This is a genomic window from Acidisphaera sp. S103 (genome assembly GCF_009765975.1).
Lineage (GTDB): Bacteria > Pseudomonadota > Alphaproteobacteria > Acetobacterales > Acetobacteraceae > Rhodopila.
Map to the genome: position 1 here is coordinate 160,383 of NZ_LMUJ01000111.1, position 50,138 is coordinate 210,520.

Consider the following 50,138-nt stretch of genomic DNA (forward strand, 5'->3'; position numbering starts at 1 on the left):
GCGGGGGGCCGCAGGCCGACTTTTTCCGGGGCGTAGGCCTTCGGTCGGGCTACGCCCTCCCTTCACCCCACGCCCCGGAAACTTTCTCATCCTGATTGACGGGGATTCTCACCTTGATTGTCGCGCGGCAAGACGTTGCCTGCTTTCTCTGGCAGCAGCCCATAGCCCCACCAGACGAATGTACCTGGCGGTTGACTGAGAACTTCAGGCTGCTCGAAAATCGACAGCGAGATCACCCAGTTCGAATCTTTCAAAGTCAGGAGCCCGCCGCTTCCCGGGTCGCTGTGGGTCAAGTTGGTGATCTCATCGAGGAACTCCGAACCGGTCGTGGTCACGGTGAACGTCACCCAGCGCGAATCGGCGATCCGGTCGTCGCCGAAGAATGCATCCGGATTGCCGAAGCCTTTGTGCCTGGCGGCCAACTTCCTCCACAGCGCCCATGACCGGCCGGGATTGGGCGGCGGCCCCGGTGGCGTGTCCATCGTTCCGGCTGAGAGATCGGCGGCTTGCGAGCCGGTGGTCACCAGCACGATGTCGTTCGCGGCGATGTCGACCGACATCGAAGCACCTCCGCGTTCGTATTCAAGTCGATTGACAGTCATGCGGCCAGGTGATCCGGCGAACGCGATGTCGCTGACGAAGGCGCCCTTCAAGAAGTTCACCTGGTTCCTTTCAAGCCAGGCGACCAGCGGTTCGACGAAGGCTTGATGCTGGTTGAATTGCGACCGCAGTACGTTTGCCATGCTCGACAGGTCGGGAAACAAATAGACGAAGCGGTTCAGGTATCGCCGGAACTCGATGATGGTGTGCTGTGGCAGCGAACCCATCATCGTCGACCAGAGCAACCAAAATTCCGTTGTGAAGAACCTGGGGGAAAACCAGTCTTTAATGAGCTGACCGTCCAACGACGCTTCGCGGGTGAGCGAAAGTTTCGCGAGACGGAGGCCGTCGCCAAGGTTCAGCCCATACCGCTGGTCATGTATGCGGTGGAGGTTCCGATCGACGACATGGGTTTGGTCGACAAACGGGTGTTCTTTATTGAAAGTGAGGAACTGCTCTGCAACATTGATATTGGCGTAAGCTTGCGTGGGGATCTTTCCGAGCAGATCGAGAGCGCAGTGGAAGTGCCTATCGAAGATCGAACCGGGCAGGTTGTAGCCGCTTTTCGCATTGCCAGCCAAAAAGAACCCGCCGCCAAGCTTCTCGTCTGCCTCGTAAATCGTAATGTCCGGACCGGACATGTCAGCGTTCCGGATGAGTAACGCCGCCGCCGCCAAGCCCGCGAATCCGCCGCCGACAATATGCGCCTTCATTTGTCCCCTCCCAGAAACCGCGGGTTGGGAGTCCCCCCCCCCCGCATCGCCTCAAGCAAATTAACGACCACCCCGCTGCCTGATTACCCGTCGTATTTGAACTCCAAGGCGTCGAGGAAGTCACCAACGGTGCATTGGTGCCGGTCGATGGCTGCCCCGGCACGACGGCGAGGGCGGGAGCAAACATCAAGCAGCGCGAGATGCGACAGACCGTCGCGTGGTGCAACGACCCGGGGTCGGATGGATCGCCGCGCAGCCCCACGGCTTGTGGCCTCGGCAGTTGCCGCTTTACAGTTTCTTCCGGTCTGAAGCGGACATACCCGTCACCATGAACACACTTGAACTTGTTGATCCCGAACTGCGCGACGCGCTCGTGCTGCCGCCACAGCCACCGCTCGCTGCGAATTCACTGGCGCGGCGCCGCGCCGATTTGCTCAAGGTCGGAGGCGCCTTGGTACGACCCGATCTCCCCGATATCACTGCTGGCGAAATCCGCGTCGAGAGCGCGTTTGGCGCAAAGCCGGTCCGTGTCCTGACCTATCGCCCGGTCAAGTCCGACCACCCACTTTCCGCGATCCTGCATATCCATGGCGGCGGCTTCGTGATGGGTGCGCCCGAAATGAAGGATGCGGAGAACAGGCTGCTTGCGTCGGAGCTTGGCTGCGCCATCTACTCAGTTGATCATCGCCTGGCGCCGGAAGCACCACACCCGGCGCCGCTGGAGGACATCTACTCGGTATTCGTCTGGCTGCACGCCAACGCCAGCCAGCTTGGGCTCGATCCTGCCCGCATCGGCATCAAAGGCGAAAGTGGAGGCGGCGGTTTCGCGGCCGGCGTCGCACTCTATGCCCGTGACCAACAGGGACCTCAATTCGCGTTTCAGCACCTGATCTACCCGATGATCGACGACCGTACGGCAGTGCGCCAGGATTTGCATCCGTACGTCGGCGAATTTGTCTGGACGCAGGCAGACAATTATTTCGGCTGGCGTTCGCTGCTCGGTAGGGAGCCAGGCGAGGCTGGCGTCTCGCCTTATGCAGCCGCCGCGCGGGCGGCGGATGTGTCGGGTTTGCCGCCAACCTACATTTCAGTCGGCGGTCTCGATCTCTTCCTCGAGGAAAACATGGTCTACGCGGATCGGTTGAGCCGTGCCGGGGTGCCGGTCGAGTTTCACCTGTATCCGCGGGCGTATCATGGCTTTTACCGCACCCCGAATGCCCGAGTGACCAAACAGGCCGAGCATGACACGCGCGAGGCTCTGCGACGCTTCTTGCAGGGGTAGCACCACAGACGCCCGGTTTTGGTGTGGCCGCGGCCTCGATCGAGCACCCACACTGTGGCATCATCGAAGGGTGGCTGCTCGATCGCTCTGGACCGGTGAGAGCATGCGCGGGGATTGATGGAACTGCCCTTTCGAGCGAGCGCGCCAGGCACAAGGAGCAAAGTTGCGCAGGGGCCACTGGTTCGCTGGCTGCTCGCATACGGCACATTCAGCGTGCCACAAGCCGCGGGTCCGATCGCATTCGCTCTGCTGGCGATTCCGCTTACCGGCAACCCGGGCGACGGCGCTGCCTTTGTGCTGGCGATAACGGTCGCGCAGGTCATTGGCGCGGTGCCGGTGGCACGGCTCGGACGCAAGAGCAATGCAGTGTCCTTCCTGAAGGCGCTGGTCGCCATCAGGGCATTGTCACTCATCGCGGTGGCCGTCCTTGCGATGATTCAGGCGCCCTTCGTGGTGCTGATTGCTGCGGCAGCGTTGAGCGGTCTCGTGAATGGCGCAGCGTTCGGTTTTTTGCGATCCGTCCTCAATCACCTTGTTGAGCCATCCCGCCTGCCCAGAGCGCTTGGTCTTGCTTCGACACTCAACGAATTCACGTTCGTCGCGGCACCGGTTCTCGCGTCGGGATTGGGGACGATCAGTCCCGTCTTCGCGCTCCTGATGTTGACGATCCTGGGCACAGCACCCTTTGTTCTCGTGCCGAGCATATCGAATGCGCGGGCTTCCGAGCCGGTGGAAGGAAGGGGCACCTTGCTCGCGCCTTCCATCATTCTGTGGCTCGCCTGCACGGCCGCCAACAGCGCCGTCGTCTCCTCGATCGAGATAGGGTCTGTGTCGCTTGCGATGCGTTATGGGTTTGCGCCATCGGACGGCTTCATTTTCACCCTTGCTCTGTGCCTCGCGTCGGTGACCGGGGGCGTTTGGGTCAGTGCTCGAAATCGGATGCCACGCCGCTTCGCCGTGGTTCTCTATCTCAGCGCGATGAGCGCGGGGGCTGCCCTCATTGCGCTCAACCTGTCGGTCATGGCCACGCTGGTGGGAGCAGTCATCGTTGGATGCGTTCTCGCGCCCCTGGGCACATACTACTCGCTGATGCTCGACGCGCTGTCAGCACCGCACCGGAAAGCCGAGGTGTTTGCGTTGTCCAGAACTGCGAATTCGATCGGCATCATCCTGACGAGCGCCAATCTCGCCCTGACCTCGCTCGCCGTCACGCAGGTGATGTCCGCCGCACTCATCTTCTTGGCGACGGCGACCGTTGCGACCATATCTTTGCTGGCCCGTGCTTCGCGCGTTCGGTGATCCGGCGGCCCATGAGTTGGATGACGCGGAACCGTGGTATCCGCCCTCAGACACCGCCAACCTGGCAATCGGGGTTCGGCAGTTGCAAGGCGGTGAGCAATTACCAACTCAGCGGCCTTGAACCTTACTGCACTACCACAATCGTTGTTCGCTTCATCCAGGTTGGCTAGCGCAATGTTGCGCTGGAACGGCGCTGTGGCAATCATCCCCTCGCCAGCAGCGCGATTGACAAACCGAAGTCAGTGGGTTGCTGTCCATGTCCTACTCGCTGGGTTCGTGCCCAGATAACGAGACAAGACGTGGTTAGCGTGCTCACGCGCTATGGGGGGTCTTGATGGAACAGATCGTCGGCAGCGGCAAATTTACCTACGATGTGAACGAGAATTGGGCCCATGTGCCGCCGGGCATCGAGATGAAGCCTGCGGCCGTGGCCGTTGACTCGCGGGACCGTGTGTTCTGCTTCAATCGTTCCAACGAACATCCCGTATTGATCTTCGACAGCAATGGCGATTTCCTCATGTCATGGGGTGCCGGAATGTTCCGATACCCGCACGCCATACGCTTTGATGCGCAGGACCGTGTCTGGCTTACTGACGAGCATCACCAGCAGTTCATGCAGTTCACCAGCGACGGAAAGCTGCTCCGGACCATTGGCGAGAAGGGCCACCGATCGGAGACCGGCGTGCCCGAGGACGATTTTTCATCCCAGGCTTGGCGCCAGGTGACGCATGGCGGTGGCCCATTTAACCTTCCCACCGACATTGTCGTCGTGCCGAACGGCGACATGTACATGACCGACGGCTACGGCAATGCGCGGGTTCACAAGTTTTCCGCCGACGGTCGGCACCAATTCTCTTGGGGTGAGCCCGGCACCGGTCCCGGCCAATTCAATCTGCCACACGGGATCTGGTATGATCGGCGGGGTCGCCTGCTTGTGGCGGACCGTGAGAACAACCGTGTGCAGGTCTTCGATCTTGACGGCAATCTGCTGACAATTTGGCCCACCGAGTTGATCGGACCGGCGTTCTTTTACGTCGACGATGAGGACACGGTGTATATTCCAGAACACAACGCTGGCATGTTCAGTATCGTCACTCTGGATGGTGAACGTCTGGCGCGATGGGGCGCACCAATCCACAAATCGATCCACGGTGTTTGGGGTGATTCGCGGAGGAACATCTACGTTGTCCAGCCTGGCGAATGGGGACGCGTACGCCGGATCGTCAAGTACACGCGGCGGTAAGAACGGCAGCCGGGACTCTTCTCCGCACCCACGCCCATTACGAGCGACGCCGCAGCCGCATCAACCTGCCCACGGTGTGTGGCGCCAATGATAGGCTCGTCAATCGGCGTCCAAAATTGGCTCGGACTTGGCGAGGGCCAAGCGATCTTCAACCTCCGATCTGTGCACCAACGCCGTGTCGCGGTGGAGCTTCGTTCAGATGAAGTGATGGAAACCGGTGTCAGCGTTACACATAGCTGTTTACGCTCAACACTAAGAGGTCGCCGCTCCGACGAAACCGCCAGCCCGCGATTTCAGCTCACTCCGCCGTCAAAACGCGGCGCGCTGCTACTGCAAGGTCGTCCGTCGTCGTGCGCCATATGCCGCTCTTGCCCAGCATGCGAGTCAACGCCTCCCGCAGCCAGCGGATCCGCTGCGGCTGACCGATGATCCACGGATGCAGGGTCAGGTTGAACACCGTCCCGCCATTCCCCTGGCAGCCCTCTTCGTGCAGCACCGCAAACGCTTCAGCGACGTTGTCCGACCATACCGGCGCGGTCACACCCCGCAGGCGCATGCTCTCCAGATCGTTCCATTCCGGCTGCGACGGCAGTGCCAGCAACCTGCCATCCAGCAGATACGGCCGATCGTCGTTCGGCCAGTCGGTGGTGTAATCGAATCCCGCGTCAATGAGATACGCAGGCGTATCGGCCGACTCGTTGAAATCCTGGCCGCACCAGCCCCGTGGGACCGTGTTGGTCGCGGCGGCGATGGCATCACGCGCTTCGACGATGAACGCCCGTTCCTCCTGCTCCGACATGCGGCTGGTGATGCGCCGTGTCGCGAAATCACCGTGCGCCATGAAGCAGGCGTTGCGGCGTACCAGTTCGCCGACCAGTTCGGGGAATTGCTTCGCCGCCGCCGACCCCAGTGCCACCGAGGGCGCCAATCCGAACTGATCCAGCACCTCGAGCACCCGAAAGATGCCGACCCTGTTGCCATAGGCTCGCTGGCTCCAGGTCAGCCAGTCCGGATGGAACTTGCCCAATGGCGAAACGATCCGAGGATCCGGGAGCGCATTGTCCGGTGGCGCCAGCTCCCAGTGGTCGACCATGACCGTCACCGTCAGCGCGATGCGCGCGCCATCAGGCCAGACGAAACGAGGCGCATCAGGCAGTGCCCGAAACGGATAATGGGCATGGTCCATGCCGGCCTCACGCGGTTCATTGACCGGCGGGACCTTGGACGGAACGAACTCAGCCATGGGCAGCCTCCCTGGCAGCGAGATGCGCTTCAACGCTGGGCAGGTGCTGCGTGTTGAACCAGTCGACAATCTCCGACCCGCGCGCAAGCCAGACCCCGGAATGCGACAGGATATATTCCAGGGCCGAACGGACCGCCCGAATCCGATGCGGCTGCCCGACCCAGTACGGATGCAGGGCGATACACATCACACGGCCCTGCTCGGCACCTTCCGCATAAACCGTGTCAAAATAATCCCGTATCTGCCGAGCGAATTCCTCAGCCTCTTCGCCGCGCCGGTGCAGCAGGACGTCGTTCAGTTCGACCGTATAGGGAAGCGAAACCAAGCGTCCGGTTTTGACTCGCAATGGAAATGGCTGATCGTCGTGATACAGATCGGCCGTATATGTGTAACCACATTCCGCGGCGAGATCGAATGTGTTCAACGTGTTGGTGATCGCCGGGCTGAACCAGCCCTTCTGTTCGCGCCCGGTCAGCCTGCGATGGATCTCGCGCGATTCCTGCATCGCCGCGCGCTCTTCCTCCGGCGAGAAATTCCAGTGGTAGCGGGTGTTGTAGATGCCATGCGACATCAGTTCCCAGTTGCGCTTTTCCATCGCTTCCAGGATCGCCGGGAAGTGCTGAATCACGGTCATCGACAGGCTGACCGTGCAGGGGATGTTCAGGTCGTCCGTCAACTGAAACAGCCGCCACAGCCCCACGCGGTTGCCATAGTCGCGCACCGCGTAGCCAAGCACGTCCGGATGCGGGCTGCGTGGCCACGGATCGCGCACCCGCACATATTTCGGCAGGTACTCGTAGTGCTCGATATTCGGCACCACCCACAGCGCCACGCGAGCGCCATTGGGCCAGCGCAAGGCCGGGCGGTGCATGATAGGGGAGTAGGGGACCAGGGCGGGGTCCATGGCACGCTCCGTATCGGGTTCGGGGAAAGATTAGGCCCAGCGGCTCAGACCGTGCCAGAGGCCCCGCACTGCAAGAGCGCGGAGGTCGGTAATAAGGGCATCATCGGCCGCCCGCCCCCGACGTCGGCGGCCGTTGGTCTGGCCGTTCTCGATGCTTTGCAATCTGGGCACGCCAGCGGGGATCCGAATCTGCCCCTCCTATGCGACGCAGCCGTGCTCGGAAGTTCACTGCGGCAGCAACCCCAGTGGTTCCCCATCAGCTTTGACGCAGACTCTCTCATTATTGGGGGCCAGCGCTATCTTACTGCTGCCAAGGCCGCGATTGGAAAAGTTCGACGCTTGGCCGTGGTCCATCAACTTTCGTCGGTCGCCAGATCGCAAATCTATTCCCAGCGCTCGCTACGGCGGCGGGCGTACAAGTGCGTCTTCATTGGGGGACGGACAGACGATCCCGAGGGAATCGAGAGCAATCAGTGGCGAACCTATACGTCCAGGTTCGCTACTTTCAGCGCATTCCCCACGATAAAGTCCCGTCGAGGCTCCACGACATCGCCCATCAGCGTGCTGAACACCTGGGCGGCATCTTCCGAATCGCCAACCTTCACCTGCAGCAGCGTCCGGATCGACGGATCGAGCGTCGTCTGCCAAAGCTGGTCGGGGTTCATCTCACCCAACCCTTTGAACCGCTGCACCGACAGCCCACGCCGCCCGTGCGCGATTATGCGGTCGTAGGCCGTGGCCGGCCCTGCCACGGTGGGCTCCTGCGAATCCAGCTTCAGCTTGGCGGGCACGCTGAAGCGCTGAGCGAGCGCGGTTGCCCGTTCCGCCAGCCACCGAGCCTCGGCACTGCGCAGGGCGGACGATTCCAGCGCATACCGCTCCGCCACGCCGCGGACGGTACGGGACAGCGTCAAGCCGTTGTCGGCGCTGACGACCCAACCGCGTTCGGTTGGCAGCGATACCGCGTTCAGCCGTGTGACGAATTCCGGCGCGGCGGCCGTTGCCCGTACCGCATCGGGGGTCAGCACACCGGCGATCGCTGCTTGCTCCAGCAACGCCACCGGAATGACCGAGGACAGCCGCTTCAGATTGTGCGACGCCTCCCGCAGCAGGTTCACCTCGCGCCGCAGATCCTCGTGCTCATGCACCTCGCCGTCGGCGTAGGTCAGGCGTGCATCCGCCAGGGCCTTGTCCAGCAGGAACGACTCCAGTGCGTTGTCGTCCTTCAAATACCGCTCATCGCTGCCTCGTTTGGCTCTGTAAAGCGGCGGTTGGGCGATATACAGATGCCCACGTTCGACCAACTCGCGCATCTGGCGGAAGAAGAAGGTCAGCAGCAAGGTGCGGATGTGCGATCCGTCGACGTCGGCGTCCGTCATGATGACGATCCGGTGATAGCGTAGCTTGCCGGCGTCGAAGCCGCCCTGCTCGACCGCGCCCGGCCCGATGCCGGTGCCCAGCGCGGTGATCAGCGTGCCGATTTCCTGGCTGCCCAGCATGCGGTCGAAACGCGCCCGCTCCACGTTCAGGATCTTGCCCTTCAGCGGCAGGATCGCCTGGAACTTGCGGTCGCGGCCCTGTTTGGCGGACCCGCCGGCGCTGTCACCCTCGACGATGAAGATTTCGCACTTGGCGGGGTCGCGTTCCTGGCAGTCGGCCAGCTTCCCGGGCAGTGTCGACACGTCCAGCACGCCCTTGCGGCGGGTTAGTTCGCGCGCCTTGCGGGCGGCTTCGCGGGCGGCAGCGGCGTCCATCACCTTCTGGATGATGCCTTTCGCCTCTTTGGGATGCGTCTCGAACCAATGCGACACGGCATCGGCGACCGCGGCCTGCACCACCGGCTGCACCTCGGACGACACCAGCTTGTCCTTGGTCTGGGAGGAGAATTTCGGGTCCGGTACCTTTACCGACAGCACTGCTGTCATGCCCTCGCGCATGTCTTCGCCCACAAGTTCGAGCGAATCCTTCTTGCCCATGCTCTGGGCGTATTTCGTCACCACCCGGGTCAGCGCCTGGCGGAAGCCGGCCAAATGGGACCCACCGTCACGCTGCGGGATGTTGTTGGTGAAGCACAGCATCGTCTCATGGAAACTGTCGTTCCACGACAAGGCGAACTCCGCGCGAATGCCCTGCGCGTCATCGGTGGTCCGCAGGCTGATCGGCGGGGTGAAGACCGCATTCTTCGAGCGGTCCAGCCAGTCGACGAAAGCGACCAGGCCGCCATCATAGCGCATGACGCTTTCGACCGCCGGTGTGTGCCGCTCATCGCGCAGCACGATCGTCATGCCGGAGTTCAGGAACGCAAGCTCCCGCAGCCGCCGCTCCAGCAGCGTGTAATCAAATTCGGTCTTGGTAAACGTGCCGGGGCTGGCCTTGAAGGTCACTTCCGTGCCGGTGGGACGGTCGGACGGGCCGACAATCTCCAACGGCCCGTCGGCCTCACCATGCTGGAACCGGATGCGGTGTTCCTGGCCGAGGCGCCAGATTTTCACCTCCATCCATTCGGACAGCGCGTTCACTACCGCCGCGCCGACGCCGTGCAACCCACCAGACACTTTGTAGGAGTTCTGATTGAACTTCCCGCCGGCATGCAGCCGCGTCAGCACGACTTCAGCCGCCGAGATGCCTTCTTCCACATGAATGTCGGTTGGAATGCCCCGCCCGTCGTCCCGCACGGTGACGCTGCCGTCACCGTTGAGGGTGAGTTCGACACGGGACGCGAATCCCGCCTGGACCTCATCCACCGCGTTGTCGATGATCTCGAACGCCATGTGATGCAGGCCGGAGCCGTCGTCGGTGTCCCCGATATACATGCCGGGACGGCGGCGCACGGCGTCGAGGCCTTTGAGGACCGAAATCGAGGCGGCGTCGTACGCTTCGGGGTCAGAATCGGGGGGCGGCGCGGCGTTGTCGGACATGCCGGGGAACGACTCCATACGATGGGATTGATACTCTAGATATATAGCAGCTACAGGACCGTTGGGACAGAGGCTGCGTCGGTTTCCGGACGAAGAAAACGATCGTCAGGGTGAAGGCCGCCGCCGCCCGTGGCAAAGGCCTCCGCCTGCGCGGCCAGGGGCAGGAACGTATCGGCATCCGTGCCGGTGACGATGGTCTGTGCCTGTAGCGATGCAAGGACGTTCCATAGCGCGCGACGCCTGTCAGCGTCCAGATGTACGGCGGGTTCGTCGAGCAGCAGCAGGGGGGCGAAACCGCGCGCGCGGGCGATCAGGCCGGCATGTGCCAGGATGACTCCAATCAGCAGGGCCTTCTGCTGGCCGGTGCTGGCCAGGGCAGCCGGCGTCCCGCTGGTGACGTCGGTCAGCCGCATGTCGGTGCGGTGTGCGCCCAGGGCGCTGGTGCCGGCGGCGGCGTCGCGAGGGCGGTTGGCTTCCAGGCCGGCGCGCAGCCAGTCCTCCACAGCCAGGGCCGGACCGGTTTCCAGGCGTTCGGCGATCGGGCAGACCAGATCGATGCGGGCGGGCGGGAAGGCGCCTGCTTCCGCCTCGATCTGGGCGTTCAACCGGGTCACCAGGGCCAGGCGGGCGGCGGAGGCGGCGACGGCGTGGCGAGCGATGGAGTCCTCCAGGCCGGCCAGCCAGGAACGGTCGTGGCGGCCTTCCGCCAGCAGGCGGTTGCGGCTGCCCACCGCCGTGTCGTGCGATGCCATTTCGCGGGCATGGCCAGGTTCCAGCGCCCAGACCAGCCGGTCGAGAAAGCGGCGGCGGCCGGACAGTCCCTCCTGGAACAGTCGATCCATCTGTGGCGTCAGCCAGACCGCGGCGATCAGGCGGGCGATGTCGGCCTGGCTGCGCGGGGCGGCGCCGTCCAGGCGGAAGACGCGACGGTCGGAGTCGGGTTCGGCGCCGGTGCCGATGCTGGTTTCGCCGTCGCTGGTGTGCAGGCGGGCGTTGACCGCCCAACCGCCGGAGCCGCCTTGCCGCGGCAGGTCGGCGTTGCGGGCGCCGCGCAGGCCGCGGCCGGGGACGAGCAACGACAATGCCTCCAGCAGGTTGGTCTTGCCGCTGCCGTTCGGCCCGTACAGCACGCTGATCCGCGCGGCCGGACGCCAGGTCAGCGCCGGGTAGTTGCGGAAATCGGTCAGGGTGAGGCGGTTGAGGTGAAGCACTCGGCCAAGATGGCGATATCGCGCCCCGGCGTGAAGGCGGTGCGTTGCAACGGCCGCCCAGGCGTCAGCCCTGATCCGCTTTCAGGACTTCCCCGGCCAGGTAGAGACTGCCACAGATCAGCACACGGGCCGGTACGCCGGTACGCGGAATGGCACGCAAGGCGTCGACGACTCGGGGGCCGGGCCGAGCGACGCCGCCGGATGCGGCGACGATTGCCTCCACGGGCAATGCAGAATGCTGATCCGGCTCGCGCACCGCCCAGGCGGTGCTTGCCATCGGCAGCAGCGGGCGGAGGAATTCGGCGGAGTCTTTCGCCACCTTCATTCCGACGATCAGATGGGCCGGCCGGTCGGTCCAACCTTGCAGGTGTTCGGCCAGGACGACTCCGGCGCCGGGGTTATGGCCGCCGTCCAGCCAAAGTTCCCAATCCGGCGGAAGCAGCCCGGCGAGATGGCCGTGCAGGCGTTGCAGCCGGGCAGGCCATTCGGTTCGGGTCAGGCCGGCGGGATCGTGCGGCACGGGGGTGGCACGCAGGGCGGTGATGGCGATGCCGGCGTTGTCCTGCTGGAACAGGCCGGGCAGGGAGGGCGTCGGTGCCTCGATGGTTCCGGATGCATCGGTATAGCGGAAGCCGGTGGTGGTCGGGACGATGTCCCAGTCCCGGCCGCGCAGTTTGGCGGGGGCGCCGAGCGTGGCGGCGTGATCGAGCAGGATGCGGCGGACGTCGTCAGGCTGTGCGCCGATGGCGACGGGGACACCGGTCTTGATGATACCGGCCTTTTCCTTGGCGATGATCTCCACCGTCGGCCCCAGCAATTCGCGATGGTCGAGGGAAATCGAGGTGATGGCGCAGGCGGACGGCGGGTCGATCACGTTGGTGGCGTCGCCCCTGCCGCCGAGACCGACCTCGAGGACGCACAGATCGGCCGGCGTTTCGGCGAACAGGTGGAAGGCGGTGGCGGTGATGACCTCGAACACGGTGATGGGGGCGTTGTCGTTGACCCGCTCGATGTACTCCATCGCGGCGATCAGGCGGTCGTCCGTCACCAGCTCGCCGGCGACGCGGATGCGTTCGTTGAAGCGCACGAGATGCGGGGATGTATAGACATGCACGCGCTGTCCCGCTGCTTCCGCCATGGCGCGTATGAACGCGCAGGTGCTGCCTTTGCCGTTGGTGCCCGCCACATGGATGATTCTGGGCAGGCGCCGTTCCGGGTGGTTCAGGCGGCCGAGCAGGACACGCAGCCGGTCAAGGCTGAGGTCGATCAGTCGGGGATGCAGCCGCTCGAGGCGAGCGGCGATTTTTTCGACGGCGTCGTTCACGCGGCTGCCTGATGGTCCTTCTGCGTCAGAAGCCCGATGATCCGGGCGAGTGTCGCCTGCATCTCGGTGCGCTTGACCACCATGTCGATGATGCCGTGCTCCAGCAGGTATTCGGCGCGCTGGAAGCCCTCGGGGAGTTTTTCACGGACGGTTTGTTCTATAACTCGGGGGCCGGCGAAGCAGATCAGGGCACCGGGTTCGGCGATCTGGATATCGCCCAGCATGGCGAAGCTGGCGGTGACGCCGCCGGTGGTCGGGTCGGTCAGGACGACGATGAACGGCAGGCCGGCATCCTTCACCAGGCGGGTGGCGATGACGGTGCGCGGCATCTGCATCAGGCTGATCGCGCCTTCCTGCATGCGGGCGCCGCCGGAGGCGGTGAAAACGATCAACGGCACCTGCTGCAATACCGCCAATCGGGCGGCGGCGATGATAGCGTCCCCCACCGCGGCACCCATGGTGCCGCCGATGAAGTTGAAATCCATGACCGCGACGACGGATTTCAGGCCGCCGATCATGCCGTGGGCGACGGTGATGGCATCGTCGGTATGGGTCTTTTCCCGAGCCTCCTTCAGCCGGTCGGCATAGCGCTTGGTGTCACGGAAGCGCAGGGGGTCGGCGACGGTTTTCGGTAGTTCGATCCGGGTGTAGGCGTTCTCATCGAAGGTCCAGTCCAGCCGTTCCGTCGTCGTGGCGCGCATATGGTGGCCGCAATGCGGGCACACCTTGCGATTGGTCGCCAGGTCGCGGTGGAAGATCATCTGCTGGCAGGCGGGGCACTGGTGCCACAGATTGTCCGGCACGGAGGACCGGGCGAACAGGGTGCGGATCTTCGGTCGGACGTATTCGGTGAGCCAGCTCATGCGCGTGTGGATAGCGGCGGCGGTGGCTGGGAGCAAGCGGGGGCTTGCCGGGTTCGCCTCGCGGCGGCCGATGCCGGCGTCATCCGGCCGATCGATGTCACCTTCCGGTCAGCACGTCCGAAGGAGCGCCGTTCGCGGTTGAGATGGTTCGTCTTCTTCGGCATACGGATGGGTGATCGGGACTCCAGGGGATATCGGCAAATTTGCTGACCTGGAACCATTCTGTTTGGTACTGTGACCAGAACATGGCAAAATCGTCAAAAATCAGCCGGCGAAGCAGCCGGAAGCCGCGCGTTGGCACAATGGGGGGATTTGCTCATGCCGCATGTTCAGTACACGTGCGTCGTGTTGGGGCTGACGCCCGCGGCCGCCAGGACTATTTTATCATGAATTCGCACTGAGTCGGCCATGCCAGCGCCACGAGCAGTACAACAAGTCTTACAGGAAACATGACGTCTCGAACCGGACTGAATACGAATGCCATGCGGATTTTACCGCGGCGCGCGTGCCTCCGCGCGGCGATATCGTGTGGGTCATCGGCCATTGAGCTGGCCGCGGGGGAAAGGTACGAGGCATGGCGGAACTGACCTTCGGCATCGCCGCATATGCGGCTTCCGGCGGGGGAGCCGGCGACGAATCCGATGTTTCCTGGCCTTCGCCAGGGGATGCCACTCGGCGGCCGCCGGTGCCGGCGCTGCTGCGGCGGCGAATCGGCCCGATCGGCCAGGCCGCCCTGCGTGTCGCATGGACGTTGCCGCGGGCGGAAGACGCTCGGCTTGTCTTCGCCTCGCGCCATGGCGAATTCGACCGCACGTTGACCATGCTTGAGCAGGTCGCCGACAAGGATGGGCCGTCACCGGCCGATTTCAGCCTGGGCGTGCATAACGCGCTGCCCGGCCTGCTGTCGGTCTGCATGCGAAATCATGGCGGCCACACCGCCTTGGCGGCCGGCATCGACAGTTTCGGTTTCGGCCTGATGGAGGCCGCCGTCTGCCTGGCCGAGAGGCCGGAACAGCCGGTCATTCTGGTCTACTACGATGCGGCCCTGCCGCCGGGCTACCCGGATGCGACGCCGGCCCGAACGGAAGCGGCGCTGGCATTGGGGATTTTGCTGATGCCTCCGTCTGAAGCACCCGATCAGGTGGCGATGGCGGCGACTCCGGCGGGCGCCGCCGAACCTGGTGAGGCCGCCGCCGCGGTGTTTCTGCGTTTCCTGCGGACGGCCGCCCCGGCGGCGGGTACCGTCGGGGAACGGATGCGCTGGGATTGGCGCCGTGCTTGACCCGATCCGGCACATCTGGCGCGTCCTGGTCACCGGATTCGCGTTCGCGTGCTTCTTCCTGGGCGGCGCTGTGCTGGCGGGGGTGGTGTTTCCTTTGCTCGCGATCCGGAACGAAGGCAAGCAGGACCGCACGCAGCGCCTTATCCACCACGTATTCCGTTTCTACCTGCTGATGCTGCGCGGCCTGGGCCTGATCGGACTCGAGGTCATCGATGGCCAGCGGTTGGTCGCGGGGCAGGGGAAAATCATCGTCGCCAACCATCCGACATTGCTTGACGTGGTGTTCCTGATGGCGCTGACGCCGCGCGTGCGCTGCATCGTCAAGCACGAGTTGTGGGACAACCGGTATCTGAAGGGTGTGATGCGCGCGGCCGGGTACATCCGCAACGACCTGGCGCCGGACGCGACCATCGCCGCCTGCCGGGAAGCCCTGGACCAGGGCAACAACCTGATCGTCTTCCCGGAGGGAACGCGTTCCGTGATCGGCGAGCCGCTGCACTTCCAACGCGGGGTCGCCAACATCGCCCTGCTGACCGGGGCGCCGATTCAGCTTGTCGTGATCTCCTGCAATCCGCTGACCCTGACCAAGGGCGAGCCTTGGTATCGCGTCCCGTTGCGGCGGCCGAATTTTCGGCTGGAGATCGCCGATCCTATGGACATCCAGCGGTTCCTGGCATATCCGCACCGAGGCCTCGGCGCCCGCCGTTTGATAAAGGAGCTGCAGGAATTTTACGTCGGGAGATTGACGCATGGATGAACTCGAAGCCGAAATCAAGACCCTGATCGTTGAAGCCCTGAAGCTGGAGGACCTGGAGCCAGGCGCGATCGCCAGTGACGAGCCGTTGTTCGGCGAGGGGCTGGGCCTGGACTCGATCGACGCCCTGGAACTGGGTGTCGCATTACGGAAACGCTACGGTATCCGAATCGAATCGGTGACTGACGAAGTCAAGGCTCATTTTGCCAACGTACGGAGTTTGGCGCTGTTCATCCGTAGCCGGCAGGGAGCATACCAATGACATCGATATTGTCGCGAGATGAAATCCTCGCTCGCCTCAGTGCGGACCTGCAGGAGATGTTTGAGATCCCGGCCGAACGCATCACCCTCGAAGCTCGGCTTTACGAGGATCTCGACCTGGACAGTATCGATGCGGTGGACCTGATCGTGAAGCTTGGCGAATTGACCGGCCGGAAGATCAAGCCCGAAGCGTTCAAGTCGGTGCGCACAGTCGGCGACGTCGTTGTTTGCGTGGAAGCGACACTGGCGGATGGCGGGGATGCCGTACCCTACGCGGTTGCCTGACCTGCTTCCGGTCGTGGCGGTTGCCGGCAGCGTCATGTATCCATTCCTGGTGTATTTCGGCCTGCCCTACCTGCCGCCCGGTCCGCTGGTTGCCGTGGCCGTCGGACTAGGCGGCCTGCACCTGCTGCGGCAGCGCGGCCGTGGCCTGATGCCGCGCTGGGGTTTTTTGTTGATCCCGTGCGTGCTGCTGGTTTTGCTGGCTTTGCGGCCGGTCCTGGCGGCGCAGGCATATCCGCCGCTCGTCAGTCTGTGCCTGGCGGCGACGTTCGCCTGGTCGCTGGCGCATCCGCCGACCGCGATCGAGCGTATCGCGCGGCTGACATCCCCCGACCTGTCATCCGACGCCATCGCCTATACCCGCTCGGTCACCAAGGTGTGGACAGCGTTTTTCGTGGCCAACGCGGCCATCGCCATCGCCTGTGCCCTGTGGTTCCCGGTGGCTGTCTGGACCCTGTGGACCGGCTTCGTCTCCTACCTGCTGATCGGCGTTCTGATCGCCGGCGAACTGGCGGTTCGTCGCTGGAGAGCGCGGCAGGCCACGCCGTGACCGCCGTTCCGCTCGATCGTTTGTTCGTGTCCGGACGCGAACCCGGCACCCTGATGGCTGTGCGCGACGGCATCCCCTTGCGGTTCGGGGGTTTCGCCGCCGACGTCGCGCATGCGGCCGCCGCGGTCCGTTCGGCCGGCGTGGCGCGCGGTGCGGTGCTGTCCGCCGACCCATACCATTTCCTGGTCGGTCTGTTCGGCCTGATGCATGGCGGTGCAACCGTAATTCTGCCGCCGGACGGCATGCCCGGCACGCTGTCCAGTCTGCGCGACGGGTTCGATGTCCTGCTTTGCGACGAACCGCCGCCGCTGCCGATTGCAAACCTGCCGATCGAGGAAGGGCAGGACGATGCCGTGCCGCCCGGTCCACTCGACCCGGAAAGGACGACACTGGAATTCTTTACCTCCGGCTCGACCGGCGCCGCCAAACGGATCGTCAAGCCGCTGGCCATGCTCGATCGGGAGATCGCCACCCTGGATGCGCTGTGGGGCACGACGACGGGCCGCCGTCCGGTGGTGGCGACGGTGCCGCATCGGCACATCTTCGGCCTGACCTTCCATCTGCTGTGGCCCCTGGCCAGCGGCCGCCCTTTCACCAGCCATATCGATGAGATGTGGGAGACGCTGCTGGCGCGCGGCGTGGCGGACACCGTCCTTGTCACCAGCCCGGCGCATCTGACGCGTCTGAGCGGCTTACCCAGCCTGCCGCCAGGCCATGGCCCGGTGCGCATCTTCACGGCGGGGGCGCCGCTGCGGGCGGCACAGGCCCGTGAAGCCGCCACCGTGCTGGGCGTCCTGCCCACGGAGATTTTCGGCAGCACGGAAACCGGGGCGATCGCCACCCGCACCCAGCATTCCGGGGAGGAGCCGTGGACCCCGCTGCCCGCCATCCAGGTGCGAACTGACGATTCCGGGTGCATGGTCGTGCAATCGCCGTTCGGGCCGGACGGCGCACCGTTCCTGTCCGCCGATCGGATCGAGACAATGCCGGACGGCACATTTCATTTCCTCGGCCGAACCGACCGCATCGCCAAGATCGAGGGCAAGCGGGTGAGCCTGGTGAGGTTGGAGGCGGAACTCGCGGCGCTGCCGTGGGTGGACGACGTGGCGGCGGTGGTCCTGGGTGGCTCGCCGGAGCGGCTTGCGGCGGCTGTCGTTCTGACCGCGGAAGGCCTCATCCGGCTGGACAGCCTGGGTGCGTTCCGGCTTGGCCGGGATCTGCGCCGGCAGTTGTCGCGGCGGCTGGAACCGGCGTGGCTGCCGAAATCCTGGCGGTTTGTCGAGGCGCTGCCGCAGGGCGCGATGGGCAAGCGGCGCGACGCGGATATCTGGGCATTGTTCGCGCCGGCCGCGGGCGGTGCGGCGTGATGTGTGCCCCGATCGTGCGGGCAGCCGCCGCCGAGAACGGGCAGGTGACGCTGGAGCTCGACCTTCCCGCCGATCTGCCGTGTTTCCGGGGGCACTTTCCCGGCTTTCCGGTTCTCGCCGGCGTGGTGCAGCTTGATTGGGCGATGCGGCTGGGGGTGGCGCATCTGGCGTGCGGCCAGCCCAGCGCGACCGATTTCCGGGTCAAGTTCAAGCGGGTGATCGTGCCCGGCGACCCGTTGACGCTGGTGCTTCAGCACGACGCGGGCCGCGGTCGGCTGGATTTCGTCTATCGCATTGGTGATTTCGTTGCTTCGCAGGGCCGGGTCATGCTGGCCCCGCCATGACCGTTCGCATCTGTGCGATCGTCCCGAGCTACAACCATGCCAGTGTCGTGGGCGACGTGGTTGCCAGGCTGAGCGCGCTCGGGCTGCCAGTCTTCGTGATCGATGACGGCAGCGGGGCGGCGGTGGCCACCACCTTGGCCGCTCTGCACGATCCGGCGCGGGGAGTCCGGGTGACTCGGTTACCGGTCAATGGTGGCAAGGGGCTGGCTGTCCGAGAGGGCTTCCGGCTGGCGCGCGATGCCGGCTTCACGCATGCCCTGCAGGTCGACGCGGACGGCCAGCACGACTTGGCCGTGGTGCCGCGGATGCTGGCCATTGCGGCGCGCCACCCCGGTGCCGTGGTCGGCGGCCAGGCCGTGTTCGACCGTTCGGTGCCGATCGGCCGACGGATCGGCCGCTGGATCACCCATGTCTGGGTTTTCATCGAGACATTGTCCTTCGTGGTCACCGACAGCATGTGCGGCCTGCGCATCTATCCGCTGGAGGCGGCCGTCGGGGTCGTCAACGCCGAACCGGTCGGCGACCGGATGGATTTCGACACCGCGATCATGGTCCGCCTGTGCTGGCGCGGTTTGCCGATGGCGATGGTGCCGGTTCACGTCAGCTATCCACCTGGCAACACGTCGAATTTCCACCTGTGGCGCGACAATTTGCGCATCACCTGGATGCACACGCGGCTGGTGTTCGGCATGCTGGCGCGACTGGTGACAGGTCGCCTCCGGCGCCCGCGCCGTCCGGACCAAACCACGCACTGGGCATCGCTGGCCGAACTGGGCGTCGCGTTCGGCCTGCGCTTCGGCGTCGTCGTCTATCGCCTGATCGGACGGCGCGGCTGCCTGACGGTCATGGCTCCGATCGTGGCCTACTACTATCTGACGGCGGGGGATCGGCGGCGCGCTTCGCGGCGGTTCCTGGAACGGGCGTTCGCTGCCGCCGGGGAGGCGGGGCGTCCCAACGGGTTGGATGGATTGCGGCACTTCATGCGGTTTGCCGAACGTATCCTCGACACCTTCGCCGCCTGGACCGGCGGCATGCGGGCGGATGCGGTCGAGCCGGCGGACCCGGCGGCACTGGCCGCGTTCACCGCCGATCCGCGTGGCGGCGTGGTGATTGTCGGCCATCTCGGCAATACCGACGTTTCGCGTGCCCTGCTGGATCCGGCGACCCGGGAACGGCTGCTGGTGTTGATGCACACAGGCCATGCAGAAAACTACAATCGGGTGCTGCGCGAAGTCTCACCGGATGCGGTGGTGAATGTCTTTCAGGTGACCGATATCGGCCCGGATACGGCGATCGCCCTGCGCGATCACGTCGATCGCGGCTGCTGGATCGTTATTGCCGGCGACCGCACCCCGGTTCGCAGCCAGGGCAGAATCGCCCATGTGCCGTTTCTGGGCGCACCGGCGCCATTCTCGCAGGGCCCGTACGTGCTCGCCGCGCTGATGGAGTGCCCGGTCTGGCTGCTGTTCTGCCGGAAGGCGGGCGGACGCTATCGTCTGGTGGTGGAGCGCTTTGCCGAACGGATCGTGCTGCCGCGCGGGGGGCGCGACACGGCACTGGCGGGGTATGCCGCGCGTTATGCGGCCAGGCTGCAGGAACACGCGGTCGCCGATCCGCTGCAGTGGTTCAATTTCTACGATTTTTGGGCAGGGTAGGGGCCGCATGCTGACCGTTGAAACCGTCCTTCGGGCTCAGTTCTTCGAACTCGATCCGATGAACATTGTCTGGCATGGCAATTATGCGCGGTTCCTGGAAATGGGCCGCTGCGATCTGCTGGATCGCCTGGACTACAATTATACGCAGATGCAGGCTTCGGGTTTTGTCTTTCCGATCGTCGATATGCGGTTGAAGTATGTCGCTCCGATACGGTTCCGGCAGGACTTCGTGGTGGTCACGACGTTGGTGGAATACGAGAATCGCCTGCGGTGCGATTATATCATCCGCGACCTGGCATCTCGCGCCGTCCTGACGCGGGCGCGAACCACCCAGGTGGCCGTGCGCATCGATACCGGCGAATTGTGCCTGGAAAGTCCGCCGGTGCTGATCGAGAAAGTGCGGGCTCTGGTATGAGACGGCGACGGCTTCTGCTGGTCCTGGCGGCCGGCACGTTCGCGACGGCCGCCCGGGCGCAGTATCGCGGCGTGGCGCCAGGCCAGGTGTTGCGCGGCAATTTCATGCAGGAGCGCCGGATCAAGGGATTCGACCGGCCGCTGATATCCACCGGCGATTTCGTGCTGGCGCCGGGCCAGGGGCTGATCTGGCGTACCGAAAAGCCGTTCGCCATCGTCACGGTGATCACCGCGAAAGGCCTGGTGCAGGAGGTTGGGGGCACCGAAACAACCCGGCTGGCCACGGCCCGGCTGCCATTTCTTGGCCGCCTTTACGATCTGCTCGGCGCCGCGCTGTCCGGCGATTGGCATAAGCTGGGCAGCCAGTTCCAGGTGACCCAGCAGGGCGATGCGACCCAATGGGAGCTGACGCTGGTGCCGCATGCCGGTGCCGATCCGGTCGCCATGCCGTTCCGGTCCATCACGTTGCGCGGCGGGACGTTCCTTGACGAGGTGCGGATCGTCAGGCTCGACGATGATTCGGACCACCTGGTGTTCTCTGGCCAGACCCTGGGGACCGGCGAACCGTCTGCCGCCGAGGCCGCGTTGCTGCGTGAGGCCGGAAAATGAGCCGAACGATGGCGGCGGCCTGGCTCGTCGTGGTCGTGCTGCTGGGTGTGCATCTCGCGTGGCGTGTCGAACGGGGCCTGACGTTTGGCACCGACCTGATGGCGCTGCTGCCGCGCGACGAAGCGGATCCCGCTTTGCAGCGCGTGAACGACCAGGTCGCGCAGTCGTTGTCGCGCCGGGTGGCCATCCTGGTGGGCGATCGTGACCGTGATCGTGCGCGCCAGGCCGCGACGATCATGACGCGGGATCTTGCCGGGTCTTCGCTGGTCGAGATCACCGCGCTGCCCTCCGGGCCGAAGCGATTCGCCGCGCTGGGTGCGCTGTATTTCCCCTATCGGTCGGGGCTGCTGTCGGAGGACGATCGGCAGCGCCTGCTGGACGGGCACGCCGAGACCTTGGAGACCCGCGCCTTGTCGCAAGTGTTCGGCCTCATCGGGATGGCCGATGTTCGGCTATTGCGCCGCGATCCGTTCATGCTGCTGCCTGCGTTCTTTGCCGCCCTGACGTTGCCGTCCAGCCGGTTGGGCATCGATGACGGCATGCTGTCGGTGACTGATGCCGGCATGACCTGGATATTGATCTCCGGGCGTTTGCGCGGGGACCCGTACGCCCTGGACGTCCAGGCGCGATTGAACACGGTGTTCGAAGCGGCCACGCGGGCGATTCGGGCCGGCGATCCGGACGTCCAGGTTCTGCATGCCGGCGCGGTTTTCTTCGCTGCTGCCGGCGCCAAATCCGCCATGGCGGACATGTCGACACTTGGCGTCGCGTCCAGCCTGGGTACCGTCGCCCTGATCCTGCTGGTATTCCGTGCGCTGACCCCGCTGGTGCTGACCGTGTTGGCCATCGGGGTCGGCATGGGCGCCGGTTTGTCGGTCAGCCTGCTGCTGTTCGGCGAACTGCACATCATGGCGATGCTGCTGGGGCTCAGCCTGATCGGTATCGCGGTCGATTACAGCCTGTACTATTGCGTTGAGATGTTCGCGCCCGGCCAGCGAACTCCGAACCAGCGGCTGGTGCGGGTGATGCCTGGCATCACGCTTGGATTGATCACCACGACGGTCGGCTACGCCACCTTTCTGCTGGCACCGTTTCCGGGGTTGCGGCAGGTCGCGGCATTCTCGGTGGTCGGCCTGATTGCCTCTTTCGCCACCGTGGTTTTCTGGCTGCCGCTGCTGGACCGGCGTGGGCCGGTTCGCCATGGCCGGGTGCTGTTGGCGGCGACGGCGTTGCTGTGGCGCTTCTGGGAGGCCCCGGCGCTGCGTCCGGTGCGGATCGCCGTGCTGGTTGTCCTGGCCGGCATCGGACTGGCTGGTGCCGGGCGCATCTCGGCGCTGGACGATGTGCGGCGGATGCAGTCGCTGTCGCCGGACCTGGTGGCCGAACAGGCGCGCCTGCAGCAGATCGCCGGCTTCACCATCGGCACGCAATTCTTCGTCGTGCGGGCGGCGGACACGGAAACCGCTTTGCGCCGCGAGGAAACGTTGCTCGACCGCCTGCGTCCGTTGCGGCTGGCGGGGGCGTTGGGCGGCTATCGCGCGCCGGCGTCTTTCGTTCCTTCCGCGCAGCGTCAGCGGCAGAATCGCACATTGCGGCAGGTTCGGCTGGAGACGCCGCTGCTGGCAGGGTATTTGGCGCAAATCGGCCTGCCGGCGGTTGAACTGGACACCGCGCCGGATGGAGTCCTGACTCTGGCGGCGGCGGAAAAGATCGAGCCGCTGGACGAGATTTTGGGCGAACTGACCGTCGCCGACGGCGACCAGGTCGCGCATATCGTGATGCTGGACAACGTCAGCCGGGCGGACGCGGTACGGAGTGCCGCCACAGGCATCGACGGGGTGAATTTTGTCGATCCGGCGGCGGATTTCAGCCGGCTGCTGGGGCGTTACCGGCGCCGGGTGGTCGCGCTGCTGATGGTGTCGGCGGTGCTGATGCTGCCCTTGCTGGCCCTGCGCTACCGTCTGGCGGGCGCGATCCGGGTGATGCTGCCGGCTGTGCTGACGATCGTGTTGGTGCCGATGGCCAAGGCGCTGTTGGGCGATCCGTTTACCTTCTTCGATGCGATGGCACTGGTGCTGGTGCTGTCGGTCGCTGTGGATTACGCGGTGTTTTGCGCCGAGGCCGATGCCGCGTACAAGCCGGTTGCCCTGTTGGGTGTGTGGATGGCGATGGCCTCGACGGTGCTGTCGTTCGGGCTGCTGGAACGGAGCCAGGTTGCGGCGGTGCATGCGGTCGGCAGCACCATGCTGCTTGGCGTCGTGCTGGCGTTCCTGCTGGCGCCCATGGCGGGAAGGCGGAAACAGCGTGAAGATGGTTGAAACAATGCCGACCCGAGACACCGCCGTTTGGACAATGACGTCCATGCGCCGTGTCGTGATAGCAGCGGGACTCGGACTGGCGGGCTGCGCCGTTGTCGGACCGGCCTCGCCCGATTTGCCTAAAGGACAGGTGGTCGTGGCTCCAGGGATCGCTTTCTCACTGCCGCTTCCGGCGACGCTGGGGCGTTCGGTCGAGGCGTCGCAACTGGTTACGGCTCACTACCGGCTGGATACTTATGTGTTCGAAACCAGCATCAGCGTGACCCCGGCGCGGCTGTTGGTCGTTGGCACCGACATGTTGGGGCGGCGAGCGATGACCATCGAATGGACCGGGACCGATCTGAAGACCGAGGCGGCGCCCTGGGTGCCCCCCGAGTTGCGTGCGCGTAATGTCATCGCCGATATCATGCTGCTGCACTGGCCGGAGAGTGCCGTTCGTGCCGGTTTGGCACAAGGGGCCACGATACGCGAAACGGACCCGGCGCATCGGGTGATCGCTGTCGACGGGCACGACATGATCCGCATCGACCGCACCGCCGGGACGCCGGGAAGCTGGTCTGGCCGCTGGACTTACCGCAACACGGGTTGGGGCTACGACCTGGACATCCAGTCCAGTGTGGCCGCCCCATGAAGGGTCCCCTGATGCGCCCCTTGGCCCTGACCGCGTTGGGCCTGGCCACGCCGCTGGGATGCGGCAAAGCGGCAACGGCGGTCAACCTGTTCTCCGGGTCGGTGGCGGGGCTGACGGAACGCCGCGATCTGCTGTTCGACCGAGCGGTGACTGTGGGCGTGGTCGATGCCGTCTTGCCGTCCGCGCGTCCCGTCGAGAGTGATTGTCGCAACAACCGCCTGATGCAGCTCGTGCTGGATGAGATCGCCGAACCGATCGCCCAGGCGGTGCAGCGGTACGGTTCGGATCGTATCGCGGTGGTGCTGGGGACCAGCACATCGGGCATCGCCGAGGGCGGCGCGGCGGTTGAACGACATCGCCATACCGGGGTTTGGCCCGAAGGATTTTCTTATCGTCAGCAGGAACTTGGTGGCCTGGCCCGGCATGCGGCAGCCTATCTCGGGGTGACCGGGCCGGCCTATACCGTGGCGACGGCGTGCTCCTCCAGCGCCAAGGCCTTTGCGTCGGCACGGCGGCTGATCCGCGCCGGGGTGGCGGATGCCGCGGTGGTTGGCGGCGCCGATACGCTGTGCCGGCTGACCCTGAACGGGTTTAACGCGATCGAGGCGTTGTCGCCGACCCGCTGCAACCCGTTCAGCCGCAACCGCGATGGCATCACCATCGGCGAGGGGGCGGCGGCCTTCCTGCTGGAGCCCGGCGACGGCCCGGTGCGGCTGCTTGGCATCGGGGAGACGTCGGACGCCTATCACGCCAGTGCGCCCGCGCCGGATGGGGCCGGTGCCGCGGCGGCGATGCGCCAGGCGCTGGCGGATGCCGGCCTGTCGCCTGACGATATCGGCTACGTCAACCTGCACGGCACCGGGACGGTGCTGAACGACGCGATGGAAAGCCACGCCATGGCGTCGGTCTTCGGCCGGCTGGTGCCTGCCAGTTCCACCAAGGCGATGACGGGGCACATGCTGGGTTCGGCCGGTGCCTGTGAGGCGGCGTTTCTCTGGCTGACCCTTTCGCCTGTCTATAATCCCGAGAGGCGGCTGCCGCCGCATCTGTGGGATGGCATGTCGATGCCGGACCTGCCGACGCTGAACCTTGTCGCGATCGGCGATCGCCTGCCGCCGGGGGGGCGGATGGCCGTGCTCAGCAATTCGTTCGCCTTCGCTGGCAGCAACGCCACACTGGTGCTTGGCCAGGGTGAGGTGGCGTGACCCGGCGTCAGTGGCCGGTGGCCGACCTGCTGCCGCACGCGGGGGCGGCCGTGCTGCTTGATGAGGTCATCGACTGCACCGATACCGGTCTTTCGGCCTGCGTGACGATCAGTCCGGACGCGGCATTCTACCAGGATGGCGGCGTTCCCGCCCATGTCGGCATCGAGTACATGGCCCAGGCGTGCGGCGCATTCAGTGGTGCCAGGGCTCTCCGCGCTGGGGAATCTCCCCGTATTGGATTTCTTCTCGGCACGCGGCGGTATCTGGCGACTCGCGCCTGGTTTCCGGATGGCGCTCGGCTGGTGGTGACCGTCGATCTGGTCTACCGCGACGACGAGGTTGGTGTATTCGATTGCCGGATAGGCAGCGGCGGCGAGGTCCTTGCCACGGCCCGATTGACCGTGGCCGAACCGAAGAATGTTACTGTGCTGCCCGGCAGTCAGAGTGGGGAGGAATGATGAGTAAAACGGTGCTGGTCACCGGCGCCAGCAAGGGGATCGGACAGGCGATCGCGCAGCGGTTGGCATGTGAGGGCTATCATATCGTCGTGCATTACCGGGGCGACCGGGCCGGGGCCGAGGCAACCTTGCAAGCCGTGCGGGAGGCCGGCGGCGACGGCAGGCTGTTGAGTTTCGACATCGCCAGCCGGTCGGCGTGCCTGGAGATGCTTGAGTCGGACATGGCGGCGCATGGTCCTTACTGGGGCGTCGTGCTGAATGCGGGGATCGCGCGCGACACCGCGTTTCCGGCCATGGAAGACGCGGATTGGGACGTTGTCATCGATACCAACCTCGGCGGTTTCTACAATGTGCTGCGGCCGGTGGTGATGCCGATGGTGTCGGCCCGCAAGGGTGGCCGCATCGTCACGCTGTCCTCGGTTTCCGGCATCATCGGCAATCGTGGCCAGGTGAACTACAGCGCGTCCAAAGCCGGGATCATCGGCGCTACCAAGGCGTTGGCGGTCGAACTGGCCAAACGCCAGATCACCGTGAACTGCGTCGCGCCGGGGATCATCGAGACCCGGATGACGGAGCATCTGCCGGCCGATTTGGTGCGAAACCTGATCCCCATGCAGCGCGCAGGCCGTCCCGCGGAGGTCGCCGGGGCGGTGGCGTTCCTGCTGTCGGATGAGGCTGGCTATATCACGCGCCAGGTCATCTCGGTGAACGGGGGCATCACCTGATGCGCCGCGTGGTGGTAACGGGGATCGGCGGGGTTACCGCGCTTGGCGAGGATTGGCCGACGATCCGCGCAGCCCTGCAGGAGGGGCGGACCGCCGTGCGCTTTATGGATGCGTGGTCGCGTTTTCCGGGCATCAACACCCGGCTGGCCTGTCCGATCCCGAGCTTTACCGGAGCGGACAGCTATCCGCGCAAGAAGACCCGCACCATGGGCGCCGTCTCGCGGATGGCGACCTATGCGACGGAGCGGGCGCTGACCGAGGCCGGGCTGATCGAGGACCCCGTCCTGACTTCGGGACGTACCGGTATTGCTTACGGTTCTTCGTTCGGCAGCCCGCAGCCTTACGTCGCCTTTGCCGAACTGATGACCCTGGGGGCGTCGCGGAAGTTGAACGCCACCAGCTACATACAGATGATGAGCCACACCGCCGCAGTGAATATCGGGCTGTTCTTCGGCCTGACCGGGCGAACGATTCCGACATCGAGCGCGTGCACGTCAGGCAGCCAGGCCATCGGTTATGCGTTCGAAAGCATCCGCCTGGGCCGAGCCGACATCATGCTGGCGGGTGGAGCGGATGAGTTGGACATTACTCAGACGGCGGTGTTCGACACGTTATATGCCACGTCGGTGCGTAACGACTCGCCGCGGTTGACACCGCGCCCTTACGACAAGGACCGGGACGGCCTAGTGATCGGCGAGGGGGCGGCGACCCTGGTCCTGGAGGAACGCGAGCACGCGCTGGCTCGCGGTGCCACCATTCATGCGGAACTTGTCGGCTTTGGCACCAACACCGACGGCAGCCATCCGACACAGCCGCGGGCGGAAACCATGGCGACCGCGTTGTGCCTGGCGTTGCAGGATGCGGGATTGCCGCCCGAGGCGATCGGCTACGTCAACGGGCACGGCACTGCCACCGAATGGGGCGACATCGCGGAAACCGTCGCCACCGCATCGGTGTTCGGCTCGCGTATCCCGATCCACTCGCTGAAGAGCTATTTCGGCCATACGCTGGGCGCCTGCGGTGCGATCGAGGCATGGTTGGGGATCGAAATGATGCGGGACGGCTGGCTTGCCCCCACGGCCAACCTGGAAACCGTCGATGCGCGGTGCGCGGAACTGGACTACTTGATGGGACAGCCGCGCCGGCTTCAATTCGAGTATTTCATGAACAACAATTTCGCATTCGGCGGGATCAACACCTCGCTGGTGTTTCGGAGGATGTGATGCGCGCTGACGGCGTGCGGGGGGTTTTTCCATTCCGGGCCGGCGATGGGTCTGCTTTGCATCGTCGGGGCGGGTCGCCGTCGCACAGCGGCTTCGTGCCGGAATCCCGCTTTGGGGTGTGGTTCCTGAACACCCGGACCTGGGCCGATCATGTGCTGAAGGTCGCTCTCGACGACCTGCGGCGGCTGATGGCGCATCCGGATTCGCACTATCCGGTCGTGTTGGACGCCGGATGCGGTCATGGACGATCGCTTCCACTGCTGATGGATGCTTTTCGGCCCGAACAACTGATTGGCGTCGACCGCGAGGATAAGGTTCTCGCCAATGCCCGGCCATTCGCGGCGAAAATCGGCCGAGCGGTGACGTTGATCCAGGGCGATTGTGCCAGGTTGCCGCTGCGGGACGGCAGTGTGGACCTTATTTTCTGTCACCAGACGTTTCACCACCTGGTGGAACAGGAACAGTGCCTGCGGGAGTTTCATCGCATCTTGCGGCCATCCGGGTTGCTGTTGTTCGCTGAATCGACTCGGTTTTATATCGAGTCGTGGATGATCCGGCTGCTGTTCCGCCATCCGATGCATGTCCAGCGCAGCGCCGATGAGTATCTGGCGCTGTTGCGCGCGGGCGGCTTCGTGGTGGCGCCGGACGCGGTGTCCTATCCCTATCTGTGGTGGAGCCGGATCGATCTTGGCGGCGCCGAACGGTTGTTGCGTATTCCGCCGCCGCGGCCGGGGAAGCGTGAAGAGACGTTGCTTAACCTGGTCGCGGTCAAGGCGGACGCGGTGTAGTTCGGCTTCAATGGCTCGCGGTCTTGTAGACGAAGCGATTTTATTATATTTTCGTTAACAATACGATGAAGTGTTCAAAGCATCGCGCCGGCAGTGGGAGCGTCACGATTCGGGGAGGACTATGATGCGGTATGGTCTTGCGCTTGTTGTCATCTTGCTGGCGGGCATCGGCTTTGCACCTGCCAACGCCCAGCCGGCACGCCAACCGGGCTCGGTTTTCAAGGACTGCCCCCAGTGTCCTGAGATGGTGGTTATTGGTCCCGGCTCTTTCACCATGGGAGAACTCGGCCACACCCGGCGAACACCGCTGCACGCGGTCACCATCGGATACACCTTCGCGGCCGGCCGGTATGATGTGACGTTCGATGAGTGGGACGCCTGTGTGGCGGATGGTGGCTGTGCCGGCTATCGTCCGGACGACCATGGTTGGGGCCGCGGACGCCGGCCGGTGATCAACGTGTCATGGGACAACGCGCAAGATTATGTGGCGTGGCTTGGTAAGAAGACCGGCAAGCGTTATCGCCTGATCAGCGAAGCCGAGTGGGAATACGTCGCCCGAGCGGGAACGGCAACGATATTCTGGTGGGGCGATGTGGTGGGTCAAGGTAATGCCAACTGTAACGGCTGCGGCAGCAAGTGGGACGACGAGCAGACCTCACCTGTCGGCAGTTTCAAGCCCAACGCGTTCGGTGTTTACGACACCGCCGGCAACGTGACGCAATGGGTAGAGGATCGCTGGAACAGCACCTATGATGGCGCACCGCGGGATGGCAGCGCGTGGGAAACAGGTGATCCGCTGCGGCGCGTGATGCGCAGCGGGTCCTGGTACAATAATGCCGCGACACAACACGCGTCATTTCGCAATGCCGATTCGCCTCACGTGCGAAACCCGAAGGTGGGATTTCGTGTCGCGGCGACGTTGTAGTCGGGGGTATCAGGCCGCCCCGGCGCTCGCTATAGCGGCCAGGAAGGCGGGTTTATCGAGCGCTTTGTCAATCGCTTCGCGCATCGTCCCCACGGCGACCATGCGAAGTTTGTCCACGGATCCGAATATGGCGACGTCCATGGCGAAAACGGAGCCATTCACATCGTCGGCGGTGACGCGATCCGAATAGACCGGCGTGCCGGTATGTGCGTTCGTGAGCGTGATTTCAAAATCCGCATGGGCTTCCCGGCGAACGTACTGGTTGCAGTCGAACCGATGGATCGTAATCGTCATTTCGATAGATTCGGTACTGGCTTTCGCGAGCATGCCACGGGCGGCCAGGGCATCGGAAAAAGCCTGGGCGACGACATCCTTGACCGGCTGGTCGGTTTCAAGGGTTTTCAGCGGATTGCCGTAACCGCCACGAATGGCACCAAGCCAGTGCGATCCGTTGGTACGATCGTCGACAACGGCCTTGATGGCAATCACCGGATGATGTTCGGCGGCTGGCAAAGCCTCGGCGGGCGGGGCGGAATAGGACACCGCGACTTGTCTTGTGACACAGCCGCCCAGCATTATCGTTAACAGGATCGCCGTGAACGAACGCAACATCATTCCGTCTCCCTAAAATCTTTATTGTTTCTGTATCGGATGATGCCGGAACCGCCGATTGAAATCCAGCCCCGTTTGTTCGGTTGGCGGCACGTGTCACCGCGTTCCTGTCCCCTGGCCGGGGAGCAAAAGCGGTTGTGATACCCTGACACGCGCAATGACCCTATAGTGATCCCGTGCCGGGATATTGGAACGATTACCGAAGAATTGCCGGCATGGCGATGGAGAAAACATGAACCGGACGGCAACCGCCGCTGTGGAATTGGGCGTTTTGAGACCGATCTTTCAGCATCTTGGCCGTCTGGCCGGTTTTTCGCGTATCCTTGGGCCGCGGGGGAAGAACCGAAAGCCGACCGTGCGTTGTATCCTGGCGGCTGTGCTGTCCCTGCTTGCCGGGTGCGAAAACGCGCGTTTCAACCTGCCTGGCGCGCCGGGTGACCCGGCATTGTATGCCTCGATTTTTCCGTATTATATCGAGGTTTGTGCGGTGTCGGGCATGAAGAAGAAGCCCGGATTTGGTTTCGAATATCGAGGTGGACCGGGTGGCCATGCGGTGGCGTACCTGAACGGCGTGTGCCGGGATCCGAAACAATCCTATCCGACGGTCCAACTGTGCGACGATAGCGAACCATCGGCGGACTCCGGCGTGGGTCTTAGTTCCAACGGCCATTTCAGCAATGCGGTCTGGGTGGCCACGCCTGGCCGGGATTTCTTCTTCAACGGTGTGTTGCGGCCGGGCGAGGGCGTCACGCTCGACTCCTATCGCCGTACCCAGGTGCGGGCGCAGCAACTCGGCATCCTGGACGGCGTAAAGTTTCACAAAGAGGTGTTCGACGACATGCCCGCCGGCATGACACGACACGACTTCATGTATGAGGCGTCGGTTGCCAGCGACTACGGCATCTCCCTCGGCCGTGGCCGGTTTTGCGCCCGCCTGCCGGTGGACCAGGGGCAGATGCAGCGTGTGGTCACCTACCTCAATGCGCAAAATGCGCAGTACCGTGATGGTAAACGGGAATTTGAAATGACGGTCCTGGGCGACAACTGCTCCCATTTCACCCACAATGTGCTCGCCGCGGCCGGCCTGTGGAATGAATGGCCGATCGATCGGTTCGTCCTGATCTCGGCGTTCTCATTCCCGGTTCCGAAAAACGAGTTCGTCAACCAGATCAGGCGGTCCAACGACCTGCCGCTCGACGACCCGGTCGCGCTGTTCCGCGACGCGGCCACCCGCCAGGCTTTGCAGCGTGGCGACTGGTTGCCGGACGGACCAGGAGCGATCGCCACGGCGACACCGATGCAGGAAAACAATGAGATTTACGATACCGATGTGAACCTGATCTTCTATGACAGCCCGATCCCGGGGTCGTTTCGACGGTACTTCGATCATATCGTCGCCGATCGGCGGTATACCGATCTTACGGACAATCTGCGCCACTTCGCCGCGATTTATGCCCGGGTCGACGCGGACCCGAGGCCGCCGGAATGGTGGCTGGTCCATGAGGGTCTGCCGACCCGCGACATCCCGTCCTTCATGGCGTTCGACAGATCGTATCGTGCTTATATCGATCGCATGAACCGGCGCACCAACCTTGCGCTGATGGCGGTGCGGCAGGCCACACGGCCCGTGGTGCTGACGGCCCGCGATCCCGGCGGCAGGCAGGCTGACTGAATGGTTTCCTCGCGATAGAGCGGAGGATGAACGGTGTTGGACGAAATCCTTCCATGATTGACGGATGGTGCTTTTGGCACATACCCCTTGGGGCAAGGTCATGGTAGGAATTTGGGGCAGCGCGGAGCCATGATGGCCCCAGGTATGCCGGTTATCGTTTAAATAGCTGAAAATAAAGGATGCGCCCTTAGCTCAGTTGGATAGAGCAACAGCCTTCTAAGCTGTGGGCCGGTGGTTCGAATCCACCAGGGCGCGCCATCTTTTCAATTTCTTACGGACCATGATGTGAAATGATGTGTCAGAATTCAGGGTGTTTTGACACAGGTTTCGGCACGGGCTGAAAGCGGGTTATGCCCATAGGGGCGCGGGCAGCCAAATAGCGGCCCCTCAGCGAGCCGAATGGGCTCCGGCGATTTCGAGGACGCGCGCGACCTGGTCGGGTGTGAGGCCGACCTCGGCGGCGATGTTCTGGTGCAGCGCGCTCGCGTGCGCTTGCTCGGCCTGCCGGATATCGCGCGCATCGAGCATGTCTTCCCACGCGGCGATTGCGCCTGCCGCGACTTCACCGCGCCTCGGAATATACGTGTCGAGGATCCGTCGTGTTTGCTCAATGGAATGGCCAGAGACAGCGGCGATCTGCGCATCGGTGGCACCCGACTCTGCCATCCTCACCATCGCGGTGCGGCGCAGATCTCGGCGTTGAAGGCCAAGGTCGGCGAGTCCAGCTTTCTTCATGGCGCCGTCCCAGGCGCGAGCAAAATTGCGGTATTCCCATTCGTCTCCCGCCTTCGGGGACGGCACCAGGAGGCCCGACCTAGTCGGAGCGTCGCGCAGAATGACGGACAGGCGCTTGTGCACCGGCACCCGAACGAGCTCGCCCGTTTTGCTTTGGTCGATGAGGTCCACCCAGAGCTTGCCGTCGTCCTTGCGGACGAACGTGCCCCAGTCCATCACCATGACGTCTGACGGCCGCTGAGCCGTGTAAAACAGCAGGCCCGCCGCCACCTTCAGCCGCGGCGGCGCGTGTTCGATGAATCGCTCGATTTGCTCCGGCTCCCAGACCTCTTTCCGCGGTCGGACTCCGAAGTTGGCTTTTGCCTTCAGCGCTGGGTTAGCTGGCAGAACCCCGAGGTCCACGCCATGTTGGAGGGTGATACAGAGCTTGTTGACCAAGCCCTTGGCGACGGTGGGCGTCATCGGGCCTTCCTCGCCCTTCTTGAGCCACGGCTTCTTCTCGCCCGGCTCGCGCCTAGGAGCGGCGGCAATCTCCTTGCTAAGGGACTCGCGGAACGCAACCACGACCGGTCGCGTAATGTCCGCCACGTTGCTGTTTGCGAACCGCTTGACGAGCTTGCCGACGTAAAGTCGGTTCAGGCCTTGCGCTTTGGCCGCCAACCTGCGGAACGCGTCTGACGTCAGGTAGGCGGCAGCCAGCCCCTCAAATGTGGATGTCGGCAGTGGCGCGGCCTTCACATCGCCGTCGAGTTCATCCGCCCGCCGCTTAGCTTCCGCCTCATCGGTTCCGACATGCTTTCCGGTGGCGCGATGATACCAGTCAACACGCACGACAATACCGTTCGCGTTCTTGCGCGGAACCTGCTTCAGTCCATGTAATCTAGGGCGCGCCATCCATTACCTCATCGATTGAACCTGGCCAGCAGTGTAGCCTCGCCTGCTTTCTGCGCAGCCACATCGGCCTGCACCGGCGCAACCGCAGGCGCGATCCCCGCCATATGATCCGCCGCCTTGTCAAGAGCTCGTACATCCCAGGTCATGGCGCGCCCTGTTCTTCCCCGGCGCAATGGCGCAGGCCAGCGACCATCGGCGACCTCCTCACGGAACGTAGCCACCGATACGCCTACGTACTCTGCCGCTTCGGAAATCGCCAGGAACCGGCGCACTGGCAAAGGCAGGGCGGTCGCCGGACGTGGCCGTGGGAGCGCCTTGAGCCGGGGACGCTCGGGCAACGGCGGCCTGACAAGGCCCATACGGGAAGCCGCCATCCCAAGAGTGGCGGCAGTGCAAATAGCGGAGGGGGGAGGAAGATTGATAGCGGATAGGATCGACATGGCCTAGTCTCGTTCACGGGTATGTGAACGAGGATGACCCCGCGTGGAAAATTGTCCAACGGAATTTGTAGTGTGCCCACAGAAAATAATGTGAACTCGTAGAGTAATGTTGACAAAGGCTTTCATGAGCCCGCGACGAGTCGATTGGATCGCCCTTGCATCGTGTTGACTGCTACCCTGATCCCCTGCTACCAAGCCACCAGGTAGCCCGATCCCAGGCTACCTTGGTAGCGAGATAACGACATGAAGGTGGTTGCGGTCGAATCGTCAAAGGGGGGCACCGGAAAAAGTACGCTTTCGATCCACCTAGCCGTGGCCGCCGAGGCCGTGGGCTTGGTCGTCGCCCTGTTCGACTTGGACCCCCAGGCATCAGCAGCGGTGTGGTCCGACCATCGAGGCGAGGCATTCCCTGCCGTCGTGCCCGCTCAAGCTCCCCGACTACGCGGACTCCTCAGGCAGGCCCAAGATAAGGGTGTCGACATCGTCATCCTCGATACGCCGCCCCATGCCGACGGCGTGTCGGCCGAGGCAGGAGCGGTGGCCGACCTGGTCCTGATTCCCTGCCGTCCTTCATCCCTGGATCTGGGTGCCGTGGGGGCCACAATTCGGGTGGCGAGGACGGCCGGGACGCCGACGTGGGTCGTCATCAATGCGGCACCGGCGCAGGGAGTAGAAGTCGCAGAAACGAAGGCGGCCCTCGCAGATTCGGGCGTCTATTTTGCACCGGTGGTGATCCATCAACGGAAGGCCTTCTCTTCGCGTCTTCACGAGGGCCGAACCGCCGGTGAACACGAACCCCGCGGGAAGGCGGCCGCCGAAATCGAGTCCCTGCTGGCCTGGTTGCTTGCTGTTATCGGGCTACCAGTGGACCAAGCCAGCGCGGTAGAAAGTAATCCTGCTACCGTGGTAACTGGCCACCTGGACAGCACGGTAGCCCACCCATGAAGCCTCCCCGGAAACCCCTCTCTTTTGATATGGGTGAAGCTGCTCCGGAAGCCGAACTCCGGCATCCAGTTGCCGCTCATGTTCAGCCGCAGGCGGCGCCGCCTATTGTCGAGCGCCAACAGCTTGGTGTCCGGATTTCCAAGGCCGTTTATCAGCGATTGAAAATCCACGGCATCAAATCAGGTGCTCGCGACCAAGACCTAGTGGAGCGCGCCATCGTTGAACTGCTCGAGCGGGAGGGCGGCTGATTCAGGGGCTTCTGCCCTCGCAGATTGTCGTTTCTAGCCCCCTGAGGCGTATCATTGTCACAGGGGAGACCGCATCATGGACAGCGAATATCACACCGCCGACCGCAAAATCAGCGTGCCAACATTGTCAACATTGGACGCCTATCGTTGCCGAGGCGTCCGTCTCTTTGCTCGTTTCCGGAACGAACTCGGCTGCGATGCGGACGACATCACTGCCATGGATTTCGCCACCTGGCTCCTGCGTCTTCGGCCGACGCTGCGTTCATCAAGCTGGCGACTCTATCGAGCGGCCGCCTTGCACATGATCAGGGGCATGCCGGGGGATGAAGTCGAGGCGGCCGTGGCGCTGCTTAAGGCGCCTGCTCCTTGCCCGCAGCCGACTGTGAAACGGGGTTCTGCCCGCAAGGAGAAATTGGTTCGGAAGGCCGACCTCGACCGGGTCCTCGCTGACCTGAGGGTCGCTTCGCGATCGCGGCTCGCGCCAGTTCTCATCGACTGGCTGTGGGCAGGCGTCTTGACCGGGTTGCGCCCTGGCGAATGGCGGGCGGCGGCAGTCGTTGTCGAGGACGGCCGGGTGCTGCTGATTACAGAAAACGAAAAAGCAACGAACGGCAGGGGGCTCGGGCCAACGCGCACACTCGACATCTCGGCGTTCTCCCGCAGAGACCTGGAGTGCGTGATTCGGATGGCGGCCGTTGGGGCCAGGTGGTCCGTCGATGGGATCTTTGCAGACCAACAGGCACAATGCGGCGCATTGCTGCACCAGGTCTGCCGTCGCCTGTGGCCCGGCCGCGAAAGAGGCTATGCGCTTTACAGCTGCCGCCATCAGTTCACCTCGAACGCTAAGGCCGCCCTGCCAATCGAAGAGGTCTCTGCGCTGCTCGGCCACATTGCCACGAAGACGGCTAACCGACACTACGGCCGCCGCCAATCAGCATGGTCGCCCAAGGATCTGCCGCCCCTGCCGCGCCCGCTGCCGTCTGCAATTGCGCAGGTCCGCCGGAACGCGCGGATGTGCCCCTTCTCCGCGAAGGCCGCCTGAGGAACTCCCGTAGGATGCCAGGTCAGAATTCGGGATCACTGACCACGTTACCCATCATGCCGCGCAACACATTATAGCAACCGTGCAATACTTTTTCGGAATTGTGCAACACTTTTTCGGAAATCAGTTGCACCGTATCTGCACCGTAAACATACGGTATTCTACCGACATAAATCGGTCCAAGGACCGCAGGCTGTCGTCAAAATACGGCATTTGTACCATAACTCATTGAAAATATTACTAACTACCTTTCGCGGGCGCGTGTATTTAGGCGCGCTGGTAGTCTGATCGAAGAATTCTGAAGCGGTCGTGCGCGGGGTTCTTGCGGTATGCATGAGGCCCGCTCACAGTAAAACGGCCGGGGGGAGGCGCGCCAACGCCCACGATCCCCGGCCGATCTACTTCACACGGTGCCAAGCATGCAGCCATATAATGCAAAGATCAACGCTGATCCAGCCGGTTGCGTCGGAAAGGAAACGTTGGCAGCCCTTTATCCGTACGACGTCCGGACTGGCATGCGGACCGGCGGCCATCCTGGGAAAACCTTCACGCCGAATAAGACCGTTCCATTCGGGAACCACCTGTTCTTCCAGGCCGAGCCGATTGAATTCTCCGGGCCACGCGAGATGCACCAGATGCTCGTGGGCCTTGCCGAGGAGGGGCGGGCTTTTGTTGTCCGCGGCCAGCGGGCGCACCGGGGCGATTATCTTCGGCGCACGAAAACTGGGAAAGGCACGTGCCCACCTGGCCTGAAGTCGGCGAGGCTCCATTGTTTGCCCATTGATTGCGACAAATGGGCAAACTTAGCTGGCCTGGATCCGCGCACGGACCCACAGGCTGCATGGAGATGGATGATCGCAATCCTAGGAGACGAGTTCTCAGGGGTGACGTGTTCGGCCCACTGGTCTTCATCGTGTTGTGCTCTGACGCCCGTCGGGGAGGCACCTGCCACCTTGGACGCAAGGTTCTGGTTCTGGCTCGACGAACCGCTGGGCGAACAGGGCGTCCGGAGTTTGCTGAAGCGGTTGGATGCCCACGTGCGGGCGCGCCTCGCCGAAATGGGCGCCTCGATCGCCAAGGGCCACCGGCTGGTGGATCCAAAAGTCGCTGACTGCCAGCAGCCCATTTATCTGGCACCCCCGCGGTTCCTCGACGGCATGACCGACCCGTTGCCGGGCAAGCGGCACACACTCATCGAGGGCAGCCGGGACGCCGTGTCGCTAATGGCCTGCCGGAGCGGCCTTCCGGAACTCGAAATCGCCGGGCCATCGGCCGAGCGAGACGTGCCAGCAACGGAAAAGGCTGCGAAAGCGCCGCGCGTCCGCAAGACCTTGAAGGCGCTACACGACGTCATCCCGCTCGCCGCCAGCGCTCGGTTGATCGCGGCCGAGCGAGAGGCGCTCGATGCTGCTATAAGAGGCACCGGCTCGTCTGAATACCGGTCGGCATGCGTGAATCTTTACTATCGGCGCGCCGCCCTGGAAATGGCGGCGCTAGCCATCCATCGAGGTGGACTGCCGGTCGGAACACGAGATTTGCACTGCACGATGATCGCCGCGGCCTACGTCGCGAGCCTGCCGCTGGGGATGACCGCCGAGCGGGTTCGCAGAGAGCTCCGGGGGCTGCTTGTGCCGGTAGTCGGCGACGACTGGATTGATGGCGAGTGGGAGGTAACGGCCGATGCGTCCATCATCGGCCGTTACCTGGCTGCAAGCCACGGCGAGAAGGCGGCGAGCGGCAAGGGGCTTCGCTACACGTACGGCAAACAGCGTCTCATCGAGGAGTGGGAGCCGACATATGACGAGGTTGTGGCTCTGGGACTTCGTTCGCTGGCGACGGACGCTGACCGGCTGGCGGCCCAACGTAACGCCGCTCGCCAGGCCGTAGGCAACAAGACAAAAGACCAGTGGCTCGCCGCGGCCCGTAGGCTGGCGCCTCGGGTGCATCAGCTGAAAGCCGAGGGGATGTCAGCTCGCGGCATCGGCCGTGAGCTCGGAATGCCGATATCCAAGATCCTCCGTCTGCTCGCCCTGGACGCTGAGACGGTTACCGTGCTGGCCGAGAAGGGATCGCCTGAGGTTCAGATGTCTGATCCGCTGCTGGGCGCTATCGCATATCTGGTTGCTTCCCGGGGCTTCGAGATGCCAGAGGAGTTTGCAGACGCCCTCGGAGAACCGGTGGCGCTGATCACGGCGACTATGACTGGGATGGGACTTATGCCGGGGCTACCGGCCGCTGCCTAGTGTTGGTGGAGAACGGGCTCGTGGAGGGCAACCGGGGCTCATGGGCGGCTTTCTGTATACCGGCGCTGGTTTCCTGCCGGGTCAGGCTTTCCTGGCCCGGCAGGGCCTCCCTGTGGCTCTCCCAGCCTCCCTCCTGTACATATCTCCAGTAACCGATAGATCTTTGGCATCCCTTCTTCTTCTTTCTTTCTATAGAGGCCGACGCAACCCGGATCACTCGGTAGCTTCCGGTAGCCCCGGCAGCTACCGAGTGTTGGTGGAGAACGGGCTCATGGAGGGCCACCGGAGCTCATGGGCGGCTTTCCGTATACCGGCGCTGGCTTTCCTGCCGGGGCAGGCTTTCCTGGCCCGGCAGGGCCTCCCTGTGGCTCTCCCAGCCTTCCTCCTGTACATATCTCCGGTAACCGATAGATCTTCGGCTCCCCTTCTTCTTCTTTTCTTTCTATAGAGGCCGACGCAACCCGGATCACTCGGTAGCTGCCGGGGCTAAGCTCACTGTTCCTCTTCGCTTCAGGGGAGCGTGTCCCAGACGAAACCCCACAGCATCGCCAGAAACCGGTCGACGGTCTCGACGCTCTCGACCGGCTACTCATCGGTGCCACGCGTGGTAGATCAAAGCTCAGAGACGGAGCATCGTGCTTTCGCACTATCGAATGCACCCGGTCTGCTTCGAGGAAATCGAGCAACACTTCAGCACTCTGCTGCCGTGGCGGCCCGCCGATCGACGTGGAGCGGTGGCGGAGGTGCATAGGGGCGAGTTGCGGCGCGTATGATGAAGGATGTCGCCGATGAGACAGATAATTTTCGTAGATATCGATGGCGTGCTGCTTTCTGGCGCGGCATGGGCCACTTTGCCGCGCAATAGTGAATTACAGCGGCGAGCTTCCGTGTCCGGTTACGCTCAACATGAGGTATCCGCGCAAGCTGGGTTTGACCCCATCGCAATTGCGATGCTCAACAGGCTCGCTGAGCGGGCAGCCGCCGAACTCGTGATCTCGAGTATTTGGAGGTACAGCGTTGGCTCGGTTGATACGAGAACCAAGCTCATCGCGGAAGGCATTCGTGAGGAATTATTCCACGTCGACTTTGCCTGCCCGCTAGCGTCGCCAGCTAACAAGCGCCGAGACATCCTGACCTGGCTCCGAAAACACGGCAATCCAGACTACGTGATATTGGACGACGAGGTTATTTATGGGATGAATCAGGTTCTGTGCGATCCAGTCGCAGGATTCGGTGTTCGGGAATATCGAGATGCTGCCACCGCGCTCGGTTTCCAAGACCACGTGATGAGCGCTAAACGTTGATGGCTTGCTGCTTACCAGCACGGCCAAGTTTGCGACGGCTGGTCAGGGAAGCGTTCATCGGCTGTTTCTCACTTGGATCTGCCACTCTCCGCTACTTGTTCAAGCGGTCGCGTTCGATTGACTCAGCCAGTCGGCGCATGGGGACCGACACCCGGCGGGTGCCGTATTCCCATTTTTTGTACGCGTGAAGATGTACGCCCAGCACTTCCGCGGCCGCAGCCTGTGTCATGCCGATCCTGTGTCGCCATGCGGTGATCTCCTCCTTCGTCCACCCTTGAGGATTGGACGAAGGGGTGGACGGCGGTTGCATAATTTGGCCTCCTTCCAAAACGTAGTCATTGACTACCTACGAGATTTTCCCCATAAAGTAGTCATCGACTACCGTATAGGATGCAAGCAACCATGGTGGCAACATCTGTATCCGTCGTGTTCGCTAAGGTTGACGGCGGCCAGCCGTGCGACATCACTCGCACACGGATCGGCAGGCAGCTGAAACGGCTGGCGAACGGCCTCATTTCGATCTGTGAGGACTGGCAGGCTTTCGAGGACGCGGTATTGGATCGCGCGGAGGAGATCGGCGGTCACGACCTCAAGGTCGACGGCAATGTGCTGTTGATTTTTTGTGTCGACCTGACCGCTGATGCTGAGTTCGATGTCCAAGCATGGCAAGAGGGTGAGGATCTGATGGGACTGTCCTCAGATAAAAACTTGACCAGAAACGGCCTTTGAGGGTGGTGCATGAATGGGGTTAAAAATTTGTAGTCGGAACCCCTTTATATCTTGCGGTTAGGCTGGACTGGGGAATTGACTTGCCTGCTGGACGCCTTCATCGCATTCAGCGGGTTGTGCCATCAGGTGCGTGCTGAACGCCAGGGGTCACCGGCTCTTGCGGCGCGTCTCCCAGCGCTCAACCAGCGCCTTGCTCTCGCCCAAGCAGACTGTTGATGGCAACTGGATCAGATCCAGCAGATGTGTCACGTTCACGGGTATCGGAGATCCGAAGGAGACTTCTTTTCTGATGGTGCCGGGCCGCCCCCGGCCTCTGGAGCAAATGCGACCGTAATGTTCGAATCTGATAACAGCCGCAGCATCCTAACGCGCAGCCTAGTACGTACCAGCGCTGCCGCGGACACGTACGCGCAGCGCGCCAAGAGGGCGCGCCAGGTCGGCGAGCAGTGGGAAGCCTATGCACACCGACTGGAGACCCGAGTTTCTGACTTGGAGCTCGCGCTTTGCGTGAAGACGGCGCACGCCGGGGGCCTGCAGGCGTACCTCGATGAGTTCAAATCGGCGCACCCGAGAAGCCCTGTGCTCGCCGACAGCGGCAAGCGGTACAAGAAGTCGGGCAACCTGAAAACAGTTGGGAGCCTGCTCTACGAGCGGACGTTCGACCGAATGGCCGTCGAGGCTGGCATAGCCAGTCCCTTAGAATATCGAGCCGACTGATCGGATGTGGCGGGGCCTTTCGGCCCCGCCCTCAGGGTTCTGGCTGTTCGGTTGGTCGTTTGGTTCCGCCCTCGTCTCCGCCGGTCGGCGCCTGCTGGCCGCCCTTCTCGTTGCTCGGGCCGCGCGTCATCGAGCGTGCGGCGAATGATGTGCCCGTATTTCGGACAAAACTTCCAACTGCGGCGAACACATTATGTGTTTCCCCATGCTCGCCTCGCTCAAGATCCGGCGCACCCATGATGTGGGCGGCCATGCTCGGGATTTGATGCACCAGCGACATGCACCTGACCGCCAACTGATAGTGCATGTAAAGTAAAATAGCGAGCATTGTCATAATGCCGACAATACCAATAATGTCATTCCCCTGGCTGGACAGCATTGCTAGCGCAAATGTTTGGTTCAAGTACCCCGCCATTACTGCGAATAGGATGTTCGACAGTATAAGGCCGAACAACAGCAGGGGAGGCCGTGTCACGGCGTGGAAAATGATAGTGTAGATGGCTTTCTGTGGTCCGTCTATCAGTTCCTGGCCATCATAGCGTAGGTGAAAAAACGCTGCGATCGGCGCCACGACCACCAGTTCTGCCGCCAGCGTCGCAGAGGCCAGCACTGCGAAAAACCACATGATGTATGGAATCAGTGGCAGAACGTAAGCGTTGATGGCACCGAAAACCAGCAGGCTGCCGACAACAGCGTCAACAAATGTCGAGACCGCTTTCAGCCCTTCAAGGGCGCCCGCCGGGACGGCTGACACCAAAGGCCCAGCAATCGGAATCGCTTTTGCCCCTTCCTCGCCGGTGGCAGCAGCAACCCGAAGTCCAACGTAAGTGACGAAGAGGGTTTCGCCCGCAACCAGCGTCGTATTTCCTAGGCCGACGATGTCGCCCATCGGATTTACGGGGTCCAAACTGGCCAAATTCGTCACGCCTCGCGCAATCATGTCGCCTGGTACTTTCAGCAGCAGCGCGAGTGGGTTCCATGACTGAAAATCCTCGCGCACCTGCACGTCGCCGCGCGTCGTGTAGGCAGTCTCGTTGCTGTCGCGGATCAGCAGTGCGAGACCCTGCAGAGCGCTGTTCATTCGAGCGCGACTATCTCTGGTCAGGAGATCCATCTGTACCGACTGCACAGCTGGCATAGCGCCCGCTGCCTGATCTACGGCCGCAGCGGACAGCCTCGTCAACGTAAAATTGAGAGCACCGGCGGAGGCCCAGCCGAGTTTTTGGGCCGTGGCGGCAAAATTGGCGCGACCTGAAGTATCAAGTGCCGCGGCCATCATTTTGACGTCGGTCGTCATCGTGCTCTGGTATGCGGCAGCGGCCGTCAGGACCCCGGAGAGCAAGGATCCGGCATTTGACGGGGGAGCAGCAGGTGCACCAGGCGAGACCGCGTCAGCAAGTGCCTGCGGAAGACCAGAGGCGCGAACCGAAGTCACGAAACTGGTCATGGCCGACGTGCGTGCTTGGTCAAATGCGGCGTAGGCGGCTATTTCCTCCTGCGATGAGGCCGGATCGTTCACATTTGCAGCCGTTTCCGCCGTGTTCGCGATTGCGCTGGCACTGGTCACGAAAGAGTCCAGCGTCAGGCTGCCGCACAGCGGCCCGTAGTCCCATACCGTGCCAGAGCCGCTCGGCGTGCCTGATGTCGGCGGCAGGGCGTACGCTTTCCCGCCAGGGTTCGTTGGACTCGCGCCACTCTTAAATAGGCCGATGATCCACGAGCTCGTACCATTTGAGACTTTCGACATCTGGCTGTCGTATAGGGTTGCTACTTGGGCACAAGTCTCCGCCTGCAAAACTTCTGAAGCTAAGTTGTTCGCGAGGTCAAGCTGGGGCGGCACAAGAGTCGCCGCGCTCGTCGGACTGAGCATCGTTTGCACATAAAGAGCCCAAAGATCATTTGTCACTCCGTACGACCCAATGATCATGATCAGCGCGATCAGTTGCGCGCCGCAGTACCCTTTTACCGGCGCCAGCATGGTGGCGCCCAGGCACACTCGAAGCGGTGCGAAGAATGTGTGCCAGCGGTCACCGAGTACCTTGCCGCTATGCGCCGTATGTACTAAACCAATCACAGTAAACCACGCGAGTGAGAAAGAACCAAAAGCCAATAGAATACTGTTGACTAGCATAAAAAGAGGTTCCAAGGCATCGGTGTCGCTCGATGTGCCACCCCATGCAAACGCCGCGCCGGAGAACATCCGCTGAAGCCATTGAAGGGACAGGTCATTAGCGTGCGTTGCTTGTGTCGTCCACGAAGTCCACTGCTGGATAGTCTGCGCCACGGCTGAACCGGGCGTACTGCTAGCAATCGTCGTCTGCGCCACGGCGTGCGGCGCCAGCGCTGCGGCGACGATCAACGCGAGCGGGATGGCGATCGCTCTCGCGCCAAGCCAGGCCGCCGGGCTTCTCAGCCATTCGTTGATCGACAGCGAGCGCGACCGGATCACGTGAAGGTCGAAGCTCGACCGGGCGGCCCGAAGGAGCATGGGTACTGCAAAAATCCAGGGCAAAGAATGGTCGAGCGCGGGCAGCGCCGTGTGTCCGATCAGCCCAAAGCTGGGCGCGAGGATCGCGTACGCAACGCAGGTCACAGCGATGAGGAACCGGATTACGAACCGGCGTTCCGCCGAATGCTCGAGCTGCGGCAAGTCTGCTTCGGTCACCCCATTCGCCTGCATCGCCTCGGCGAAGCGCTGACGCGGGTCGGCGATCTGGGCCAGTCGGTCGGCCTGCGGTCCCCTCGGCTCCGCCGCCATCGCAGTCGTCGCCATGGTAGCGACGCCCTGCGTATCGCGCTCAAGCACAGCCACGTGCGCGTCCAAAGCGGACATCGGATTAGCTGGCCTGAGAGCCAGCCGGACGGCGCGTCGAATAGGGTTCAGAATTTCAGAGGACATTGTTCGCCTCCTTATGCATGGAGCGGCGCTTCGCCTTCATTACGACGCCTCCTCCCACGATGGCGGCGATCACAGCAAGGAACGGCCACGCCGCTGGAGTGAGCAGGACGTGCCAGAGCATCCTTCCAGCTACCGGCGCGGTCGCCACGACAAGGCAGATCAGGGTTGCCGCGCCCAGGAGCAGCTGCACTTTATTGCCGACATGGCTGGCACCCGCGCTGAGCCGCTCCAGAGATGACGGTGTGTTCGGAAACCGGCGGATCAGGGGCCGCCACGCCGTATGTGTCATCCAACGAACCACTGACCAGGTCAGCCGCAGCCCGGCTGACAGCATGGCGATAGAGAGCGCCATGTCCAACAACATGATGGCGTGACCACCGACCGTTGCTAACCACGCCACTCTCACGGTCTCGGGGCTGTTGCCCAGGTGGGCATCGGCCAACAGCATGTGCGCGGATCGGTCGCCGAAATCGGCGAGCACCAAGCATATCATCAGGCCAAGGACGAGAACACCATAGGCCACATCGCGAAAAACTTCGCGCGCGGTCTTGCCGAGCCAATGCAAAAGAGTCGTTGTCAACGAAGTATTCAAGGTGCCGCCCTCCCGTTGATGTCCATTTTGTCAACAATTGAACCCGAGACATCCTCTACAATTTAGGATTGATCGGAAGACGGTCGATGTGCAACACTTTCGTGCGGATTATTTTGAGAGGCCATAAATGGATAATTTGTTGACACTACTTGGAGAAGCCCGTGCTTATGTCAACATTTACTCGGCTGGCCGCCCGCAGCCAGGCTCGGCGACTGCGCGCGCGTACGACCAAGCGTATCAGAGGTGCTTGTCCGGGATACACGACGATGACGCGGCCGCGGCGACCGAGCGGTGGAGACGTGCCGCGATCAGGCATGGCGCGCTTCGGCGTCTGCGCAAAGCGGTCGAGCCATTGGCAGATGCGGTAACGTGCGGTGATCGGACCGCTGCAGAGCTTGCGGCAGCCTCGGTTCGGGCTGCCCTTACTATACTATATCGACACCCGGCCGGTGTCCCGGGACGAGGTCGCCGGGCAGCCCCGGTCCCAGCCATCTGACGGAGACCAACGTCGCTGAGGCGAACTGATGACCGCAATATCCATCCCCATGATTCGCCGTCGTCTCATTCCTGATAAACTACATTGCCTCATAGTTGGCCGTTGTCTCCTCGCCTGAGCGATCATTTCAATATGGCTGAGTACGTGTTCGGCTCTACCGGTGCGCACCGGATCTGCCGCGGCCTGTTCACCGAAGTTCGGCGTTGGCTGGAACCGAGACCATGATAATGCCTACGGCGCCGGACCGGAACACGGTAACACGTGATCAATAATGCAGGCGATCGCGTGCAGACAGGTCTGGACTGCGGGCAACGACCGTTCAGCATGCACACCAAGCCACCGGAGGGCCGCCTGTGGATCTCGGCGGCCAATTCGCTCATCGGGGCCATAAATATGCCGGGCGGCCGGTCGGGTTCAATTAAGGCGTCTGGACGGCTAATCCTGTTTTGAATCGTTGTTTCGCCCGATGACATGGCGGCGTTTGCTCGGCAAATCTCTCTCGCTTGGTGTTATACTACTCCTCCTTCCGCCGGGCCCGTCCTCCGGGTCGCCGCGGTCCCCTGGCAGGCTTCCGAGAGGTTTCCGTCACCCCTCCGGTAGCCGGTCCAGTCCCGAAGCGGCCAGTCGCTACGCCGTCCGCATCCGAAGACGTTCCTCCGCCGACGAGGACAGCCACCTCGTCGCCGCTCAGGGAACCGCGTTCGAGAAGCATCGCGGCCACACGCTCGACGACATCGCGATGACGTTGCACGGTCACCTGCACCAGATCTTCCGGGAGCCAAGCAACGTCTGCTGCGAAGCCGATGCAATGGCGGCCCTCCGCGAGGGCGTCGGCAATCATCTCCATTTCGCGATCTCGCTAGTATTTTCTCGGCTCTTCGCTGGGAGCCAATGCGAGCCAGTCCCCTGCGCCCCAGTAATCGTTTTCTTGCCCATCGCTAAAACGCTTCCCGTGACGCATCCTCGCCCCCCAGGCGTCCCGTGCGTGTTCAACCCAATCCTGTGCCGGGACGCGGATGACACAGACGGAACCGTCACGTCCAGCCTGCTCGACTGTGACGCCCGCTACTTCCAGAGCTCGCGCCAGCAGCAGCCATGCGGCGACATGGGCAGGGTTCAGGGGAGTCGCAGCCCCAATGTCATTTGTTGACCCGTCCCTTAGTCTGACTTTAAGCGTTTCGGAGAAGTGCGCCATCAGACCAGTCCCCTCACGTCACGAGCCGCGAGGGAGGGGTCGTGGTCGGCCCGGTGAAACAGCTCCGCAACGACCGGGTCGTTATAGGGGGAGGCGAACCCGAGTTCGAACGGCTGACCAGGTCAGAAATGATGTCGAGGGACGAGACCATTAAGGGGCTTCCGTTAATCAAGCGAAACCGCCTACGGCAATGCCGTCCAGATAGCTGAGCACGTCTTCGGCCCGGCCTCCGCGCACAAGATCCCCGGCGGTTTTGCAGCCGAATCCAGGGATGGGCTGCGACCGAAACCATTCGAAGGCTTGCGGCGGCGACCCGCACCAGGCCAAGACGCGGTCAATGATGTGCGCGACCTCGCTCAGCCCAGCCTGAACTACAGGAGATACCCAATCCGCGATCGCAAAGGTATCAGATAGGGGCGGTCCGATGGCGGCCGACAATTCGCTCCTAGAGACCGAAAGCACGCGGGCCAGCCGGTCGCCGTCAATCAAGCCGTCAGGGCCGCTCACGTCGTGTAGAAATGTTGATTTGCCAGATGCCGTGCTCGCCCCTCATGCGAAAACCGATCTTCGACGCATGGGGTAAAGTGATCAGAGACCGTCAAAGCCGCGCATTTTTCTCAGTCGTTGCGTATATGAATTATGATATTCTTCCAAGAACCGCTCGACACCAACGTGGTCGGAACGGCGCGGCGCGGCTAGTCGCAAATGTCTGGCCATCTTCTGTGCGATGACCCAGTTTCGGTCGTCGTTGACGCCGGGATAGTTGGGGTCAACTGCCAACAGCAATCGAAGGGCGATGCGCCCTTCTTCATCCAAGTCCCGTGCGGTGATTACCTGGCCGAGCGAATAGACACGCCCGCTTGAGGTTCGAGCACGGTCGGCTGACTCCGTGAATTCCACAATGGGCGTCGAGAGGACCCAGGAGAGACCCCCAGTGTTGGGGTGCCAGGTGGCGTATCCGAACAGGCATTCGTCACCAATCGCATCGACCACCATCCATTGCGTCATCGTCGCGGTGATCAGAGCGTCAGCAAGAGGAGGCGTCATCACAACCACCATTTACTGGACCGCGTCGACCTAACTTATTACGGAACAACATCTGTAAATCCCCAGGTACGCAGGGCATACGCAAGATGGGCTCGAAGCTCCGGATCGAGCTCAGGCTCGTCACGAGTTCCAAGCAAATAGTTCTGCCCGGACCAAGTCCGTATCGCACGCGCCGTCAGATCGACGGCCACGATGGAGGATGTGATCCACGTGTTCCGAAGCCGAACACGACAGGCGAGCGCATGGATGTCGACGGCGGATCCAATACGAATCGCAATGAAGCTCCAGAGCTCCAACATGTCCTGTGGCGGCCCGACGGTCCCGACAACACTTTCGATCTCGACATCGCTCGCGTGCGTCACGGACACCGGCTTACCGCGATAGATCGCTTTGAACAAAATGTCGGCGTCGATCATTGATCCACCTGGCAGTGCTTCGGGTTCGCCATGCCTCATCCACCATTTCCGTCACGTCGCCGTCCGGCTGTACGTTTGGCCTTAAATGCCGAGATGCCGGAAGTTCTTTGGGCTTTTATTGCCTGACTTTCCGCTCGGAATGCTTCCGGTTGGGGAGGGGATGAGCGTTCAACAATCGAATGTACCCGGCCAATCTGGTCGCTTCGGATGCGGCGCGCAGGACATGGGAATGAAGGGCCGAGGCATCGGCGGCGACCCGGCGCCAGATGCCTTCATCACTTGCATAGGCTCGGATCAGCGTGTGGGCATCTCCAACTGATAAAGAGAAGTCCTCCCCAGCCGCTTCATGGACGATCTTCAACCATTTGATTACCGCCAAGTGGAGTTCCGCAAAAACCTTCACGCCCTCGAGGGCAACCCGAAGCGCAGCAGTGAACGTCGTCGGATCCAACCCTAACGGATCGGGCTGCAATCCGTGCCAGCCGCTACTACTGCGATGCCGATTCAGAGACCAGTCCTCCCACTCGGCCTCGGGCATGACAAGCCATGAGGCCGTCGGACGCCCATCAAGGTATGCGATGGCTACTTCACGCGCATAGGGCCGGTCATAGATGTGCTCGATGCTATCCACATGGATAACCGCGCGCTTCCGCCATCTGTCCGACCGTGGACGCCGGTAGATGCTCAGAGAAGCGACGCCACTCTCCGAGTAGTCGGAGGACCCTTCCCTGGGGTCTGATGGGCGCGTACGTGCCGCGTCCTCGGATATGTGTTGTTTCGACATCTGGTGCCCCGAGCGTGAAGGCGCCAACCCAGAGTTGTGTCGGCACTCCGAATCGGCTGCTGACTGGAAGACCATATGTCAGAGGGGGGCATCGGTCAAGCGGAAACTGTTCTTCTGATATCATACTCTGAATCAGGAGTACCGACTTTGCGTTACCCAAACACCGATTGTATGTTGTTTTAATGTTGACAAGGATTTCGTCCTGGACACAGCCCGCCGAGTTTTCTGTCACCTTGTCCGGTGGGTAAGGATTCAACCAGAATATCGGTCGGGCTACCGTTACCGCGTGCTCTTGCGGCAGCGCGGGCGCTTGTCGGCATAACGCAGCGTAAGCTGGCAGCCGAGGCCGGGCTGTCTACTGGTTCGGTAGCACGTTATGAGGCGGGCATTTCCATGCTTCGGGCCGACAACCTCGGAGCCATCGTGGCCGTTCTCAAACGGCACGGTATTCGCTTCCTCGAAGAAACCGACGAGGTGGAGATGGGGGTGATGCTACTTAGGCGCGATCTTCCCCACGAGTGACGAGTATGGCTTGAAGTCTCGCCCGGCAGCGGTGCGTGGGTGGTTGAGGTCCTGAAGTCAAATGTGCGCCGCAGACCACGGCCGTCAGCTGAAAGGGAATACCCATCCGCAGGTCTGTTCGGGCGCCTTCACCACCAGATCAACTTGAAATTCAACGCAGCGACGGCATCGAAGTTCACAAGCCCAACGGCGCCCGCGGGAACAATTCATGGAATTCGATGGACACATTGACCTATGCCCAGGCGATGCGCTTGTATCACACGTCGATAGCTTTGGAAGGGCCGCCGACGGGCAGTGTCAAACGTAAGATGACACTACCGCCTGTTATGCAGCATTCGGCTGGTCACCTCATCCTCGGAGCGAACACGCCACGCATCGAGGTTTGAACCGGTGAAGGGGCGGTCACCAAGAGGCGACCCGCCGCCGTTACCTTCCGTCGTTATTCGGTCACGTTCGCTGATCGATCGGCCCGATGTGTGATTGAGGCGGACAAGCTTTCACAGCTCCATGCTGGCCGCGGGGAGAGCCCGAAGGGATACGCGGGCTTTCCGGTGAAGACTACTGAGCATGTGCGCATTCAAGCCGCGGACCGTCCTCTATTGTGCGCGGGTTTCACCACCGTATTGGGCGCATTTGACCAGGCTCATGCCGAACTGGTGCAAACCTACCAACTAGGGGGCGGGCGCAGGAAGAAGTGGCTCAGGATGGCGACGACTACGGAGGAGTTTCCGAGGCGTAGAACAGTGTTGGGGTCGCTATCATCACATCTCGTTGCGACTGTTGACAACGCGCGGTGACCGGTTACCTGATGTGCGCCCACGGGACGAGCCGATAAGCCATGACGAGATTCAACTACTCTGGCCGATCAGTACCGGTGCGCGGCGGCGGCTACCTCACTGTTAAGGTAAGAGATCACCACGACTTCAATTTGCTTCAGAGTCAGACATTATATTGCCTTGAAGCGGCTCTGGGACACTTGGCGATGGTCAGCGGTCGTTTGAACCAGTATCCCCTTCATCCGTGGGTATTGGAATTCGCAAAACGATATTTTCTGGTGAACTCCAGAGACCACTACATATCGACTTTGCAAACCGGCGTCGCACAGATCTGGACCGGCTTGAAAGGCGACACGACTATTAAGGCGGGTCCCATTGACCGCTTGAACGAGACAGCCGGGGAGGTGCGTAGGAGGCGAGTCTACGATGATCTACCGCC

The 50,138-nt window shown here is 62.9% G+C and carries 48 protein-coding genes and 1 tRNA gene; 32 read left to right on the top strand and 17 right to left on the bottom strand.

Features of this window, described 5'->3' with window-relative positions; translation table 11 throughout:
- Window positions 1–86: 86 nt before the first annotated feature.
- Window positions 87–1,313, bottom strand: a complete 1,227-nt coding sequence (locus GSQ89_RS36820; RefSeq protein WP_158933084.1) for an oleate hydratase — start codon at window positions 1,311–1,313, stop codon at window positions 87–89.
- Between the two features lie 280 nt (window positions 1,314–1,593).
- Here GSQ89_RS36820 and GSQ89_RS36825 point away from each other — a divergent pair, with 280 nt between their 5' ends.
- The 3 genes from GSQ89_RS36825 (at window position 1,594) to GSQ89_RS36835 (ending at window position 5,137) form a co-directional block, all read left to right on the top strand.
- Complete coding sequence (locus tag GSQ89_RS36825) at window positions 1,594–2,595, top strand: alpha/beta hydrolase (protein WP_216856621.1); 1,002 nt, start codon at window positions 1,594–1,596, stop codon at window positions 2,593–2,595.
- 117 nt (window positions 2,596–2,712) lie between these two features.
- Window positions 2,713–3,894 (top strand): MFS transporter, encoded by a 1,182-nt coding sequence (locus tag GSQ89_RS36830; protein ID WP_158933085.1) that lies wholly within the window; start codon window positions 2,713–2,715, stop codon window positions 3,892–3,894.
- A gap of 334 nt (window positions 3,895–4,228) precedes the next feature.
- Window positions 4,229–5,137: a peptidyl-alpha-hydroxyglycine alpha-amidating lyase family protein gene (locus GSQ89_RS36835; protein ID WP_158933086.1), complete on the top strand. Its 909-nt coding sequence runs from the start codon at window positions 4,229–4,231 to the stop codon at window positions 5,135–5,137.
- Window positions 5,138–5,435: 298 nt separating this feature from the next.
- Here the strand turns inward: GSQ89_RS36835 and GSQ89_RS36840 are convergent, their stop codons facing one another.
- From GSQ89_RS36840 to accD, 6 genes are all read right to left on the bottom strand, one after another.
- Entirely contained in the window at window positions 5,436–6,380 is a 945-nt protein-coding gene (locus GSQ89_RS36840; protein ID WP_158933087.1) for a polysaccharide deacetylase family protein, read from the bottom strand.
- Window positions 6,373–7,284, bottom strand: a complete 912-nt coding sequence (locus tag GSQ89_RS36845) for a polysaccharide deacetylase family protein (RefSeq protein WP_158933088.1) — start codon at window positions 7,282–7,284, stop codon at window positions 6,373–6,375. Before GSQ89_RS36845 ends, GSQ89_RS36840 begins: the two co-directional genes overlap by 8 nt.
- Window positions 7,285–7,766: 482 nt before the next feature.
- Window positions 7,767–10,202 (bottom strand): DNA topoisomerase (ATP-hydrolyzing) subunit B, encoded by a 2,436-nt coding sequence (gene gyrB / locus GSQ89_RS36850; protein WP_158933089.1) that lies wholly within the window; start codon window positions 10,200–10,202, stop codon window positions 7,767–7,769.
- Window positions 10,203–10,252: 50 nt separating this feature from the next.
- On the bottom strand, window positions 10,253–11,413 hold the full coding sequence (recF, locus tag GSQ89_RS36855) for a DNA replication/repair protein RecF (protein ID WP_158933090.1): 1,161 nt from the start codon (window positions 11,411–11,413) through the stop codon (window positions 10,253–10,255).
- 64 nt (window positions 11,414–11,477) lie between these two features.
- Window positions 11,478–12,737, bottom strand: coding sequence for a folylpolyglutamate synthase/dihydrofolate synthase family protein (locus GSQ89_RS36860; RefSeq protein WP_158933091.1), 1,260 nt, complete (start codon window positions 12,735–12,737; stop codon window positions 11,478–11,480).
- Window positions 12,734–13,600, bottom strand: coding sequence for an acetyl-CoA carboxylase, carboxyltransferase subunit beta (gene accD / locus GSQ89_RS36865; RefSeq protein ID WP_158933268.1), 867 nt, complete (start codon window positions 13,598–13,600; stop codon window positions 12,734–12,736). Before accD ends, GSQ89_RS36860 begins: the two co-directional genes overlap by 4 nt.
- 574 nt (window positions 13,601–14,174) lie before the next feature.
- On the opposite strand from accD, the gene GSQ89_RS36870 reads away from it, so the two are divergent.
- The 18 genes from GSQ89_RS36870 to GSQ89_RS36955 all read left to right on the top strand — a co-directional run bounded on the left by GSQ89_RS36870 (window position 14,175) and on the right by GSQ89_RS36955 (window position 29,391).
- The gene (locus GSQ89_RS36870) at window positions 14,175–14,882 is read left to right on the top strand and encodes a beta-ketoacyl synthase chain length factor (RefSeq protein ID WP_158933092.1); all 708 of its coding nucleotides are present in this window, start codon (window positions 14,175–14,177) and stop codon (window positions 14,880–14,882) included.
- Window positions 14,875–15,639, top strand: a complete 765-nt coding sequence (locus GSQ89_RS36875) for a 1-acyl-sn-glycerol-3-phosphate acyltransferase (protein WP_158933093.1) — start codon at window positions 14,875–14,877, stop codon at window positions 15,637–15,639. The genes GSQ89_RS36870 and GSQ89_RS36875 overlap by 8 nt, the downstream gene beginning before the upstream one ends.
- Window positions 15,632–15,898, top strand: a complete 267-nt coding sequence (locus GSQ89_RS36880; protein WP_158933094.1) for a phosphopantetheine-binding protein — start codon at window positions 15,632–15,634, stop codon at window positions 15,896–15,898. The genes GSQ89_RS36875 and GSQ89_RS36880 overlap by 8 nt, the downstream gene beginning before the upstream one ends.
- The gene (locus tag GSQ89_RS36885) at window positions 15,895–16,182 is read left to right on the top strand and encodes an acyl carrier protein (RefSeq protein WP_158933095.1); all 288 of its coding nucleotides are present in this window, start codon (window positions 15,895–15,897) and stop codon (window positions 16,180–16,182) included. Before GSQ89_RS36880 ends, GSQ89_RS36885 begins: the two co-directional genes overlap by 4 nt.
- Complete coding sequence (locus GSQ89_RS36890) at window positions 16,157–16,729, top strand: hypothetical protein (protein WP_158933096.1); 573 nt, start codon at window positions 16,157–16,159, stop codon at window positions 16,727–16,729. Before GSQ89_RS36885 ends, GSQ89_RS36890 begins: the two co-directional genes overlap by 26 nt.
- Window positions 16,726–18,096, top strand: a complete 1,371-nt coding sequence (locus GSQ89_RS36895; protein WP_158933097.1) for an AMP-binding protein — start codon at window positions 16,726–16,728, stop codon at window positions 18,094–18,096. The genes GSQ89_RS36890 and GSQ89_RS36895 overlap by 4 nt, the downstream gene beginning before the upstream one ends.
- Window positions 18,096–18,440 (top strand): 3-hydroxyacyl-ACP dehydratase FabZ family protein, encoded by a 345-nt coding sequence (locus GSQ89_RS36900; protein WP_158933098.1) that lies wholly within the window; start codon window positions 18,096–18,098, stop codon window positions 18,438–18,440. Before GSQ89_RS36895 ends, GSQ89_RS36900 begins: the two co-directional genes overlap by 1 nt.
- Window positions 18,437–20,095 carry a glycosyltransferase gene (locus GSQ89_RS36905; protein ID WP_158933099.1) on the top strand — a complete coding sequence of 553 codons (1,659 nt, stop codon included), beginning with the start codon at window positions 18,437–18,439 and terminating at the stop codon, window positions 20,093–20,095. Before GSQ89_RS36900 ends, GSQ89_RS36905 begins: the two co-directional genes overlap by 4 nt.
- A gap of 7 nt (window positions 20,096–20,102) precedes the next feature.
- Window positions 20,103–20,510: a thioesterase family protein gene (locus GSQ89_RS36910; protein ID WP_158933100.1), complete on the top strand. Its 408-nt coding sequence runs from the start codon at window positions 20,103–20,105 to the stop codon at window positions 20,508–20,510.
- Window positions 20,507–21,118 (top strand): outer membrane lipoprotein carrier protein LolA, encoded by a 612-nt coding sequence (locus tag GSQ89_RS36915; protein WP_158933101.1) that lies wholly within the window; start codon window positions 20,507–20,509, stop codon window positions 21,116–21,118. The genes GSQ89_RS36910 and GSQ89_RS36915 overlap by 4 nt, the downstream gene beginning before the upstream one ends.
- Window positions 21,115–23,436 (top strand): MMPL family transporter, encoded by a 2,322-nt coding sequence (locus GSQ89_RS36920; protein ID WP_158933102.1) that lies wholly within the window; start codon window positions 21,115–21,117, stop codon window positions 23,434–23,436. The genes GSQ89_RS36915 and GSQ89_RS36920 overlap by 4 nt, the downstream gene beginning before the upstream one ends.
- Before the next feature lie 136 nt (window positions 23,437–23,572).
- Window positions 23,573–24,067, top strand: a complete 495-nt coding sequence (locus GSQ89_RS36925; RefSeq protein WP_158933103.1) for a DUF3261 domain-containing protein — start codon at window positions 23,573–23,575, stop codon at window positions 24,065–24,067.
- Window positions 24,068–24,078: 11 nt separating this feature from the next.
- Window positions 24,079–25,272 (top strand): beta-ketoacyl-ACP synthase, encoded by a 1,194-nt coding sequence (locus GSQ89_RS36930; protein WP_254073556.1) that lies wholly within the window; start codon window positions 24,079–24,081, stop codon window positions 25,270–25,272.
- Complete coding sequence (locus GSQ89_RS36935; protein ID WP_158933104.1) at window positions 25,269–25,730, top strand: hotdog family protein; 462 nt, start codon at window positions 25,269–25,271, stop codon at window positions 25,728–25,730. The genes GSQ89_RS36930 and GSQ89_RS36935 overlap by 4 nt, the downstream gene beginning before the upstream one ends.
- Window positions 25,730–26,455, top strand: coding sequence for a 3-ketoacyl-ACP reductase FabG2 (locus GSQ89_RS36940; protein ID WP_158933105.1), 726 nt, complete (start codon window positions 25,730–25,732; stop codon window positions 26,453–26,455). Before GSQ89_RS36935 ends, GSQ89_RS36940 begins: the two co-directional genes overlap by 1 nt.
- Window positions 26,455–27,678 carry a beta-ketoacyl-ACP synthase gene (locus GSQ89_RS36945; protein WP_158933106.1) on the top strand — a complete coding sequence of 408 codons (1,224 nt, stop codon included), beginning with the start codon at window positions 26,455–26,457 and terminating at the stop codon, window positions 27,676–27,678. Before GSQ89_RS36940 ends, GSQ89_RS36945 begins: the two co-directional genes overlap by 1 nt.
- A complete protein-coding gene (locus tag GSQ89_RS36950) occupies window positions 27,678–28,466 on the top strand; it encodes a class I SAM-dependent methyltransferase (RefSeq protein WP_158933107.1) in 789 nt (262 codons plus the stop codon). Before GSQ89_RS36945 ends, GSQ89_RS36950 begins: the two co-directional genes overlap by 1 nt.
- A gap of 124 nt (window positions 28,467–28,590) precedes the next feature.
- On the top strand, window positions 28,591–29,391 hold the full coding sequence (locus tag GSQ89_RS36955; RefSeq protein WP_158933108.1) for a formylglycine-generating enzyme family protein: 801 nt from the start codon (window positions 28,591–28,593) through the stop codon (window positions 29,389–29,391).
- Between the two features lie 9 nt (window positions 29,392–29,400).
- Here the strand turns inward: GSQ89_RS36955 and GSQ89_RS36960 are convergent, their stop codons facing one another.
- A complete protein-coding gene (locus GSQ89_RS36960; RefSeq protein ID WP_158933109.1) occupies window positions 29,401–29,934 on the bottom strand; it encodes a hypothetical protein in 534 nt (177 codons plus the stop codon).
- A 424-nt stretch (window positions 29,935–30,358) separates the two neighbouring features.
- On the opposite strand from GSQ89_RS36960, the gene GSQ89_RS36965 reads away from it, so the two are divergent.
- Window positions 30,359–31,675, top strand: coding sequence for a hypothetical protein (locus GSQ89_RS36965; RefSeq protein WP_158933110.1), 1,317 nt, complete (start codon window positions 30,359–30,361; stop codon window positions 31,673–31,675).
- A gap of 181 nt (window positions 31,676–31,856) precedes the next feature.
- Window positions 31,857–31,933 (top strand) — tRNA-Arg (locus GSQ89_RS36970).
- A gap of 129 nt (window positions 31,934–32,062) precedes the next feature.
- Here the strand turns inward: GSQ89_RS36970 and GSQ89_RS36975 are convergent.
- Complete coding sequence (locus GSQ89_RS36975) at window positions 32,063–33,304, bottom strand: tyrosine-type recombinase/integrase (RefSeq protein WP_158933111.1); 1,242 nt, start codon at window positions 33,302–33,304, stop codon at window positions 32,063–32,065.
- Between the two features lie 683 nt (window positions 33,305–33,987).
- On the opposite strand from GSQ89_RS36975, the gene GSQ89_RS36980 reads away from it, so the two are divergent.
- The 3 genes from GSQ89_RS36980 to GSQ89_RS36990 all read left to right on the top strand — a co-directional run bounded on the left by GSQ89_RS36980 (window position 33,988) and on the right by GSQ89_RS36990 (window position 35,979).
- Entirely contained in the window at window positions 33,988–34,689 is a 702-nt protein-coding gene (locus GSQ89_RS36980) for an AAA family ATPase (protein WP_158933112.1), read from the top strand.
- A complete protein-coding gene (locus tag GSQ89_RS36985; RefSeq protein WP_158933113.1) occupies window positions 34,686–34,937 on the top strand; it encodes a hypothetical protein in 252 nt (83 codons plus the stop codon). The genes GSQ89_RS36980 and GSQ89_RS36985 overlap by 4 nt, the downstream gene beginning before the upstream one ends.
- Before the next feature lie 76 nt (window positions 34,938–35,013).
- On the top strand, window positions 35,014–35,979 hold the full coding sequence (locus tag GSQ89_RS36990) for a hypothetical protein (RefSeq protein ID WP_158933114.1): 966 nt from the start codon (window positions 35,014–35,016) through the stop codon (window positions 35,977–35,979).
- 398 nt (window positions 35,980–36,377) lie between these two features.
- Here GSQ89_RS36990 and GSQ89_RS36995 read toward each other — a convergent pair whose 3' ends face one another.
- A complete protein-coding gene (locus GSQ89_RS36995; RefSeq protein ID WP_158933115.1) occupies window positions 36,378–36,674 on the bottom strand; it encodes a hypothetical protein in 297 nt (98 codons plus the stop codon).
- Window positions 36,675–36,932: 258 nt separating this feature from the next.
- On the opposite strand from GSQ89_RS36995, the gene GSQ89_RS37000 reads away from it, so the two are divergent.
- Window positions 36,933–38,222: a hypothetical protein gene (locus GSQ89_RS37000; protein ID WP_158933116.1), complete on the top strand. Its 1,290-nt coding sequence runs from the start codon at window positions 36,933–36,935 to the stop codon at window positions 38,220–38,222.
- Between the two features lie 788 nt (window positions 38,223–39,010).
- The gene (locus tag GSQ89_RS37005; protein ID WP_158933117.1) at window positions 39,011–39,526 is read left to right on the top strand and encodes an HAD domain-containing protein; all 516 of its coding nucleotides are present in this window, start codon (window positions 39,011–39,013) and stop codon (window positions 39,524–39,526) included.
- A gap of 91 nt (window positions 39,527–39,617) precedes the next feature.
- Here GSQ89_RS37005 and GSQ89_RS37010 read toward each other — a convergent pair whose 3' ends face one another.
- Window positions 39,618–39,836, bottom strand: coding sequence for a DNA-binding transcriptional regulator (locus GSQ89_RS37010; RefSeq protein ID WP_158933118.1), 219 nt, complete (start codon window positions 39,834–39,836; stop codon window positions 39,618–39,620).
- A 92-nt stretch (window positions 39,837–39,928) separates the two neighbouring features.
- Between GSQ89_RS37010 and GSQ89_RS37015 the strand changes: the two genes are divergently transcribed.
- Both GSQ89_RS37015 and GSQ89_RS37020 read left to right on the top strand, forming a co-directional pair.
- Complete coding sequence (locus GSQ89_RS37015; protein ID WP_158933119.1) at window positions 39,929–40,255, top strand: hypothetical protein; 327 nt, start codon at window positions 39,929–39,931, stop codon at window positions 40,253–40,255.
- Window positions 40,256–40,588: 333 nt separating this feature from the next.
- Window positions 40,589–40,972, top strand: coding sequence for a hypothetical protein (locus GSQ89_RS37020; RefSeq protein WP_158933120.1), 384 nt, complete (start codon window positions 40,589–40,591; stop codon window positions 40,970–40,972).
- A 31-nt stretch (window positions 40,973–41,003) separates the two neighbouring features.
- Here the strand turns inward: GSQ89_RS37020 and GSQ89_RS37025 are convergent, their stop codons facing one another.
- The 6 genes from GSQ89_RS37025 to GSQ89_RS37050 all read right to left on the bottom strand — a co-directional run bounded on the left by GSQ89_RS37025 (window position 41,004) and on the right by GSQ89_RS37050 (window position 48,248).
- Window positions 41,004–43,871 carry a DotA/TraY family protein gene (locus tag GSQ89_RS37025; protein WP_158933121.1) on the bottom strand — a complete coding sequence of 956 codons (2,868 nt, stop codon included), beginning with the start codon at window positions 43,869–43,871 and terminating at the stop codon, window positions 41,004–41,006.
- Window positions 43,861–44,463 carry a hypothetical protein gene (locus GSQ89_RS37030; RefSeq protein ID WP_158933122.1) on the bottom strand — a complete coding sequence of 201 codons (603 nt, stop codon included), beginning with the start codon at window positions 44,461–44,463 and terminating at the stop codon, window positions 43,861–43,863. Before GSQ89_RS37030 ends, GSQ89_RS37025 begins: the two co-directional genes overlap by 11 nt.
- Before the next feature lie 1,859 nt (window positions 44,464–46,322).
- Window positions 46,323–46,643 carry a DUF2384 domain-containing protein gene (locus GSQ89_RS37035; RefSeq protein ID WP_158933123.1) on the bottom strand — a complete coding sequence of 107 codons (321 nt, stop codon included), beginning with the start codon at window positions 46,641–46,643 and terminating at the stop codon, window positions 46,323–46,325.
- Window positions 46,644–46,742: 99 nt separating this feature from the next.
- Entirely contained in the window at window positions 46,743–47,201 is a 459-nt protein-coding gene (locus GSQ89_RS37040) for a hypothetical protein (RefSeq protein WP_158933124.1), read from the bottom strand.
- Window positions 47,202–47,239: 38 nt separating this feature from the next.
- Entirely contained in the window at window positions 47,240–47,617 is a 378-nt protein-coding gene (locus tag GSQ89_RS37045) for a hypothetical protein (protein WP_158933125.1), read from the bottom strand.
- Between the two features lie 115 nt (window positions 47,618–47,732).
- Entirely contained in the window at window positions 47,733–48,248 is a 516-nt protein-coding gene (locus GSQ89_RS37050) for a hypothetical protein (protein ID WP_158933126.1), read from the bottom strand.
- 393 nt (window positions 48,249–48,641) lie between these two features.
- On the opposite strand from GSQ89_RS37050, the gene GSQ89_RS39855 reads away from it, so the two are divergent.
- Together GSQ89_RS39855 and GSQ89_RS38915 are read left to right on the top strand one after the other, a co-directional pair.
- A complete protein-coding gene (locus tag GSQ89_RS39855) occupies window positions 48,642–48,923 on the top strand; it encodes a helix-turn-helix domain-containing protein (RefSeq protein WP_158933127.1) in 282 nt (93 codons plus the stop codon).
- An 838-nt stretch (window positions 48,924–49,761) separates the two neighbouring features.
- Window positions 49,762–50,138, top strand: a 377-nt coding sequence (locus tag GSQ89_RS38915) for a hypothetical protein (protein ID WP_216856624.1), incomplete at its 3' end; no start/stop codon positions are given.

Bases quoted from the DNA above. Each gene is read 5' to 3' on its own strand.
- GSQ89_RS36890 (WP_158933096.1), top strand. From the start codon at position 16,157: ATGCCGTACCCTACGCGGTTGCCTGACCTGCTTCCGGTCGTGGCGGTT.
- GSQ89_RS37040 (WP_158933124.1), bottom strand. From the start codon at position 47,201: ATGACGCCTCCTCTTGCTGACGCTCTGATCACCGCGACGATGACGCAA.
- GSQ89_RS36950 (WP_158933107.1), top strand. From the start codon at position 27,678: ATGCGCGCTGACGGCGTGCGGGGGGTTTTTCCATTCCGGGCCGGCGAT.
- GSQ89_RS36835 (WP_158933086.1), top strand. From the start codon at position 4,229: ATGGAACAGATCGTCGGCAGCGGCAAATTTACCTACGATGTGAACGAG.
- GSQ89_RS36910 (WP_158933100.1), top strand. From the start codon at position 20,103: ATGCTGACCGTTGAAACCGTCCTTCGGGCTCAGTTCTTCGAACTCGAT.
- GSQ89_RS36820 (WP_158933084.1), bottom strand. From the start codon at position 1,313: ATGAAGGCGCATATTGTCGGCGGCGGATTCGCGGGCTTGGCGGCGGCG.
- GSQ89_RS36980 (WP_158933112.1), top strand. From the start codon at position 33,988: ATGAAGGTGGTTGCGGTCGAATCGTCAAAGGGGGGCACCGGAAAAAGT.
- GSQ89_RS37020 (WP_158933120.1), top strand. From the start codon at position 40,589: ATGTTCGAATCTGATAACAGCCGCAGCATCCTAACGCGCAGCCTAGTA.
- GSQ89_RS37015 (WP_158933119.1), top strand. From the start codon at position 39,929: ATGGTGGCAACATCTGTATCCGTCGTGTTCGCTAAGGTTGACGGCGGC.
- GSQ89_RS36885 (WP_158933095.1), top strand. From the start codon at position 15,895: ATGACATCGATATTGTCGCGAGATGAAATCCTCGCTCGCCTCAGTGCG.
- accD (WP_158933268.1), bottom strand. From the start codon at position 13,600: ATGAGCTGGCTCACCGAATACGTCCGACCGAAGATCCGCACCCTGTTC.
- GSQ89_RS36880 (WP_158933094.1), top strand. From the start codon at position 15,632: ATGGATGAACTCGAAGCCGAAATCAAGACCCTGATCGTTGAAGCCCTG.
- GSQ89_RS37045 (WP_158933125.1), bottom strand. From the start codon at position 47,617: ATGATCGACGCCGACATTTTGTTCAAAGCGATCTATCGCGGTAAGCCG.
- GSQ89_RS36905 (WP_158933099.1), top strand. From the start codon at position 18,437: ATGACCGTTCGCATCTGTGCGATCGTCCCGAGCTACAACCATGCCAGT.
- GSQ89_RS36845 (WP_158933088.1), bottom strand. From the start codon at position 7,284: ATGGACCCCGCCCTGGTCCCCTACTCCCCTATCATGCACCGCCCGGCC.
- GSQ89_RS37025 (WP_158933121.1), bottom strand. From the start codon at position 43,871: ATGTCCTCTGAAATTCTGAACCCTATTCGACGCGCCGTCCGGCTGGCT.
- GSQ89_RS36920 (WP_158933102.1), top strand. From the start codon at position 21,115: ATGAGCCGAACGATGGCGGCGGCCTGGCTCGTCGTGGTCGTGCTGCTG.
- GSQ89_RS36870 (WP_158933092.1), top strand. From the start codon at position 14,175: ATGGCGGAACTGACCTTCGGCATCGCCGCATATGCGGCTTCCGGCGGG.
- GSQ89_RS37010 (WP_158933118.1), bottom strand. From the start codon at position 39,836: ATGCAACCGCCGTCCACCCCTTCGTCCAATCCTCAAGGGTGGACGAAG.
- GSQ89_RS36975 (WP_158933111.1), bottom strand. From the start codon at position 33,304: ATGGCGCGCCCTAGATTACATGGACTGAAGCAGGTTCCGCGCAAGAAC.
- gyrB (WP_158933089.1), bottom strand. From the start codon at position 10,202: ATGTCCGACAACGCCGCGCCGCCCCCCGATTCTGACCCCGAAGCGTAC.
- GSQ89_RS36900 (WP_158933098.1), top strand. From the start codon at position 18,096: ATGTGTGCCCCGATCGTGCGGGCAGCCGCCGCCGAGAACGGGCAGGTG.
- GSQ89_RS36830 (WP_158933085.1), top strand. From the start codon at position 2,713: ATGGAACTGCCCTTTCGAGCGAGCGCGCCAGGCACAAGGAGCAAAGTT.
- GSQ89_RS36940 (WP_158933105.1), top strand. From the start codon at position 25,730: ATGAGTAAAACGGTGCTGGTCACCGGCGCCAGCAAGGGGATCGGACAG.
- GSQ89_RS36930 (WP_254073556.1), top strand. From the start codon at position 24,079: ATGCGCCCCTTGGCCCTGACCGCGTTGGGCCTGGCCACGCCGCTGGGA.
- GSQ89_RS36990 (WP_158933114.1), top strand. From the start codon at position 35,014: ATGGACAGCGAATATCACACCGCCGACCGCAAAATCAGCGTGCCAACA.
- GSQ89_RS36915 (WP_158933101.1), top strand. From the start codon at position 20,507: ATGAGACGGCGACGGCTTCTGCTGGTCCTGGCGGCCGGCACGTTCGCG.
- GSQ89_RS36945 (WP_158933106.1), top strand. From the start codon at position 26,455: ATGCGCCGCGTGGTGGTAACGGGGATCGGCGGGGTTACCGCGCTTGGC.
- GSQ89_RS36985 (WP_158933113.1), top strand. From the start codon at position 34,686: ATGAAGCCTCCCCGGAAACCCCTCTCTTTTGATATGGGTGAAGCTGCT.
- GSQ89_RS36955 (WP_158933108.1), top strand. From the start codon at position 28,591: ATGCGGTATGGTCTTGCGCTTGTTGTCATCTTGCTGGCGGGCATCGGC.
- GSQ89_RS37005 (WP_158933117.1), top strand. From the start codon at position 39,011: ATGAGACAGATAATTTTCGTAGATATCGATGGCGTGCTGCTTTCTGGC.
- GSQ89_RS36840 (WP_158933087.1), bottom strand. From the start codon at position 6,380: ATGGCTGAGTTCGTTCCGTCCAAGGTCCCGCCGGTCAATGAACCGCGT.